Raw genomic sequence first — 54,726 nt, forward strand, 5'->3', positions numbered from 1 at the left:
ATGCGGGCCAGTTGGGGTTTTTTACCCTCGCGCCGAAAACGTTCGGGTTTGCGGGGTTTGTTTTCCGGCACTCTCGTCATCGACGGGCGAAATGCGCTGTGGTTCAGCATCAAACTCTGGCGACGGGGATCGCTGGCTGGTTTCCGGCACTCTCGGCGGCGACGGGCGACATGCGCTGTGGGCCGGCACGAAACTCTGGCGACGGCGGGATCGGGGCTGGGCGGTGGTTGGTACGGTCGTCGCCGCGGCAGCATCGGTACCAGCGCAAGGAGTCGGGAGCCGGCATGGGTCTCTGGGACAAACTCAAGGGTGAGCTGGTCGACATCATCGAGTGGCTGGACGACAGCCGCGACACGATCGTCTGGCGGTTCCCGCGGTACGAGAACGAGATCAAGATGGGCGCCAAGCTCGTCGTGCGCGAGTCACAGGTCGCCGTCTTCGTCAACGAGGGCCGGGTCGCCGACGTCTTCGGACCCGGCACCCACACGCTGACCACGCAGAATCTGCCGATCCTGGCCACGATCAAGGGCTGGAAGTACGGGTTCGAGTCGCCGTGGAAGGCCGAGGTGTACTTCGTCAACACCCGGCAGTTCACCGACCTCAAGTGGGGCACGCAGAACCCGGTGATGATGCGGGACGCCGAGTTCGGCGTGGTCCGGCTCCGGGCGTTCGGCGCGTTCACGATGCGCGTCGCCGACCCGGGCAAGCTGCTCACCGAGCTGGTCGGCACCGACCCGCAGTTCCGCACCGAGGAGGTGCAGGAGTTCCTGCGTCAGCTGGTCGTCAGCCACCTCGGCAGCGCGCTCGCCACCGCCGGGGTGCCGGCCCTGGACCTGGCGGCCAAGCAGCAGAGCATCGGGCAGACGCTGTCCGCGGTGCTCACCGACGAACTGGCCCCGTCCGGGATCGCGATCCCGCGGTTCATCATCGAGAACATCTCGCTGCCGCCCGAGGTCGAGCAGGCGCTGGACAAGCGCACCTCGATGGGCGTGGTCGGCAACCTGGACGCGTACACGAAGTTCCAGACCGCCAACGCCATCGAGGACGCCGCGAACAACCAGGGCGGGGCCGGCGAGGCGTTCGGCATCGGGCTGGGCATGGCCGCCGGGCAGCGGGCCACCCAGGCGATGAACACGCCCGCGGCGACGCCCCCCGCCGCCGGGCCTCCCCCGCTGCCGGCCGCCCAGTGGTTCGCCGCGCTCGGCGGGCAGCAGCAGGGCCCGTTCGACGCGGTCACGCTGGCCGGCCACGCCTCCTCCGGCGCGCTGACCCGGCAGACCCTGGTCTGGCGCAACGGGATGGCCGCGTGGACCCCGGCGGGCCAGGTCGCCGAGCTGAACGACGTCTTCGCCGCGGTGCCGCCGCCGCTGCCGCCGCAGGCCTGAGATGTCCCAGCCGACCCAGACGCAGTACCCGTGCTCCGGTTGTGGGGCGAACCTCGAGTTCGCTCCCGGCACCACGGTGCTGAAATGCCCCTACTGCGGGGCCGAGACCCCGGTCGGCCCGGCCGAGCGGGCGATCCGGGAGCACTCCTGGGCGCAGTTCGCCGGCCTGCCGCGCAAGCCGATCTCGGCTCTGGCGCCGCACGTCTTCACCTGCCAGGGCTGCGGGGCGGTGACGCAGAGCGACAAGATCTCGGATCGCTGCCAGTTCTGCGGGGCCGCCCTGGTCGCCGACATCAGCCCGGCCGAGCAGGTCGTGCCGGAGGCGGTGCTGCCGTTCCTGGTGGACCGGGCCGCGCTGCGGGACGCCCTGCGGGCCTGGGCGTCGTCGCGCTGGTTCGCGCCGAACAGCCTGAAACGGGTCACCGAGGCCGAGTCGTCGCACAGCTCGTACCTGCCGCACTGGACGTACGACGCGAACACCGTCTCGGAGTATGCGGGCGAGCGCGGCGAGCACTACTGGGTCACCGAGACGTACACCGAGGACGGCCAGACCAAGACCCGCCAGGTGCAGAGGACCCGGTGGTACCCGGCGCACGGCATGGTGTCCCGGTCGTTCGACGACGTGCTGGTCACCGGCACCAGCCGGGTCATGCCGAAGCACCTGGAGACGCTCGAGCCGTGGCCGCTGCCGGACGCCGAGCCGTACCGTCCGGCGTTCCTGGCCGGGCACGAGACCCTACGCTACGACGTCGAGCCGGAGAACGGGCTGGAGAGCGCCAAGTCGGTGATGGCCGGCGTGATCCGCGACGACTGTGAACGCGACATCGGCGGGGACGAGCAGCGGGTCCACTCGGTCGACACCGCCTACCACGACGTGACGTTCAAGCTGATGCTGCTGCCGGTGTGGATCGCGTGCTATCTGCACGCCGGCCGCACGTACAACGTGCTGGTCAACGGGCGGACGGCGGAGGTGGCCGGTGAGCGGCCGTACAGCAGGGCGAAGATCGCGGCGGCGGTCGTCGCGGCGCTGCTCCTGATCGCCGCGATCATTGTGCTGGTGCAGCTCAACCGCAATTAGCCGCCGGACTCGTCGGTCTCCGCGCCCTCAGGAACGGTGTCGTCGTCGCGGGAATCGAGCCAGCCGTGCGGCAGCGACACCTTGCCCGGGGCGTTGATCCGGCCGCGGGGCTGGCCCAGCGACTCGACCGGGAACGGGATCGACGGGTCCAGCCGGCCGAGCAGATCGTCGAGCTCGGTCAGCGAGGAGATCATCGCCAGGCTGCGGCGCAGGTCACCGCCGACCGGGAAACCCTTCAAGTACCACGCGACGTGCTTGCGGAAGTCGGCGCAGCCGTGCCGCTCGTCCTCCAGGGCCTCGACCAACAGCTGGGCGTGCCGGGACATGATCTTCGCGACCTCACCCAGGGCGGGCAGCACCGGCTGGTAGTCGCCGCCCTGCGTGAACGCGGCCTCCAGGTCGGCGAACAGCCACGGCCGGCCCAGGCAGCCGCGGCCGACGACCACGCCGTCGACCCCGGTGTGCGCGACCATCCGCAACGCGTCCGAACCCTCCCAGATGTCGCCGTTGCCCAGCACCGGCACGTCCAGGGCCTGTTTCAGCGTGGCGATCGCGTCCCAGTCGGCCTGACCCGAATACCGCTGCTCGGCGGTGCGCGCGTGCAACGCCACGGCGGCGACGCCCGCGTCCTGCGCGGTCAAGCCTGCCTCGACGTACGTCAAATGGTCTTGATCGATGCCTTTGCGCATCTTGATGGTGAGCGGAATGCCGAACTCGGCGGCGGCGTCGACGGCCTGCTTCACGATGCGGCCGAACAGCTTCCGCCGCCACGGCAGCGCCGACCCGCCACCACGACGGGTCACCTTCGGCACCGGGCAGCCGAAGTTCAGATCGACGTGATCGGCGAGATTGTCCTGGCCGACCATGCGGACCGCGCGGGCGGTCACGTCCGGGTCCACGCCGTAGAGCTGCAGGCTGCGGAAACCCTCGTCCTCGGCGAACGTGATCATCTTCAGCGTCTTGGGGATCCGCTCGACCAGCGCCCGGGTCGTGATCATCTCGCAGACGTAGACACCGCCGCCCTGCTCACGGCAGAGCCGCCGGAACGCCACGTTGGTGATCCCGGCCATCGGGGCGAGGACGACAGGCGGGTTGACGGCGTGGTTGCCGAGCTTGAGCGGTGCGGTCACGCGCTCTAGGGTGACACGCCCAGCCCGGCAACCTCGCATCGCCCGCTCGGTTACTGCCGGCTGCCCCGCTCGATCAGCGTGTCCAGCATCCCGGCGATCCGCTCCATCCCCGTCTTGACGAGACCCAGATCCGTCTTGACGAGACCCAGGTCGACTTCCAGCCGAGTCAGCCGGGCGGTGTGGTCGTCGTGCATCGCGGTGTGCTTGGCGAGAGTCGCGGTCTGGTCAGCTTGATTCAGGTGGATGGCCTGCAGAAGGCTGTCCTGCGCCTGCAACTTCAGAAAAATGTTGGACAGCTCCTGATCATGGATGACGCGGAGATGCTCCTGCTCGTCCATGCGCGCCTCCAGTCGGGTAACGCGGGCTTCCAGGGTGGGCACCGATGCCTCCGAAGGGTGAGGGTAGCCGGTCGAACGACCGGCGAGGGGTGGTCGACACTCCGGAGGACTATAGGCGCGGGGCAAGTTGTCCGGCGTCACCTGAACGGGTGCATGATCTGCGGGGATCTGACAGAGTCGACCACGTGACTGAGCAGATGAGTCCGCGCAGGCTGGTCGCCGTTTTCGCGTCCCCCACCGCGGAGATGCTGGCCCGGTTCGGGATCGAGCTGGGCTTCCAGGTGGTGCTCGTCGAGCCGGATCCGACCCAGCTCCAGGGCCCGCCCCGGGCGCACGGTGATCGGACGGTCAGCGACCTCCGGGCCGCCGAGCCGGACGAGCACACCGACGTCCTGCTGACCGACCATCACCGGCCGGAGATCGGGACGCTGCTGCGTGAGGCGCTGGCCGGTCGGTCCCGGTGGATCGGCATCGTCGGCAACCCGCGTCACGAAGGGCCGCACGTGGCGGCCCTTCGTGATCTCGGCGTGCCGGCCGAGCAGATCGCCCGGGTGCACCGCCCGGTCGGCCTGAACATCGGCAGCCGCACTCCCACGGAGATCGCGGTGGCGGTGCTGGCCGGCCTGATCGCCGACCGGAACGGCCGGCCGGGCGGTTTCGCGTTCTAGGGAACGCTGATGTTGAAGGTGATGCGGTTGTCGCCCTCGGTCAGGCCCCACAGCCGCGGCGCCGACCCGTTGTACGACGGCTGGTACGACAGGTTCTCCAGCCCGCCGTAGACCTGCGCCTGCTGGTGCGGCGCCTGGTCGGGCACCGCCTTGTGGATGCACGTCCCGGTGCCGCCCGCGCAGGTCCCGGAGATGTACCAGTTCGTCCCGTCGCTGGCCACGCCCTGCATGTGCCAGATCGGCGACACGAAGGCCTCGTCGGCGTGCACTTTGCCGTCCGCGCTGAGCAGCGGCAGCGCGGTCGCCGAGCTCATCGGCCAGCGGATGGCGCGCCCACCGGCCGCGTCGCTGCCCACGTATTCGGCCGAGACCATCGAGTCGCGGTTGCTGCCGCGGCGGTCGAGGCTGATCGCGTTGAGGCAGGGGCGGACGCCGGTGATCGACGAGCATCCGACGTACCCGCCGGTCGGTGTGTACTCCGGGTAGTACTCGCCGATCTGCGGGAGCACGTACCGATGCCAGCGGCCGCTGGGCGCCTTCGACCCGTCCGCGCCGAAGCCGACCTCCTCCTCGGAGCGGGTCATGGCCCAGAGGTGACGCAGGCTGAACGCGTGCAGCCGGCCGCCGTCGGCGACGAGCAGCGTGTTGCCGTACCAGACGACGCCGTCGGCGTGGTTCCAGTCGAAGGTCCGGAAGTTGTCCACCCCGCCGGTGCTGTCCGGGACGACGAGCAGCACGTCACGGAATTTGAGCTTGGCCGTGCTGGTGTAGTCGACGAACGTCAGGCGGGAGAACGCGTTGCTGTCCTGGGGGCCGTGCCAGCTGGCCACGGTGATCTTCCGGTTCTCCCAGATCAGGTTCGGCTGGGCGTCCCAGGAGCCGGTGATGCCCTGCGGGCGCCAGGTCGAGGCCCAGTCGTCGTCATCGGCGTCCCAGCAGAAGCCGACCGGGTTCAGCGTCGACACGATGCCGCTGCTGTGGCAGAGGCCCCAGGCCGGGGTGAAGTCCTGCGGGCCGTCGAGGGCCGCGCTCAGGGACGCCGCCGGGGTGACTTTCCCACTGGCCTCGATCCGGCTGACGATGTCGCCGTAACGCTGGAAGCTGTCGGCCGGGTCGAGCACGAACGACGACGCGTCGATGTGCGCGAACGCGGCCGCGGCTTCCGCCCGGCCGGGGCTCAGCGCCACCGTGGTCGCGCCGATGAGCACCGACGCCACCGCGGCCAGCAGGCGCCGCCCCCGAGAACTCTGTGTCATGTACGAACCCTTCCGCATCAGGCGAGTGCCTTGGTGATCCCCACGATCGGGGCGTGACCGGAGTCGCCGTCCGGTGTGGACGAGGCCGACATGTCCCGGTAACCGGTCGTCAGGACGTCGCACGCGGCGAACCCGGCGCCGGTGAACAGGTAGTCGATCTTTCCGGAGTCGGCGCCGCCGATCGTCGGCTCACGGACCGGCAGCCCCGGGACCGGCCGCACCGGAACCAAAATTCGATCGATCTCCACAGATCGCCAAGCATAGAGAAGCCGGGCACCCCACAGGGGCCACCCGGCTCCAGCTCCTACACCGCAACCACAACGCATTTCGCCCGTCGTTGCCGAGAGTGCCGAAAAACAACCAGCGAAGCGCAGTTGTTTTTCGGTGCTCTCGGCAACGACTCAAAGGGGCGAAATGCCGCCGGAGCGAAGCGGAGGCAATTCAGTACAGCGGAGGCAATTCAGTACAGCGGAGGCAATCAAGTTCAGTAGAGCCGCTTGATCAGGTAGTCCTCGATCTGGTCGAGCGAGACCCGCTCCTGCTTCATGGTGTCGCGGTCCCGCACGGTGACCGCGTTGTCGGTCAGCGTGTCGAAGTCGACGGTGACGCAGAACGGCGTGCCGATCTCGTCCTGCCGGCGGTAGCGCCGGCCGATCGCCTGCGAGTCGTCGAACTCGACGATCCAGCGCTTGCGCAGGTTCGCGGAGAGTTCACGGGCCTTCGGCGACAGCTCCGGGTTGCGCGACAGCGGCAGGACCGCCACCTTGACCGGGGCCAGGCGCGGGTCGAACCGCATGACGGTGCGCTTGTCGACGCCACCCTTGGTGTTCGGGGCCTCGTCCTCGTCGTACGCCTCGAGCAGGAACGCCAGCACCGCGCGGGTCAGACCGGCGGCCGGCTCGATCACGTACGGCGTCCAGCGCTCCTGCTTCTCCTGGTCGAAGTAGGACAGGTCGACCCCGGAGTGCTTGGAGTGCGTGGACAGGTCGAAGTCGGTCCGGTTCGCGATGCCTTCGAGCTCGGCGAACTCGGTGCCGCCGAACTGGAAGCGGTACTCGATGTCGACGGTCCGCTTCGAGTAGTGCGACAGCTTCTCCTTCGGGTGCTCGTAGAAGCGCAGGTTGCTCTCCGAGAGACCCAGGTCGCGGTACCAGTTCCAGCGCTGCTGCAGCCAGTACTCGTGCCATTCCTCGTCGCTGCCGGGCGCGACGAAGAACTCCATCTCCATCTGCTCGAACTCGCGCGTGCGGAAGATGAAGTTGCCCGGCGTGATCTCGTTGCGGAAGCTCTTGCCGACCTGCGCGATGCCGAACGGCGGCTTCTTGCGGGCCGCGGTCGCCACGTTCTGGTAGTTCACGAAGATGCCCTGGGCGGTCTCCGGCCGCAGGTAGTGCATGCCCTCGGCGCTCTCGGTCGGGCCGAGGAACGTCTTCATCAGGCCGTTGAACATCTTCGGCTCGGTGAAGGTGCCCTTGTTGCCGCAGTTCGGGCAGTTCAGCTCCTGCAGCGACGACGGCAGCGAGCCGTGCTTCGCCTCGTAGGCCTCTTCGAGGTGGTCGGCCCGGTAGCGCTTGTGGCAGGACTGGCACTCGGTCAGCGGGTCGACGAACGCGTCGAGGTGACCGGAGGCGGCCCACACGTCCTTGGACAGGATGACCGCGGAGTCCAGGCCGACGATGTCGTCGCGCTGCTGGACCATGGTCCGCCACCACTGCCGGCGGACGTTCTCCTTCAGTTCGACGCCCAGCGGACCGTAGTCCCAGGCCGAGCGGGTTCCTCCGTAGATCTCGCTGGAGGGAAAGACGAAGCCCCGGCGCTTGGCAAGGCTGACAACGGAATCGATGCGGTCGGCAGGCATGGGTCTCCTACGCCGGCTGGGTGTCGGCGGGGGTATCGGAAGGTGTTGGGACGATTAGCGAGGTTACTCCCCGAGAGAGCACACCTCGAACTCGCCCGTGGTCTGGTTCTGCCCCAGCTGAGCCTCGGTGTGGTCCACGTCGCCGCCGGCGTAGGTGAGGTCGACCGGCACCTCGCCGGTCGCCAGATCAAGATCGCCGATTTCGTACGCCGTGAAGTGTTCCTCCCGCGAGACCCGCTCCTCGAACTCGTCGGCGGTCTCGCGCAACTTGGCGCTGCGGCACAACTGCCCGTACGCCCGGTCGTAGTCCCCGGCCTTGACCGCGTCGAGGTAACCCGCGACCGCGGCGTGCGCCCGCTCGTTGATCGAACCGTTCAGCGACAGCCCGAGCCCGATGATCGCGGCCAGCCCACCACCGCAGACGAGCGCGACGATGCCACCGGCGACGCCGAAGCCCAGCCCGATGCGGCGGCCGCGGCCCTCGACGGGCGGCGCCGGGAACGGCGGGTGCACGCCGGGCCCGGGTGGGGGCGGCGGGACGTAGATCCCCGGAGGGCCGGGCGGGGGCGGCGGCGCGTACTGCACGGGCGGTTGACCGTAGGTCATGCGGCAAGCCTAATCTTCAGCGCCAGGGCTCGGTGGCCCGGTCACTGCCGATGATCTCGACGGGCTCCCCGGGCCCGGCACTGGCCAGCGTCTCGAACGCCGACGGCTCGTCCAGCGAGCGCGCGAGCAGCGGAGTGGCGTGCACCTTGACGTCGAAGGCGCCCAGCGCGCGGCGGTAGGCTCCGACGGACTCCCACTCGGTCACCAGGGTCCAGCCGGAGGTGTCCTCCAGGGCCCGGGTGAGCCGGCCGGAAAGGTAACCGGGGCAGGCGGCGAGGGCAGCGAGCGCGGCGTGGGCCTGCTCGGTGAAGCCGTCCTGCGTGTCCGGCGGGACGACGAAGCGGTTGAGCACCAGCATGTGACGAGGGTACGCACTGCCGACGGGAGCCATCGTGACCACGTCCGACCCTTTCCTGCGCCGCCTGGCCCGGGTGAAGCCGACCATCGCGTTCATCGTGGCGCTGGTCCTGCTGCTGGCCGGGCTGTTCCTGCCCGGGGTGGTGGGCGCGCTGCTGCTGGCCGGGCTCGCCGCCGGGATGGCCGCGCTGACGTTCACCACCTGGCCGGTGCAGTCGCCGATCACCCGGCTGGTCCGGGTGGTGCTGCTCACTCTTCTGGTGGTCGCGGTGGTCAGCAAGGCGCTGTGAACCCATGCGCTTTTGACAATCATTGTCATTATCGACGACAGTAGGTGGCATGATGCGCCGCCTGTTGGTCTCCCTGCTCGTGCCGGCCGTCCTGGCCGGGCTCAGCGGGTGCGCCACGCAGGCGAACGCGGACGGCAAACTCCCCATCGTCGCCGCCTTCTACCCCCTGCAGTTCGTCAGCGAGCGGATCGGCGGCGACCTGGTCACGGTCACCAACCTGACCAAGCCCGGCGCCGAGCCGCACGACGTGGAGCTCAGCCCGCACCAGGTCGCCCGGATCGTGGACGCGAAGGTCGCCGTCCACCTGCGCGGTTTCCAGCCCGCGGTCGACGACGCGATCGAACAGAACGCCAAGACCCGGGGGTACGACGTCAGCAGCGCCGTGACCCTGGAACACGCCGACGAGCCGGCCGAGGAGTCGGGGCACGAGCACGGCGCCACCGACCCGCACGTCTGGCTCGACCCGACCCGCCTGGCCGCGATCGGCGACGCCGTGGCGGAACGTCTGGCCGCCGCCGACCCGGCCCACGCCACCGACTACCGGACCCGCGCCGCCGGCCTGCACCAGCAGCTCACCGAGCTGGACGGCGAATACACCGCGGCTCTCACCACGTGTCAGCGGCGCGAGCTCGTGACCAGTCACACCGCGTTCCACTACCTGGCCGAGCGCTACCACCTGACCCAGGTGGGGATCACCGGCGTCGACCCGGAGGCCGAGCCGTCACCGCGCCGGCTCGCCGGGGTCGCCGCCGACGCCCGGGCCCACGGCACCACCACCATCTTCTTCGAGACCCTGGTCAGCCCGAAGGTCGCCGAGACGATCGCGCGTGAGGTCGGCGCGAAGACCGCGGTGCTCGACCCGCTCGAAGGCCTGACCGACCCGGACGCGGACTACTTCTCGGTGATGCGGGCGAACCTCGCTTCCCTGACCACGGCATTGGGGTGCTCATGAGCGTCATCGAGGTTCGTCATCTGGCCGCCGGTTACGACGGCCGGGAGGTCCTGCGGGACGTCACCCTCACCGTCGCGCCCGGCGACGTCGTCGCGGTGCTCGGCGCCAACGGCTCCGGCAAATCCACGCTGATCCGCACGATCCTGGGCCTGGTCCCGGTCCGCCGCGGAGAGATCGACTTGTTCGGTACGCCGCAACGCAAGTTCCGGCACTGGGAACGCGTCGGCTACGTCCCGCAGCGCCTCGGCGCCGGCAGCGGCGTCCCGGCCACGGTCGGCGAGGTGGTCGCCTCCGGCCGGCTGGCCCGGCGGGGCATGTTCCGGCTGCCCGGGGCGGCCGACCGCGCCGCCGTCCACGAGGCGCTGGACGCGGTCGGGCTGCTGGGCCGGATCGGCGACCCGGTCAGCACCCTCTCCGGCGGCCAGCAGCAGCGCACCCTGATCGCCCGGGCGCTGGCCGGCAAGCCGGATCTGCTGGTGCTGGACGAGCCGACCGCCGGGGTGGACGCGGCCAGCCAGGAGGCGTTCGCCGGCGCACTGACCACGTTCGCGGCCAACGGCGGGACGATCCTGCTGGTCCTGCACGAGCTGGGGCCGCTGCGCCCGCTGATCGCGCGGGCCGTGGTGGTGCACGAGGGCCGGATCGCGCACGAGGGGGTGCCGCCGGAGCCGGCCGGGCACCACGCCGAGCCGGGCCACGACCACGTGCACCCGCACGCCGACGAGGAGAAGGCCACGATCTGCGAGTGGGCGCCGACCGAGGGGATGAAGGCGTACTGACATGGACCTGTTGACCTATCCCTTCATGCTGCGCGCGCTGGCCGGGGCGCTGATCATCGGCCTGGCCGCGCCGGCGCTCGGCGTCTATCTGGTGCAGCGGCGGCTGTCGCTGATCGGCGACGGGATCGGGCACGTGGCGCTGACCGGCGTCGGCGTCGGCCTGCTCACCGACCAGTCCCCGGTGCTCACCGCGGTGCTGGTGTCGGTGGTCGGCGCGGTCGCGGTGGAGCTGGTCCGCGAGCGCGGGCGCACCTCCGGTGACCTGGCCCTGGCCCTGCTCTTCTACGGCGGCATCGCGGGCGGCGTGGTGCTGGTCGGGCTCTCCGACGACGCCAGCAACGCGAGCCTGATGCAGTACCTGTTCGGCTCGCTGATCACCACGTCGCCGTCGGACATCGCGGTGATCGCGGGACTCGGTGCCGCGGTGCTGATCGCGATGCTGGTGTTCCGGCCGGCGCTGTTCGCGCTCTGCAACGACGAGGAGTACGCGCGGGTCAGTGGGCTCCCGGTCCGTACGCTCAATCTGCTTCTCGCCGTGACGACCGCGGTCACCGTGACCATCGCGATGCGCACCGTCGGACTGCTCCTGGTCTCGGCCCTGATGGTGGTCCCGGTCGCCGCCGCGCAGCAGCTCACCCGGGGATTCCGGTCGACGATGGCGGTGGCGATGCTGATCGGCGTCTGCGCGGCCGGGGCCGGGGTGGTGCTCTCCGGCGAGATCGACACCGCCCCGGGCGCCACCACGGTCCTGATCGCGCTCGCCGCGTTCCTGCTCACCACCGCGGCCGGCGCGATCTGGCAGCGCCGCCGCGCCGCACCGGCCGCCCACGTCGAACCCCCGGATGTGGTTCTGCATGCTTGAGAAGACAAGCGGTTACGAAGCCTACGAGGCCGCCGGCGCGCTCCTGCGGGCGTTGTCCGCCCCGATCCGGATCGCCATCGTGGCCGAACTCGGCGAGGGCGAACGCTGCGTGCACGATCTGGTCTCGCAACTCGGAGCCCCGCAACCACTGGTCTCGCAGCACCTGAGGGTGTTACGTGGAGCCGGCGTGGTGCGAGGTGTCCGGCGTGGGCGCGAGATCGCATACTCCCTGGTGGACGAACACATCGCGCACATCGTCGCGGATGCCGTCAGCCACGCGAGGGAGAGTCGGCCGTGAACCCGGAAAGCAGTGCCCAGCGCAACACCAAGCAGCGCAGCGCAGTGCGTGACGTGCTCGCCGGGACCGAGGGCTTCCACAGCGCCCAGGACCTGCACGCGATGCTGCGGGACCGGGGCGAGCGGGTCGGCCTGACCACGGTGTACCGGACGTTGCAGGGTCTCGCCGACACCGGTGAGGTGGACGTGATGCGCCCGCCCGGCGGTGAGCACCTCTACCGCCGGTGCAGCCAGGGTCACCATCACCACCTGGTGTGCCGGCCCTGCGGGCGGACCGTCGAGGTGCTCGGCCCGGCTGTCGAGTCGTGGGCCGAGAAGGTGGCCGGTGAGCACGGTTTCGTCGACGTCGCCCACACCCTGGAGATCTTCGGGACGTGCCAGGAATGCGCGGCGAAGGCGTGCACGGGCGACGACTGAGCCCCGGCTGAGGGACACCCGGATGCGGGCCGCAGCGCCGGGTGGAAGGCTGAACAGTTGTGAAGCTCTATGCGGACCGTATGCCCACTCTTGTACGCCAACTGGTCACTGACGTTCTCGTCGTCGTCTGGGTCTACCTCTGGATCCGCGTCGCGATCTGGGTTCACGACACGGTCGAGCTGCTGGCCGTTCCCGGTCAGAAGCTGGAGAGCGCCGGCGGTGGCATCGCCGACAACCTGGCCGACGCGGGCGGCAAGGTCGGCCGGGTCCCACTCGTCGGGGACCAGCTCGTCAAGCCCTTCAACGGGGCCGCCGACGCGGCCCGCTCGCTGGCCGACGCCGGCCACCAGCAACAGGATCTGGTCGACAAACTGGCGCTGATCCTGCCGCTGATGGCGATCGCGGTGCCGCTCGCCCTGGTGCTGTTCCTCTGGTTGCCGCTGCGGCTGCGCTGGATCCGGCGGGCCTCGACCGCGCTGGCGGTCCGCGAACAGGCCGCAGGCAAGGACCTGCTGGCGCTGCGGGCCCTCGCCTCCCAGCCGTTGAGCGACCTGGCCAAGCTCGGCCCGGATATCGCGCAGAGCTGGCGGGCCGGGGATGCGGCCGCCGTCGACGCCCTGGCCGAGCTGGAGCTCAAGCGGCTCGGCCTGCGCAAGGCCCGGGCCGGCCTCAGGAGTTGACCGGTGCGTCGGCCGGCGCGTCGTCGAGCACGAACCCGTCCTTGTCGCCGTCCTCGGCCCAGTTGCGATGGGTCACCGGCAGGATCGCCCAGAACGTCAGGAACCAGCCGGCGGCGACCACGGTCAGCACCACCGCCCACCGCGCGTGCAGGACGTAATCGGTGATCAGCAGGACGCTGCTGACCATCGACACCAGCATGCAGGCCAGCCCGCCGGTGGCCATCCGATGCGAGTACCGGACCAGTTCCGGTTTGCGGCCCTGGCGGAACAGCGCCCGGTGGAACGCGACCGGCGAGATGATCAGCGCGGTCGCGAAGGCCGCGCTGATCAGCGCCACCATGTAGACGTCCTTCTGGAACGCGGTGGCTTTCGGGAAGCCGCTGGAGAACGGCAGGGTCAGCAGGAAGGCGAAGAGGATCTGCACTCCGGTCTGCGCCACGCGCAGCTCCTGGAGCAGGTCGGCGAAGTTGCGGTCCCAGCGTTGTTTCTCGGTCTCCTGCGGAGAACGTGATTTCTCGGAGGCCATGGTGGCAAGGCGTTCCCCGCCCGGCCCATGGTCAAACGCCGATGCGTGCCAGGATCGCGTCGGCGAGCTCCCGTGGTGCCTGCTCGGGCACCCAGTGACTGACCCCGCGCATCGCGACCAGCTGGTAGTCGGCGCTCACCCAGTCCGCGGTCCGCAGCGCGGCGGTCAGCCCGACCACCCCGTCCCCGTCGGTCCAGACGTACGTCGTCGGCACGGTGATCTGCCCCAGGCCGGCGACGTCCTCGCTGCGGTACGCCCGGTACCAGTTCAGCGCCGTCGTCAGCCGCCCCGGCTCACGCATCGCCTTGACGTAGAGGTCGGCGCGCGACCCGATCGCCCCGAGCATCCGGCGCATCACCAGCGCACCACCGCCGAGCAGCAGTCTCTCCGCGATCGCACTGCGGAACACCGCGAAGTAGGCGAGGCGGGCCTGCTGCGACGGCCGGACCCGCAGCGCCAGCAGCATCGCCCGGGGGTGCGGGACGGAGACCGCGGTCAGCGTGCGCACCCGCTCCGGGTGCCGGCCGGCGAGCAGCCAGCCGACCTGTGCGCCCCAGTCGTGGCCGACCACGTGCGCGGACTCGAGGCCGAGCGCGTCGAGAACGGCCACGGCGTCGGCGACGGGCTCGCCGATCCGGTACGACGCGACGCCGGACGGGCGGGCGCCGGGTGAGTAGCCGCGCTGGTCCAGGGCGTACGTCCGGAGGCCGGCCGCGTGCAGGCGCGGCAGCAGGAGGTCGAACTCCCGGCGGTCCTGCGGGAACCCGTGCAGCAGCAGCACCGGCTGCCCGTCGGAGGGTCCCCCTTCGGCCACTTCGAACGTCAGCCCCCGGGCCTTGACCTCCATGTGCGCTCCTCCTGGTGCCGATGTGACAACTGGGTGTTAGCGTCATCGAAGCACATGCACCGGGGTCTTCCCGTGACGCGTCGACGAAGGCGAGTCGCGAGGGGATCTCGTCCGGCAGGGGAGCGCGCAGCGCTGAGAGTGCGGTTCGACCGCAGACCCTCGTACCTGATCTGGGTAATGCCAGCGCAGGAAGCTCGGGAGGAATCCGTGAGAAGCAGCAGTTGGCGCACGATCGACATCGTGATCGCCGCGGTCATCGCCGTCGCGTTCGGCGTGATCTTCTGGGCCTGGGACGCCGTCTGGGCCGCCACCGAGAACGCGTTCCTCTTCTTCCCGCCCGCGCAGACCGTCCTCTACGGGATGTGGCTGCTGCCGGCCGTGCTGAGCGCGCTGATCATCCGCAAGCCGGGCGCCGCGTTCTTCACCGAGACGGTCGCCGCGATCATCTCGGCGCTGCTCGGTAACAAGTGGGGCGCCACGGTGATCTTCCAGGGTGCGGCGCAGGGGCTGGGGGCCGAGCTCGCGTTCGCGCTGTTCCGCTACCGGCGCTTCACGCTGCCGGTCGGTCTGCTCTCGGGCGCGCTGGCCGGGGTGGTGGCGGCGGTCTTCGACTGGTTCGTCTGGACCTACGCCTACGACCTGTGGAGCTACCGCGTGCCGTACGCGCTGATCACCGTCGCCAGCGCCGCGGTGCTCGCCGGCGGCGGCGCGTGGCTGCTGGTCCGCGCCCTGGCCCCGACCGGCGTCCTCGACCGGTTCCCGGCCGGCCGGGAGCGGGCCCTGATCTAGCCGATGAGCGAGGTCCATCTTCGCGGGTTCGGCCGGCGGCACGCGGGGCGTCGCGCGTGGGCGGTCCGCGGGCTCGACCTGCGGATCCGCCACGGCGAACGGGTGCTGCTGCTAGGCCCGTCCGGCGCGGGCAAGAGCACGCTGCTGGCCGCGCTGGCCGGGCTGCTGCCGGAGGACTCGGGTGAGGCCGAGGGGACCGTCGAGATCGACGGACTCGACCCGCGCAAGGCCCGGGACCGGGTCGGCATCCTGTTCCAGGATCCGCAGACCCAGCTGGTGATGGCCCGTTCCGGCGACGACGTCGCGTTCGGCCTGGAGAACCGCGGGGTGCCCCGGTCCGAGATCTGGCCCCGGGTCGCGGACGCGCTGGCGAGCGTCGGATTCCCGTACCCGCCGGATCGCCCGACCTCGGCGCTCTCCGGCGGCGAGGCGCAACGCCTGGCTCTGGCCGGGGTGATCGCCCTGCGCCCGGGACTGCTGCTGCTCGACGAGCCGACCGCGAACCTCGACCCGGCCGGCGCCGCGCTGATCCGGGACGCGGTCGCGCGCTCGGTCGGCCCGGACACCACGCTGATCGTCGTCGAGCACCGCGTCGCCGACGCGTTGCCGCTGGTCGACCGGGTCGTAGTGATCCAGCCGGGCGGTGGCGTGCGCGCCGACGGCACGCCGCAGGCGATCTTCGCCGCCTACGGCGACGAGCTCGCCGAGGAGGGAGTCTGGGTGCCGGGCCGTCCCGCGACCTCGCGCATCGCTTCCCCTCAAGAATCAACTGCCGAGGTGGTACGGGCGGAGCACGCGGCCGTCCCCGACCGGCTCCCCCCGACGTCGCTGTCCGTCCGGGCCGGCGAGGTCCTCGCGGTGACCGGCCCCAACGGTGCCGGCAAGTCGACGCTCGCGCTGCTGCTCGGCGGCCTGCTCGCCCCCGGTGGCGGCCGGGTGTCCGGTTTCGGCGACCGGCGACCACCACACCGGTGGCGGGCCCGGACCCTGACGCAGCGGATCGGTTCCGTCTTCCAGAACCCCGAGCACCAGTTCGTCACCGGGCGGGTCGCCGACGAACTGGCGCTGGGCCCGCGACGGCTGGGCAAGTCGCCCACCGAGATCCGGCAGGTCGTGGACGAGCTGCTGCAGCGGCTCCGGTTGGAGCGGCTGGCGGGAGCGAACCCGTACACGCTCTCCGGCGGGGAGGCACGGCGGCTGAGCGTGGCGACAGCGCTGGCCACCGCGCCGCGGCTGCTGGTGCTGGACGAGCCGACGTTCGGTCAGGACCGCCGGACCTGGCGGGAGCTGGTCGAGCTGATGGCGGAGCTGCGGGACGGCGGGCACGGGATCGTGGCCGTGACGCATGACGCGGACCTCGTCCGTACCATCGCCAATCGGACCGTGACCATCGGCGGACCGCGACCGTGACGCTGGACCTCGGCCCCGTCGTCTCCCCCGGCGCGCCGCTGGCGCGTCGCAATCCGGTGGCCAAGCTGGGCGCCGCGCTGCTCTTCACGCTGCCGCTGGTGGTGACGCTGGACCCGGTGACCCCGGCGATCGCCGTCGTGGTGGAGCTGGTCGCGCTGCCGTTCTTCGGCGTGCGCCCCGAGCTGCTCGCGAGGCGGCTCTGGCCGCTTCTGATCGCGGCCTTCGGGGTGCTGGTCAGCATGCTGCTGTTCGCCGCCGACCGCGGTGGCGACCTGCTGTTCGCGGCCGGGCCGCTCGAGGTCACCACCGGCGTGCTGGCGAGCGCGGCCGGGCTGATCCTGCGAATCTTCGCGGTCGCGCTGCCGGGCGTCGTGGTGTTCCTGACCACCGACCCGACCGACCTGGCCGACGCGCTGGTACAGAACGCCCGCGCGCCGGAACGGTTCGCGGTCGGCGCGCTGGCCGCGTTCCGGCTGCTGCCGCTGCTCGGTCAGGAGTGGCGGATGCTGACGCTGGCCCGGCGCGCCCGGGGCATCAACACCGGGCGCAGCCCGGCGGTGTTCGTCTCCACCGCGTTCGCGCTGCTCGTGGGCGCGCTGCGGCGCGGGGTGCGGCTCGCCGTGGCGATGGATGCCCGCGGCTTCGACTCGGGCGTCCCCCGCACGCACGCCCGGGTGCAGCGCTTCACCGGGGCGGACCTCGCCCTGCTGGTGACCCCGGGAGTGCTGTCCGCGCTGATCCTGACGTCCACGATCGTCCTGGGGTGGTTCCGGCCGATCATCGGTTGACCGCGTGTTCGTCGCCCGGTCATCGGATCGACAGTGGACGTTGGCCTGATCCCGCGAGGGTGGCGCCCATGGGTCATGGCCACGATCACGATCACTCCCACGACGCGGTAGCCGGGTCGGACGTTCCCGAAGCTCTCGACCTGAGCATCCCGGACGGCGAACTTTCCCCTTCCGACAACTCCCGGCGCAACTTCCTGCGCGGCGCCGGCCTGCTCGGTGCGGGCGCGGCGGCCGCATCGGTCTTCGGACGGCCCGGCGCGGCGGCGGCCGCAGGCCTCCCGCACACCCACGACCAGTACGGCGGCGGCGACGCCAGAGGCGGCTTCAAGTGGCTCGCCGGTGATCACCACATCCACACCCAGTACAGCTCCGACGCGCAGTACCGGGTGCTCGACCAGGCCAAACACGGTCACGCGTACGGCCTCGACTGGCTCGTCATCACCGACCACGGCAGCGCCACGCACGCCAAGATCGGCGTGGACAAGGTCAACCCGGACATCGTGAAGACCCGCGACGAGATCCGGGACCTGCTCACGTTCCAGGGCCTGGAGTGGAACATCCCGGGCGCCGAGCACGCGACCGTCTTCGTCCACCCGGGCCGGAACGAGGTGGACGTCCTCAAGCGGTTCGAGAACGCGTACGACGGCTCGCTGCTGCCGGCCACCAACACCGCCGGCCAGAACGAGGCGCTCGCCGTCCAGGGCATCAAGTTCCTCGGCGAGCAGGTCCGGCAGCGCAAGGTCGAGGGCGCGCTGTTCCTGGCCAACCACCCGGCCCGGCGCGGCATCGACTCCCCGCACGAGATCCGCAACTGGCGGGACGCGGACCCGAGCGTCGCCATCGGCTTCGAGGGCGCGCCCGGTCACCAGGCCGCCGGCATCCCCGCCCCGAACGGTCGCGGCGGCGCCCGCGGCTACTACGACAACAACCCGTCCGCGGCGTCGTTCGCCGGCTACCCGCTGGAGAGCTACCGCACGTGGGGCGGCTTCGACTGGATGACCGCGACCGTCGGCGGCCTCTGGGACAGCCTCCTCGCCGAGGGCAAGACCTGGTGGATCACCGTCAACTCGGACTCGCACGTGGTCTACCAGGACCAGTCCGACCGTGGGCCGGACAGCGACTTCGAGGTCAACGGCAAGTACGACGACCCCGTCTACACCGGCAAGACGCTGACCACGGCCGGTGACTTCTGGCCCGGCTACTACGGGCGGACCAACGTGGGCGCGTCGTCGTTCTCGTACCGCTCGGTCATGGACGGCCTGCGCGCCGGCCGCGTCTGGGTCGACCACGGCCGCCTGATCAAAGGACTGGACGCGCGGGTGCGCCAGACCGGCGACCGGCGCTCGTGGACCGGCACCCCGCTCGGCGGCGTGCTGCAGGTCAAGCGGGGCACCTCGACCGAACTGACCCTCGACATCGACCTGCAGGACACCCCGAACTGGGCGACGTTCATCCCCGAGCTGCAGCGCGTCGACGTGATCGTCGGCACGGTGACCGGCCCGGTCACCGACAAGGACAACTTCCTCGCCCCGGACACCCGGGTGGTGAAGTCGTTCGAGATCACCAGGACCAGCGGGACGGTGTCGCTCAGCTTCAACCTGGGCCGCCTCGACAAGCCGTTCTACGTCCGCGTCCGGGGCACCGACGGCAACCGCAGCCAGCCCGGGCTCAACGGTCCGTCGGTCGACCCGGCCGGGCCGAAGCTCGACGTGGCCGGCGACGCCGACCCGTGGACCGACCTGTGGTTCTACACCAACCCCATCTGGGTTCTTCCCCGATGACCGACGGGCTCGTGCCGGCCGGTTCCCCGGCCGGCACCATCCCCACGGTCGCCGCCGCCCGTTCCGCGCCGGTCGTCGCCGCCGCTTCGGTCGCCGCCACCCGTTCCCGGCCGGTCGTCGCCGCCGCTTCGGTCGCCGCCACCCGTTACGGGCCGATTGCGGCTGCCGCTTCGGTCGTCGTTCACGCTCCGGGCGCGGCGGCCCGGATCGTCGGCGTCAGCCTGGGTCACCGCACCCTGGCCGAGGCCGACCACTGGATCCAGGAGCTGGACCCGGCTCCGGTGCTGGCCTGCACCCACCTGGTCCCGGACCCGTACCCGCACGTCGCGATCAGCCTGCTCACCCCGGAGACGTTCGGCACCGAGCCGTCGTTGCAGCCGGCCGCGGACGCCGCGGCCACCGGGCCGGCCGGCCGCGCGGTCGTCTTCCCGGGCAGCGCCCGCCTCACCGGAACCCTGTCGGTGAGCGAGATCCTGCAGCGCAGCTCCATCGCCCGGGTCGAGATCCTGGGCAGCGGCCCGGCCGGCCCGTCAGCGATCGTCGACACCGGCGACTTCGTCCGCCCGCAGTTCCGCTCGGGCGAGCTGGTCCTGGTCACCACCCCGGCGGCCGGCGGCGTCCTGATCCCGTTCGAACGCCGCGACCCGACGCCCTGCTGCGCCGCCCACTGACCGTTTCCGGCTGGTTCTGACCGTGGTTGTTCGTCCCTCATGACCACCGTCGGAACGAGCCGGAAACCGCAACCCGCGCCGCCGCATCGAGCGGACCCCAGCCGGCGCTCAGAACTGTTCTCCCGGCCCCGAAGCGGCTCCCCGCCCCAGCCGGGACCCGGCGGCCGGCCCTCAGGGCCGTTGTCCCGGCTCTGCCGGGCAGGTCAGAGGACGTAGGTGGCGATCAGCTGGCTGAGCTGCCGGATGTCGACGTTCCGCTTGAACTCCAGCCGGATCTTGCCGAGCCCGCTGTACCAGAGGTCCAGCTCGGTGTCCCGGTCGAAGCTGCCCGCGGTCTCCACCGAGAACGCCTGCACCTTGCTGTAGGGCAGCGACGTGAAGTCGGTCTTCGACCCGGTGATCCCCTGAACGTTCACCGCGATCAGCCGCTTGTTCGTGAAGACCACGAAGTCGCGCACCGACCGGAACCCGAACACGATCTGCTCGCCCTGGATCAGGAACGGCGCGACCTGTGGATACAGCTCGCCGGGGTCGCACGGGTTGAGCTTGAAGACAGAGCCGTTGTTGAAGTCGATCACGACAGTTCCTGACGTCCGAGCAGCGCCGCGACGTCGGCGGCGAGCTGCGTGGTGGCCTCGATCTCGGCCTTGCGGATGGACACGCTCTCGATGTTGAACCCGTACGGCAAGCCCAGGTGCTCGCAGAAGTCCCGCAGATCACGGGCGATGTCGAGGGTGTGCCGGTACGACTCGGCGAGCGGGTCCGACGTGTGCCGCAGCGAGTTCTCCAGCCAGCGCGGCACGTCCACACCGAGCCACCGCAGGAACTCCAGCGTCTTCAGCGACCCGCACAGCGACAACGTGAAGATCATCGTCCGGGGCTGCACACCCCGCGCCCGGCACTCGTAGAAGTAGTCGGAGATCAGGTTCTTCGTCTCGTTGACGTGGTAGATCACCTGCGAGACGAAGAAGCTCGCGCCGCGCTCCTGCTTGGCCAGCATCCGCAGGTGCTCGTCCGGACGCTCACCGATCACCACCGCACCCAGCGGCAGCTCCGGCCGGAACTCGTCCCGCAGTTGCTGCGCCCGGCGCATCCCGGTGCGGACCGGCTTCCCGCCGGAGGACGCGCCGACGAAGACGCTCAGCACCCGCTCCGGGTCGACACCGGTTATCCAGTCGCGCAGCTCGTCCTCGGCATACTTCCCGACACAGCGATAGATGATCACCGGTTGGCGCCAGCCACCCAGGTGCGTCTCGTAGTACCAGGCCGGGTCCAGCGTCGCCAGGAACGGGAACGGCCGCTCCTCCGGATTGCGATCCGACTCGTCGTCGATGTCGTACAGAATCAAACCGTCAAGATCGATGCCACTGATCCGGTCGAGCGTGACCGCGGCGATCTCCTTGATCCGCTCTTCCGCGGTGCTCCGCTTCGGCGGCGTGATGCTGAACAGCAGCACCCCACTGCGAGCTTCGGCCAGCAACTGAGGCAGACGGGCACGAGTCATGCCCCCACCCTAAAAACCGCCCCACCACACCCCACACGACAACCCACCCGTTCCCGCCAGTCGAACACCCCACGGCCTCCGGCCGCAGATCAACTCCGATTGCCCGTACGCCGTGAGCCGCCTCGGCGAACATCATGCGACGCCGCCGCAAGCGGCCCACGGGTAGCGTCAGGCGACAGTGCCCGGATCGGCGATCCAGCGCGTCGGCTGGCCGGTAATCTTGGCGACACTCTCGAAATCGCGGTCGTAGTGCAAGATCGTCATCCCGTGGGATTCGGCCGTGGCCGCGACGAGCAGATCGACCGGGCAAGCCGACCGATGTGCGCCGCGTTTCGTGAGCAGTTCCTGAACCTCGGTCGCACGGTCGAAGATGCCATCGGGCATGATCGCCCATTTGTAGCGCTCCCGGATCGTCGAGGCCGGCTCCCTTCGACGGTCCACGGACTGCGCGGTGTAGTAGATCTCCAGCTCCGTCAACTCGCAGCTGACGAGCAGACCGGAATTGAGGTAATCCCTCCAGGACCGTTGAAGCTCAGCCTCTCTCGCGAGCCTCATATAGGCACTGGTGTCGACCAGGAATTCCACAGTCATGGCCGATAGCTGCGCTTGTCCAAGAACTCCTCGAAGTCTCCGCGAGCGCCCATGACCGCCATCTTTTCCATCGCTTCGACCCGTTTTCGGATCGCGACGATCTCGCGTAACGCGGCGTTGACCGTGTCCGCGGTGTTGTTCGTTCCGAGAATCTTCGCGGCCTCGAACAGGCTCTCGTCGTCAAGCCTGATCTTCTCGATCTCAGGTTGCGCTTCCACGGATACCCACTGCCGCACCTCCCCTCAGGATAGGCAACCCACCCAGGAGGGGGTTGCTTTACGACTAGACCAGTCGCGCGCATTGATCAACTCAACTGAGAATCCGCGGCGGACTGGTCGATTGCCGTCAAATCGTCGTCGTCGAGCCGGAGAGCGGCGGCCGCCACGTTCTGCTCCAGGTGAGTCAGGTCGCCGGTGCCCGGGATGGCCAGGACGTGCGGGCCCCGGTGCAGGGTCCACGCCAGCCGCACCTGGTGCTCGCTCACCCCGTGCCGCCGCGCGACCTCCCGCACACCCGGGTCGGGGGCAGAGGCCGCCGCGCCCGCCTCGCGTCCGGGGCCGGCGATGGCGAAGAACGGCACGAACGCGATGCCCCGCTCACCGCAGATCCGCAGCAGGTCCTCGTCGCGGCGCACGTCGACCGCGTACGCGTTCTGCACGCACGTCACCGGCGCGATCCGGGACGCCGCGTCGAGGTGCGCCGGCGTGATGTTGGACAGGCCCAGGTGCCGGATCAACCCTTCGTCCCGCATCGCGGCGAGTTCCCCGAACCATTCCGCGAGGTCCGCGTCCCGGCGCGTGATCCGCAGGTTGACCAGGTCGAGCGTTTCCACGCCGAGCCGCCGCAGGTTCTCCTCGACCTGCTGGCGCAGTCCGCCGAAGCCCCAGCTTCCGTCGGGCTGCCGCTTCGGGCCGACTTTCGTGGCGACGAGCACGTCATCGCCGTACGGCGAAAGCGCCTTTTTGATCAACTCGGTGGCGTGCCGGACCGGTCCGGGGCCGACGTCGATGATCCCGCCCGGTGAGCAGTAGAACGCCGCCGTGTCGAGGTGGTCGACCCCGAGTTCGACGGCTCTTCGCAGTACCCGGATCGCCACCGTGGTGTCCGGGTTCGCGGTGAGCCGCATCGTCCCGAACCCCATCCGGTTGACGACCCGGTCCCCGACCGTCCATGTCCCCGCTGCTGCCGCATATGTCACCGGGCGACCGTAGGCGGGTCCGGCACCGGTCCGCGTCGGTCGAGCGACCGATACCGATTTGTCACCGCGACTGATAATTTGTAGACATCGCGGAAGCCGTCACGGCGCCTGCGAAAATCAACCCATGCTGGTTGCCTTCTCTGTCACGCCGATCGGTTCCGGGGATTCCGTGGGGGATGCCGTCGCCGAGGCCGTCCGGGTCGTCCGTGCGTCCGGTCTGCCGAACCGCACCGATTCCATGTTCACCACCGTCGAGGGCGAGTGGGACGAGGTGATGGCCGTCGTCAAGCAGGCCGTGGACGCCGTCGCCGCGGTCGCGCCCCGGGTCAGCCTGTCGCTGAAGGCGGACATCCGTCCCGGCGTCACGGACGCCCTCACCGCCAAGGTCGAGTACATCGAGCGGGTCCTGGGCCAGTCGTGAGACGCCTGGTCATGTGGGACATCGACTACACGCTGCTGCGTGGCGGCGGGGTCGCGTCCCGCGCCTGGAAGACCGCGTTCACCGAGGTCACCGGCGTCGCGTGGCGGGACGAACCGATTTTCGGCGGCCGCACCGACCTGGACATCTGCGGTGGCGTCTTCGCCTCGCACGGCGTCACCGACTGCATGCCGGAGACCTTCTTCGCGCGGTACGTCGAGCTGGTCGCCACCACCCGGCACGAGTTCGCCGAGCAGGGTGCGCTGATGCCGGGCGTCCGCGAGGTCCTGGCGCACCTCGGCGACCGGCCGGACGTGGTGCAGACCCTGGTCACCGGCAACGTCCCCGAGGTGGCCGCGATGAAGGTCAGCGCGTTCGGCCTGGCCGGCGCGTTCGACGCCGAGGTCGGCGGTTACGGGACGGACGACAGCGTGCGGGCCGGCCTGGTCCGCCGGAGTCTGCAGCGGGCGCAGGCGAAGTACGGCGAGCCGTTCCTCCCGGTCGTCGTCGGCGACACCGTGAACGACGTGACGGCCGCGCTGGCCAACGATGCGGTCGCGATCGCGGTCGCCACCGGCGCGACCCCGGCGGCCGACCTGACCGCGGCCGGGGCCCACGTCGTACTGCCGGATCTGAGCGACCTGGAAGCGACGCTGGAAGCTCTCACCGGCCCGGTTCCGCGTGGTGACGCGGTCACCGCCGCCGGCCCACACGAGCCGGGATTTACGGCCTGAGCTCGGGCGGGAAGCCGGTCCACTGCAGGACGGGCGGCAGGTGGCTCACGTCGTTGAACATGATCAGCCGAGGTTTCTGACCCGGGAAGTACCGGATCAGGGTCAACCCGGTGTTGCACGAGTTGAGCCCCCGCCACCGTTCCTCGGGCGCTTCCAGCGCATCCCGCACGAACCACGCCACCTGGAACGCGTGCGTGATCAGCAGCTCGTGCGTCTCCACCGCGGCCGGCCCGGCGAACCGCGCGATCATGGCGGCGGAGTTGGCCGGGGTCGGCAGGTTGTCGTCGAGCTCCTCGGCCGCCTCGACCGACACGTCCTTGAGGTGCGCGGCGACCAGCTCGGCGGTGCGCGCGGCGCGGGGCAACGGCCCGTGGAAGACGGCCGAGAACGGCACCTCGGCGAGCCGCTCGCCGAGCAGACCGGCCTGCTGCTCGCCGTCGCCGGTAAGCCCGGTCTCGTCCTCGTTCGCGAACGCGTGCCGGGCGATCCACAGGTGCCGGACCTCGTTCATCACGACGGGCTCACCGGATTCGGCAGGGCGCCGCCGAAGCGCCGGTCACGCTGGGCGTAGAGCTCGCACGCATACCACAAGTGGCGGCGGTCGAAGTCGGGCCAGAGCGTGTCCAGGTAGACCATCTCGGCGTAGGCGGACTGCCAGAGCAGGAAGTTCGACGTGCGCTGCTCGCCGGAGGGCCGCAGGAACAGGTCCACCGCCGGGACCTCGGGATGGTAAAGATACTTCTCGATGGTCTTCTCGTTGACCTTGTCGGCCTTGAGCTTACCGGCCGCAACGTCCCGCGCGATGGCCGCGGCCGCATCCGCGATCTCGGCCTGGCCGCCGTAGTTGACGCAGAACTGGAGGGTGAGCGTCTTGTTGTTCTTGCTCATCTCCTCGGCGGTCTGCAGCTCGGAGATCACGCTCTTCCACAACCGGCCGGAACGCCCGGACCAGACGACCCGCACGCCCAGCTCGACGAGCTGGTTGCGGCGGCGACGGATGACATCGCGGTTGAAGCCCATCAGGAAGCGCACCTCCTCGGGCGAGCGCTTCCAGTTCTCGGTGGAGAACGCATACGCCGAGAGGTAGGGAATGCCCAGCTCGATGGCGCCCTCGATGGCGTCGAAGAGCGAATGCTCCCCCTGCTCGTGGCCCTTGGTGCGGGACAGGCCGCGTTCCTTGGCCCAGCGGCCGTTGCCGTCCATCACGATCGCCACGTGACGGGGCAACGCGGCGGCCGGCAACGCCGGTGGCCGGACGCCGGAGATGTGGGGGGTGGGCGGACGCGGGCTCACGGTTTCAACTCCCGTCGGTCGACAAGCGGCAGCGAGCGTAGCGAGCGCTCCATGTGCCATTGCAGGTGGGCGGCGACCAGGCCGCTGCACTCCCGGCGCACGGACGGGGCGGACGCATCCGCCACCGGCCAGTCGCCGCTGGTCAGGGCCGCCATCAGGCCGAGCGTGTCGGGGCTGGGGTGCGCGGCACCGGGCGGCCGGCAGTCGGGGCAGACCGCGCCGCCGGCCGGGACCGCGAACGCCGCGTGCCGCCCCGGATCACCGCAGACCGCACACTCGGTGAGGGCGGGCGCCCAGCCCGCGAAGGCCATCGCGCGCAACAGGTAGGCGTCGAGCACCAGGCTGCCGGCGTGCTCCCCGGCGGCGAGCGCCTTGAGCGCGCCCAGGGTGAGCTGGAACAGCCGCAGCGCGGGCTCCTGCTCGACCGGGGTGAGGCGCTCGGCGGTCTCGCAGATCGCGCTGGCCGCGGTGTAGCGCGGGTAGTCGGCGAGGAAGCTCTTGCCGAACAGCGACAGCGCCTCGACCTGGCTGACCGAGTGCAACGAGCTGCCCACGCCCTCGGGCGAACCGGCGAGCTGCAGGTCGATGTGGCCGAACGGCTCCAGGCGGGCGCCGAAGCGCGAGGTGGTGCGGCGCACGCCGCGGGCCACCGCGCGAAGCCGGCCGTGGCGGCGGGTCAGCAGGGTGACGATCCGGTCGCTCTCGCCCAGTTTCTGCGCGCGCAGCACGACCGCGTCGTCGCGGTAGAGATGGCGTCGATATCCAGTGGGCACTCCGCCATTCTGCCCGGTACCTACGACAAACCCTGACCCGGATCTCAGGGTCGACTCCGGGACGGGACCGATGGTGCTCGGGATGCCGGCGGAAATACGGTCGTCCCATGAGCCGTAGAGTTGCCCTCCTCGTCCTCGCTGCCGCCTCGGTCGCCGTCCTGGCCGGCTGCGACGGCGCGGTGGGCGCCAAGATGACCTTCGACGACACCGAGAAGACGAAGGTCACCGAGATCGTGCTGAGCGGTCAGGGTGGCGGCGACGTGACGGTCACCACGGGCAACGTCGCGGAGACCCACATCAAGCGGATCGTCCTCGGCGGCACCGGGTCCGGCCCGGTGTACCAGCTCTCCGGGACCACCCTGACCCTGCCGACGGAGTGCGGTTTCTGCCACATCTCGTGGGAGGTCCAGGCACCGGCCGGGGTGAAGGTGAGCGGCAGCGGCCACTCCGGCAACGTGAACCTGACCGACGTCGGTGCCGTCGATCTGACCGTGACCTCGGGCGATGTCGTGATCGACGGCGCATCCCAGCCGGTCAAGGTCAAGGCTACCTCCGGCAACGTGTCGATCTCCCGGGTGCCCGGGGCGACCCTGGAGGCGACCTCCGGGGACATGCAGGCCCACGAGGTCGCGGGCCCGGTGCAGGCCCGGATCACGTCGGGCAACCTCGATCTGGAGCTGTCCGAGGCGGCGTCGGTGACCGCCGAGGTGACCAGCGGTGACCTGCACCTGCTGGTACCCGCGGGCGGCTATCAGATCAAGCAGCGGGCCGCCAACGGGGACGTGGCCGTCTCCGGGGTCACCGACGACCCGAGGTCGCCGAACGTGCTGGACCTACGCGCGCGCAGCGGCAACCTCTCCGTCGACGCCCGGTGAGGCCGGGGCCGGCGACACCGGCACGGGGATCCGGCGGCCCGGCAGCAGCGCCGGCCGCCGCCCGGCGGCCACGTCCTCGACCCAGCCGACCAGTGCCAGCACCACCCCGAGCAGCACGGCCACCGCGACCAGCCGCCAGCCGTAACCGATCACTCCGGCGATCGGCAGACGGTGCGCCTCGCCGAACCGGGTCACCAGGACCAGCACCGGGATGTGCCAGAGGTAGATGCTCAGGGCCCGCGAGTTCAGCGCGGTGAGGATCCGGTGCTGCCCGACGGCCGGCGAGCAGCTGAGCGCCACCAGCACGAACGCGGCCGACCAGAGGGCGTTGCCGAGCGGGATGTCGTTGAGGTCGTAGCCGCGCGGCCCGGGATGGGTCAGCACCCAGGCCACCGCCGGCACGGCGAGCCCGGCCGCGATGACGGCCAGCCGCTTACGCGGGATCCGGCTCAGGTGACCGTCGTGATGGGCGAAGCCGAGCATCCAGGCGCCGCCGTAGAGCGCGAGGTCGTGCACCACGTTCACCGGCTTCACGCCGGTGATTTCGAAGAACAGCAAGACGACGTACGGGATGAGCACCGCGACCAGAGGAAAGCGGCGGAAAACCGGCAGCGCCAGCGGTGAGAGCAGGACGAACCACAGGAAGTCCCGCAGATACCACGTGTGGCTGAGCAGTTCCATCCAGCGGCCGGTGGCCTCCGGGTCCACCAGTGGAAAACCCCAGAGCAGCAGATGTACGTCGAACGGGGTGCCGGCGATCAGCATCGCCGGCACCGCGATCAGCAGGGTCAGCACCCAGAGCGACGGGAGCAACCGGCGCAGGCGTCGCTCCACCGCCCACACCCCGAACCGGTCCAGCGACGCCGCCATCAGCGAGCCGGCCAGCGCGAACATCACCGACATGGCGGGGAAGACGACGGTCAGCGCCGCCCAGCCGGTGAGGTGGTAGATCACCACCCGGACGGTGGCGATCGCGCGGAGCAGGTCCAGGTACCGGTTGCGCATGGCCAACCGTGTTACCCGGTTTGCCGACGAAAGCGCAAATCCGGTGAGTTATACCATATTCAGGGAATGTCCTACTTTTGAGCTAGAAGCCCAGCTTGCGAAGTTGCTTCGGATCCCGCTGCCACTCCTTGGCCACCCGGACGTGCAGGTCCAGATACACCTTCCGGCCCAGCAGCTGCTCGATCTCCACCCGCGAGCGGGAACCGACCTCCTTGAGCCGCGCGCCCCGCGTCCCGATCACGATCGACTTCTGGCTGTCCCGCTCCACGTAGATGTCCGCGAAGATCCGCGTCAGGTTGCCCTCGACCAGCATCTCCTCGACGATCACGGCGATCGAGTGGGGCAGCTCGTCGCGCACGCCCTCCAGCGCCGCCTCCCGGACCAGCTCACCGATCAGCACCTGCTCGGGCTCGTCGGTCAGCACGTCGTCCGGGTACAGCTGCGGCGACTCCGGCATGTGCCGGATCATCGCGTCGATGAGGTTCTCCACCTGGTGCCCGGAGACCGCGCTGACCGGGATGATCTCGGCGAAGTCGTAGAGCTCGGAGACCGCCAGCAGGCGCTGCGCCAGCGTCGCCGGGTCGACCAGGTCGACCTTGGTCACCACCGCGATCACCTTGGCCTTGAGCTCGCTGATCTCGGCCGAGATGAACCGGTCACCGCGCCCCACCGGCTCGTCCGCCGGGAAACACACCCCGATCACGTCGACCTCGCTCCAGACCTCGCGGACCAGGTCGTTCAGTCGCTCGCCGAGAAGCGTCCGGGGCCGGTGCAGCCCAGGGGTGTCGACCAGCACCAGCTGAGCGTCCGGCCGGTGCAGGATGCCGCGGATCACGTGACGGGTGGTCTGCGGCTTGTTCGAGGTGATCGCGATCTTCTGGCCGATGATCGCGTTGGTCAGGGTCGACTTGCCGGCGTTCGGCCGCCCGACGAAACAGGCGAAACCGGCGCGGTAGACGCCGTCGTCCTTGTGCTCCACCGTTGCGGCCTTGTGCTTGCGGACCCGCGGCTTCCGTTCGGGACGGCCCTCCGGTCGCACCGACTCCGGCAGCGCTGCGGCTGTCTCGCCGCGCTCCGGGGCGGCGGCCGGAACAGCGCCGGCGCGGCCACGATCGGCTCCCGGCCGGGGCCGCCTCGGCGCACCGGAGGACTCGCCCGCGCGAGCGATGCGTGAACCGGAACCGGCCGCGCCCCGCTCCCCGGACGGACCGCCACGGGGCTTGTTCCCGCGCGGGTTCGCGCCCTGCTGCTCGGCCCGGCGGGCCGCGCGGCGCTCCTGGCGCTTCAGCTCGTTGCGCTCGCCCGCCGTGAGCCGGCGCTCGGCCGAGGGGGGGGCGGGAGTGCCGGGCCGGTTCTCCGGCGCACGGCGGCCGTCCCCGGATGCCGGGCGACGCTCCCCCGGCGCGGGCCGGCGGTCACCGGACGCGGGACGGCGGTCACCGGACGCGGGACGGCGGTCGGCGGGGCTCCAGTCCCCGGCGCCCGGCCGCCAGTCCTTCGTCGTGGAGCGGCGCTCGCCCGGCTGCGGGCGACGCTCACCCGGGGCGGGCCGGCGATCACCGGACGCGGAACGGCGGTCAGCCTGCTGGGGGCGGCGGTCGCCCTGCTGGGGGCGGCGGTCAGCCTGCTGGGGGCGGCGGTCGCCCTGCTGGGGGCGGCGGTCAGCCTGCTGGGGGCGACGCTCCCCCGAGGCCGGACGACGATCATCGGATGCGGCGCGGCGCTGCTCCCGCTCGGGACGGCGCTCGCCGGAATGGTCGGCGCTCACGCGGTGACCGTGCCGAGCAGCGCCCCGGACGGACCGGCGACATGGATCAGTGCATCGGCGGCCAGGTCACGGACCGCGGCGTGACCGGCGCCGTCCAGCGTCACGGCCTCGGTGACGACGGCGGCGGCCTCGATCTTCGTGGCGCCGGAGGACGCGGCCTGGGCCACGGCCAGCTGCAACGCGGTCACGGTCAGGCTGGGCAGGGCCACCGAGGCGGCCGCGTAGGTGCGACCGTCCTGGTCGCGGACCGCGGCGCCCTCGGTCGCACCGACCCGGGCGCGCGAACTGCGGGCCAGGGTGACCAGCTTGGCGTCCTCGGCGCTCAGCGCGGCGTCACCGGCGCCCGGCACGGTGACAGCGGCAAACGACTGCTCAGGCATCAGCGGGAAGTCTTTCCTCGTTCTCGGCTACGTTCTCATCGTTGTCGTCGGCGGGCGGGGCCGGCTTGACCCGGCGCACCAGCACCGAGTCGATCCGGTTCCGCCGGCCGGTGGTGCCCTCGGCGATCAGGTGCAGGCCGCCGACGTCCGCCTGGGCGCCCGGGATAGGCACCCGGCCCAGCGTCTGCGCGAGCAGGCCGCCGACCGTCTCCACCTCGTCGGTGGGCAGCTCCACGCCGAACACGTCACCCAGGTCCTCGATCGGCAGGCGGGCGGCGACGCGGACCGCGCCGTCATCCAGGTGCTCGATCGGGGGGCGCTCCACGTCGTACTCGTCGGTGATCTCGCCGACGATCTCCTCGAGGATGTCCTCGATGGTGACCAGGCCGGCCGTCCCGCCGTACTCGTCCACCACGATCACCAGGTGGTTGCGGGCGGCCTGCATCTCGGAGAGCAGGTCGTCGACCGGCTTCGACTCCGGCACGAACGTCGCCGGGCGCATCGCGTCGGCCACCGCCTGCGCGGTCGCCGCCGGATCGCCGCTCTGCGTGCGCCGGATCACGTCCTTCAGGTAGAGCACGCCGAGCACGTCGTCGACGCTCTCGCCGATCACCGGGATCCGCGAGAAACCCGACCGCAGGAACAGGTAGAGCGCCTGCTGAAGGCTCTTCGGCGCTTCGATCCACACCATCTCGGTGCGCGGCACCATCACCTCGCGGGCGATCGTGTCGCCCAGCGCGAAGACCGAATGGATCATCTCGCGCTCGCTGTGCTCGACGACACCGCGCTGCTCGGCCAGGTCGACCAGCTCACGCAGCTCGACCTGGCTGCCGAACGGGCCCTCCGGGAAACCCTTGCCCGGGGTGACCGCGTTACCGATCAGGATCAGCAGCGAGGCCAGCGGGTTCAGCACCCGGCCCAGCCAGCGGACCAGCGGGGCGGCGGCCCGGCCCACCGCGTACGCGTGCTGGCGTCCCAGCGTCCGCGGCGCGACCCCGACCACGACGAAGCTGATCAGCGTCATCGCGCCGGCCGTGATCAGGGCGGCGGGCCAGCCCACGCCCCAGGTGTCGACCGCGACGAGCGCCACCAGCGTCGTCGCGGAGAGCTCACAGAGCAGGCGCAGCAGGAGCAGCAGGTTGACGTAGCGCACCACGTCGGAGGCGACCGCGGTGAGCGCACCGGCGCCCCGCTGCCCCTCGCGCTCCAACTCGCCGGCGCGGGCCGCGGAGACCGTGGCCAGCGCCGCGTCGGTCATCGAGGCGAGACCGGCCAGCAGGACCAGCCCGACCGCGAAGAGGATCAGTTGCAGGTCCGGCAGGCCGGCCGAGGCGGGGTCCACGATCAGCCGGCTCTGCGCCCGGCGCGCCAGCTCTGCAGGAGCTTGTTCTGCAGGGCGAACATCTCCCGCTCCTCCTCCGGCTCGGCATGGTCGTAGCCGAGCAGGTGCAGGGCGCCGTGCACGGTGAGCAGGTGCAGCTCGTCGGCGGCGGAGTGCCCGGCGGCGGCCGCCTGCTTCGCGGCCACCTCGGGCGCCAGCACGATGTCACCCAGCAGCGCCGGCTCGCCGGTGCCGGACTCGCCCGGGCCGTGGTCCACGCTGCCCTCGTCCATCGGGAAGGCGAGCACGTCGGTCGGCCCGTCGCTGCCCATCCAGCGATGGTTCAACTCGGCCATGTAGTCGATGTCGACCAGGAGGACGGACAACTCGGCGAGCGGGTTGACCCCCATCTCCTCAAGGGCATGCCGGGCAACCGCGAGGATCGCGTCGGTGTCGACCTCGACTCCCGACTCGTTGGCGATCTCGATGGACATAGTGCTGCGATTACCCCTTGCGAATCAGCGCCGGCGCTGAGCCCGGCCGTTGGTGGCCCGGCCCGGTACGGCATGAACGGAATTTGCTGCCTGCTCCTGCTCGGCGTCGAACCGCGCATACGCGTCCACGATCTCCGCGACCAGCCGGTGCCGCACCACGTCGGAGCTGGACAGCTCGGCGAAGTGCACGTCCTCGACGTCGCGCAGGATCTCGCGGACCACCTTGAGCCCGCTCGTGGTGCCGCCCGGCAGGTCGACCTGAGTCACGTCGCCGGTCACCACGATCTTGGCGCCGAACCCGAGCCGGGTCAGGAACATCTTCATCTGCTCGGGCGTGGTGTTCTGCGCCTCGTCCAGGATGATGAAGGCGTCGTTGAGCGTGCGGCCACGCATGTAGGCCAGCGGGGCGACCTCGATCGTCCCGGCAGCCATCAGGCGCGGGATCGACTCCGGGTCGAGCATGTCGTGCAGCGCGTCGTAGAGCGGCCGCAGATACGGGTCGATCTTCTCGGTGAGTGTGCCGGGCAGGAAGCCCAGCCGCTCGCCGGCCTCGACCGCCGGCCGGGTCAGGATGATCCGGCTGATCTGCTTGGCCTGCAGCGCCTGCACGGCCTTGGCCATCGCCAGATACGTCTTGCCGGTGCCGGCGGGGCCGATCCCGAAGACGATCGTGTTCTCGTCGATGGCGTCGACGTAGCGTTTCTGCCCCAGCGTCTTGGGCCGGATGGTGCGGCCCCGCCGGGACAGGATGTTCAGCGTCAGCACCTCGGCGGGACGCTCGGAGGTGTTCTCCTCCAGCATCCGCAGGGTGCGCCGGACGGCGTCCACGCTGAGCGTCTCGCCCTTCTCGATGAGCTCGACGAGCTCGGAGAAGAGCCGCTCGGCGGTGGCGTTGTCGGCCGGCTCGCCGGTGATGGTGATCTCGTTGCCGCGCACGTGCACGTCACTGCTGAGCGTGCGCTCGATGAGTCGGAGGATCTCGTCCTTGGCGCCGAGCAGGTTCACCATGATCTTCGGGTCGGACACCGAGATCTTGGTCTGCGCCCGCACCGGGCTGGACGAGCCCGTGCTGGAAGGGTTCGGCGTTCCGGTCATAGGGCGGCCCAGCGGGCCTCCGCCACCTGCTCTCGTTCTCGGCGGTGCAGTTTGAAGGCGTCGTCCCGGTCGGGGCGGCGTGCTCAAGGATCGTGCCATCCTATCCGCTCCCCCGCCGGCCTGCCGATGCCATTATCGGCAGGCCGTTCGCCAGATCACCTCCCAGGGCTATCAGCCCGGGCCGTCGGAGGCCCGGCCACCGTCGAACGCCTCCTGCCCACGGGTGAACCGGTAGGTCGCCCAGTGCATGCGGACCACCGCGCCGGACTCGTCCCGGGTCAGGCGCAGCAGCTCACCGACCTCGCGCCCGGAGGTCGTACGCAAAATGTCTTTATTGCCGGGAACCGGGGAGAAAATCGCCGGTGGGCGGTCCGCCGGAGCCTCCGCCGCGCGAGCCTGCAGTTGCCCGTCGTGCCAGGCGAAGACGAACTCGGAGCCCTCACCCCACCAGCGGCCCAGCACCGACCGGTAGAGATCCGGCGCCGGCGCGGCCACCCGCCACGGCCGGATCTCCGCCGGGTCGGTCTCGACCGCGAGCCGGAGCAGCTCGTGGGCCAGGTCGATGGTCTGCCCGGCGGTGCCGGAGGAGCCGAGCACGGCACAGCCCAGCCCGCCCGGGTTGCCCTCGCCGCCGCGCCGGCCGTAGACCCCGGCCAGGAAACCGGGCATGGCGCCGTCGTGACCGACGTGCACGACGCGCTTGCCCTCGGGCTGCAGGATCAGCCCTAGACCGAAACCGATCGCCCACAGCGACTCGTCGGTGGTGGTCAGCGGCCAGCGCATCTCGTCGAGCGTGGCCCGGTCGAGCACCTTGTTGCCCACCCCGGGATCGGCCAGGAAGGCGGCCCACCTGGCCATGTCCGTGGCGGTGCTCCAGAGCTGCGCGGCCGGGCCCACGCCGCCGAGGTCGATCGGCGGCTCCGGCCGGGCGGCGTCGGAGTACGCGTCGACCAGGTAACCCACGACCGCCTCGGCCGGCCGGTCGACCGTGGTGTGCGCCAGCCCCAGCGGCTCGAGGATGCGCTGGGTGAGGATCTCGGCCCACGTCCCGCCGCGCAGTCTCGCGACGAGTTGTCCGAGGACGGCCACTCCCAGGTTCGAGTAGTGGTAGCGCCGTGCCTCGGGCAGTACCCGCTCGGCCCGGTCCAGCTCGGCGAGCATCCGGGTGTCGTCCGGGGCGATCAGCGTGTCCCACACGTCGCCGTACGGTTCCCGCTGGTAACCGGCGGTGTGCGAGAGCAGCCGCCGGATCGTGGCGTCGCCGTGCGCCGGCACGTCGAGGTAACGCGACACCGGCTGGTCCAGGTCGAGCAGCCCGTCGTCGCGGGCCTGCATGACCAGCACGGCGGTGAACGTCTTGGTGACCGACCCGATCCGGAACCGGCTGCCCGGTCCGAGCGGGTGTTCCGGGTCACCGGAGTCACCGACGGTGAGGACCCACGGGTCGCGGTCGGCACGCAGCAGCGCGACGCTGAGCGCGGGGATGCGCCCGTCCGCCTGCGCCCGCCGGACAGCCTGCTCGTAGCGTGGGTGCGACGTGCTCACCGGCCGGCCAGCATGGGACCCAGCGGGGCGCCGCCGAGGACGTGCGCGTGCACGTGGAAGACCTCCTGGCCGCCGTGCTCCCCGGTGTTGAAGATGACCCGGAAGCCGTCCCCGGCCAGGCCCTCGGCCTCGGCGACGGCGGCCACGGTGGCCAGCACGTCGGCCGCGGCGGCCGGATTCGCCTCGGCGAGCACGGCCACGTCGGCGTAGTGCTCGACCGGGATCACCAGCACGTGGGTCGGCGCCTTGGGGTCGATGTCGCGGAACGCCAGGGTGGTCTCGGTGCGGTGCACGACGGTCGCGGGGATCTCGCCGGCAACGATGCGGCAGAACAGGCAGGTGTTGTCCACCCGTCGGATCTTATGCGGGCCGAATGTGGGTTTGAATGGGTCCCGGAAGGTTCCACCCACTGCTGGGAGCGCTCTCGCATGACCGACTTTGATCACTTGCTCGGCCAACTCTCCTTGGACGAGAAAGTGTCCCTGCTGACCGGGCAGGACTTCTGGTCGCTGCCCGCCGTCCCGCGCATCGGCCTGCGCTCACTGGTCATGTCCGACGGGCCGGTCGGGGTCCGGGGCACCGGCTGGGCGCCCGACGACCCGTCGATCGCCCTGCCCAGCCCCACCGCGCTGGCCGCCGCCTGGGACCCGGAACTGGCCGCCGAGGCGGGCCGGCTGCTCGGGCAGGAGGCACGGCGCAAGGGCGTGCACGTGGTCCTCGGCCCGACCGTGAACCTGCACCGTACGCCGCTGAACGGCCGGCATTTCGAGTGCTACTCGGAGGACCCGCTGCTCACCGCGGAGATCGCGGTCGGATTCGTGCGCGGCGTGCAGGAACTCGGGGTCGGCACCACGGTCAAGCACCTGGTCGGGAACGACTTCGAGACCGAGCGGATGACGGTCGACGTGCAGATCCCGGAACGAGCGCTGCGCGAGCTCTACCTGGCGCCGTTCGAGCGGGTCGCGCAGGCCGGTGGGTGGGGCGTGATGAGCGCGTACAACGGGGTCAACGGCGCGTCGATGGCCCAGAACGGCCGGCTCCAGCAGGAGATCCTCAAGGACGAGTGGGGCTTCGACGGGGTGGTCGTCTCCGACTGGCGGGCCGCCCGGGACACGGTGGGGGCCGCGCTCGGCGGGCTCGACATCGCCATGCCGGCGATGGACAACCCCTGGGGGGCGAAACTCGCGGAGGCGGTCCGGTCCGGGTCCGTTCCCGTCGAGGTCATCGACGACAAGGTACGGCGGGTGCTGCGCCTGGCGGCTCGGGTCGGCGCGCTCGGCGACGCGGCCGCTCCGGCCGTTGCGGAGATCAACGGTGACGAGATCGCCCATCGGATCGCGTCCCGCTCGTTCGTCCTGGCGCGCAACGAAGGACTTCTACCACTGGAAACCGACATTTCTCGACATGTTGCTGTGATCGGCGCACTCGCGCAGGACGCCCGCGTCCTCGGCGGCGGCAGCGCCCAGGTCGCCCCACCGCACGTGATCTCCCCGCTGGACGGCATCCGCGCCGCGTTCCCGCAGGTGGAATACGCGATCGGCGCCGACCCCCGCCCGTTCCTCCCCGCCGCCGCCGGGCCGGGCTGGTCGGACTTCCGCATCGACCTGGGCAGCTACCGGTTCGAGGTGCCCACCGCCGCCGTCCGGTGGCTCGGCGACCCACCCGGCGGCCTCGCCGTGAACGACATCACGTTCCTGGAACTGTCCACGACGTACACCCCGGAGATCGCGGGCGAACACGTCTTCGCGGTCTCCGGGTTCGGCGCGTTCGAGCTGACCGTCGGCGACCAGAAGCTCTACCACGGTTCCCTTCACCCGCCCGGCACCGGCCGCGCCGACCTGCTGCTGCACCCGCGCGAGCAGCGGTTCACGATCACGCTGCCGGCCGGTGAGCCGGTCGCCGTCACGCTGCGGCAGAGCTTCGAGCCCGGCACCGCGCACTCGGCCGCCACCACGCTCGGCCACCGCGCGCCCGGCCCGGACGAGGAAGGCCTGATCGCCGAGGCGGTCGCGCTCGCCGCCCGCTCCGACGTGGCCGTGGTCGTCGTCGGCACCACCGAGCAGGTCGAGTCGGAAGGCTTCGACCGCACGTCGCTGGCCCTGCCCGGGCGGCAGGACGAACTGGTCGCCCGGGTCGCGGCGGCCAACCCGAACACGGTCGTGGTCGTCAACGCCGGGTCGCCGGTGCTGCTGCCGTGGGCCGGGGACGTGGCGGCCGTGCTGCTCACCTGGTTCCCCGGGCAGGAGGCGGGCGCGGCGCTCGCGGCGGTGCTGACCGGTGCCGAGGAGCCGGGCGGGCGGCTGCCGACGACGTGGCCCCGGCGGGCCGAGGACTGCCCGGTGCTCGACGTGACGCCACGGGACGGCTCCTTGGCGTACGACGAAGGGATCTTCATCGGTTATCGCGGCTGGAAGCGCGAGCCGCTCTACGCGTTCGGCTCCGGGCTCGGCTACACCACCTGGACCTACGACCGGATGTCGGTGACCGGCGACGAGGCCGTGGTGACGCTGACCAACACCGGGTGGCGCGCCGGGCGGGAGGTCGTGCAGGTCTACCTGTCGGCGGCCGGGCCGGGGCCGGTCGAGCGCCCGGAGCGCTGGCTCGCCGGGTTCGCGTCGGTCGAGGCGGTGCCCGGCGAGACGGTGAGTGTGCGGATCCCGCTGCCCGAGCGGGCCTTCCAGGTCTGGGACGGCGGCTGGCGCACGGTGCCGGGTGAGTACACCGTCATCGCCGCGCACGCCTACGACGACATCCGCCGGACCGTCGACATCGAGCGCTAGAAAACCGGCCACGCAGCGGCCCCGGCCATCCCGGCCGGGGTCGCTACCAGCGGTCGAGGCGGGCCGAGAGGACCGACAGGGCTGCCACTCCGGCGGTCGAGGTGCGCAGGACGGCGCGGCCGAGCCGGACCGGGATCGCCCCGGCCTCCCGGAATGCCGCCACCTCGGCGTCGCCGATGCCGCCTTCCGGGCCGACGACCAGCACGATCTCACCGGCGCCGGGCAGTTCGACGGTGGTCAGGCGCTCGGTGGCCTCCTCGTGCAGCACGAACGCGGCGGACGCCTCGGTGAGCCGGGCGGCGACCTGCTTGGTCGAGCAGTCCGGCTCGCCGGTCACCTGCGGCAGCCACGGCCGACGGGCCTGTTTCGCGGCCTCCCGGGCGGTCGCCGCCCACTTGTCGCGGGCCTTGAACCCCCGATCGCCCCGCCACTGGGTCACCGACCGCGACGCGGCCCACGGCACGATCTCTTCCACGCCGGTCTCGGTCATCGCCTGCACGGCCAGCTCTCCCCGGTCGCCCTTGGGGATGCCCTGGACCACGACCAGCCGCGGGTCCGCCGCCGGCTCGTGGCCGCGCTCGGCGAGCGCGATCTCCACACTGCCCTTGCCGACCGCCACGACCTCGCCGTGCGCGGTGCCGCCCCGCCCGTCCGCGAGGATCAGCACCTCCCCGGCCCGCAGCCGCTGGACGGTGGCGGCGTGATGCCCCTCCGGCCCGTCCAGCGTGAACGTCGACCCGGCAGGCAGGCTCTCGACCAGAAACAGCGGCGCTGACACCCCTGAACGCTACCGCGAGCCCCCGGACCCGGATTCCGGTCCGGGGCGGGAGAAGGCCGTGACGTCGTCCGCGAAGAGTTCGGGCTGCTCGGCGGGGAGGAAGTTGCCGCCGGCCGGCAGCTCCGTCCAGTGGGTGACCGGCGCCTCCCGCTCGGCGAACCGCCGCACGGTGATGTCCGTGACACCCAGCGCCACCCCGGGCGGAACCGTCGACTTCTCCGTCGGCGCCCAGGCCGCCGGGTCGTGGGCGGACTCCCGGTAGGTGTTGACGGAGGACCCGGCCGTGCCGGTGAACCAGTACAGACTGGCGTTGGTGAGCAGCAGGTCGAGCCCGGCCGCATCCTCGGGCCGGGCTGCCGCCGGGTCGGTCCACTCCTGGAATTTCTCGACGATCCAGGCGAGCGGCCCGGCCGCACGAGGCGCCCGGGCCGCGGCGAGCAGGCCGTCCGCAACAACGAAGCCATCCTGACGGCGGCTCGCGGGCGCTGGCCGAAGACCTGATCACGGGTTTCCGGAACCGCCCACGGAGATCGCCCCGGAGGGCTTCGCGTTCAGGGCCGGCCACGGCCCTGCGAAGCCCGCAGGGGTCCCCGCGGGAGCGACGATCCGGACCACAGCGGAGACAGGACCTCAAGAATTTGATCGCGAATGTCGGTCAGCGGAAGCAAGAGGGCGGCGAGAAACCCGCCGCCCTCTGACCGAAGAAGATCAGTGCCCGTTGAACGCGTCCCGCATCCGGGAGAAGAAGCCGCCCTGCTTGCTCAGCTCAGCCACGTCCTCCCCGCGCGTCTTGGCGAAGTCGCGCAGCATCCGCTCCTGGTCCGCGGTGAGCTTGGTCGGCGTCTTCACGTCCAGGTGGACGAAGAGGTCACCGCGGCCCTGACCGCGCAGGTGGGGCACGCCCTTGCCCCGGATGCGGAGCGTCGAGGCCGGTTGTGTACCCGGCTTGACCTCGATGTTCTCCTCGCCGTCGAGCGTCTTGATGGTCATCCGGGTGCCGAGCGCGGCGGCTGTCATCGGCAGCGTGACCCGGCAGTGGAGATCGTCGCCCTTGCGGGAGTAGACGTCGTGCGGCCGCTCGTGGATCTCCACGTAGAGGTCGCCGGCGGTGCCGCCGCCCGGGCCGACCTCGCCCTGCTGGGCCAGGCGGATGCGCATGCCGTCCTCGACACCGGCCGGGATCTTGACCGTCAGTGATCGGCGGGTGCGGATCCGGCCGTCGCCGGCGCAGGTCGGGCACGGGCTCGGGATGGTCGTGCCGTGGCCCTGGCAGTTCTGGCACGGGCGCGACGAGACGACCTGGCCGAGGAACGTGCGCTGCACCGACTGCACCTCGCCGCGGCCACCGCAGACCTCGCAGGTGGCCAGGTGGGTGCCGGGCGCGGTGCCGGCGCCGGAACACTGGGTGCAGAGCACCGCGGTGTCGACGGTGATCGGCGCCTCGACGCCGAACGCGGTCTCCACCAGGTCGAGCTCGAGCCGCAGGATGGCGTCGGCGCCGGGACGGGTGCGCGGGCGCGGGCCACGGCTGCCGCCGCCGGCCGCCGTGCCGAAGAACGCGTCCATGATGTCCTGGAAGCCGACGAACGGGCCGGCGCCGCCGGGACCGCCACCGGGCGCGCCGCCGCCGGGCGCGAGCGGGTCACCGCCCAGGTCGACGATCTGCCGCTTCTGGTCGTCGGACAGGACCTCGTACGCCGCGTTGATGTCCTTGAACTTCTCGTGCGCCTCCGGATCGGGGTTGACGTCCGGATGGTACTGCCGAGCCAGTTTGCGGTAGGCGCGCTTGATCTCGTCATCGGTGGCTTCCCGGCTCACGCCGAGAATTCCGTAGTAGTCCTTGGCCACGGGGTTTGGAGTCCTCAATGTCTGCGCGGATCCGTCAATTCTGTGCCAACAGGTCGCCAACGTAGCGTGCCACTGCACGAACCGTAGCGATGGTGCCGGGGTAGTCCATCCGGGTCGGCCCCAGCACGCCGAGCCCACCAACGATCGTGGCCCCCGGTCCGTAACCGGTGCTGACCACGGACGCCGAGCGGAGGTTGTCGATCTCGTTCTCGTCGCCGATCCGGACCCGGGTGGTGCTGGGCTCGAGATCACCGATCAGCTTGAGCAGGATGACCTCCTCCTCCAGCGCTTCGAGAACGGGACGTAGCGTGCCCTGAAAGTCCAGCACACCGCCGCGGGTCAGGTTGGCGGTCCCGGCGAGTGCGAGGCGCTCCTCACTCCGCTCGACCAGAGTCTCCAGCAGCACGGTGGCGAGGCAGACCATGTCGCCGCGGCGCTCGGGGGCGCACTCCTCGACGAGTTTCTCCACCAGGGGTGGGGCATCCACAAGCTTCTGACCGGCCAACTTCTCGTTGACGCGGCGCCGCAGATCCCACACGTCGCCTTCCGGGACCGGGGCCGGCATCTCGACCAGGCGCTGCTCGACGCGACCGGTGTCGGTGATCATGACGAGCATCAGCCGGGTGGTGGAGATCGGCACCAGTTCCAGGTGGCGGACCGCGGACCGCGACAGGCTCGGATACTGCACCACCGCGACCTGGCGGGTCAGGGTGGCGAGCAGGCGGACCGTGCGATGCACCACATCGTCGAGGTCGACGACGCCGACCATGAAGCGCTCGATCGCCCGGCGCTCGGCCGGGCTGAGCGGCTTGATCCTGGTCAGACGGTCGACGAACAGCCGATAACCGGCGTCGGTGGGCACCCGGCCGGCACTGGTGTGCGGCTGCCGGATGTAGCCCTCCTCCTCCAGCACGGCCATGTCGTTGCGAACCGTGGCCGGCGACACACCCAGCTGATGGCGCTCGACCAGCGCCTTCGAGCCCACGGGCTCGTGCGTCTTCACGTAGTCCTCGACGATGGCCCGCAGAACCTCGAGCTTGCGGTCATCCAGACTCATCTGACCCCTCCCCCGGATCGCAGCCCCTGGCACTCCTGCGGACAGAGTGCCAGTCTACGTCGCCACTGGCTGCAGCGCGATGATCGAAAGGACGGATGGTCGAACCGAAAAAAGTTCAGGCCAGCACATCGCGGATGACCGCGTCGGCCAGCAATCGCCCCCGCAAGGTCAGAACGAGCCGGCCGTCGTCGTAGGCACCCTGTTCCAGCAGGCCGTCGGCCAGCGCCTGGGCCGCCGCCGGCCCGTCGACCCGGTCCAGGCCGATGCCCTCGCGCAGCCGGACGCGCAACATCACGTCCTCGACGTGCCGATCCTCCGCGGTCAGCAGTTCCCGGCCATGACCGGGAGAGACAAAATCATTCAGGCGATTCGCGTACGCCGTCGGATGCTTCACATTCCACCACCGCACCCCGCCCACGTGGCTGTGCGCGCCCGGCCCGAGGCCCCACCAGTCAGCGCCGGTCCAGTAGAGCAGGTTGTGCCGGCACTCACCGCCCGGCTTCGCCCAGTTCGACACCTCGTACCACCGGAAGCCGGCTCCGGTCAGTTTCTCCTCGGCGGCCAGATAGCGGTCGGCGGCCACGTCGTCGGAGGGGTAGGGCAGTTCGCCGCGGCGCATCCGCACGGCCATCCGGGTGCCGTCCTCGACGATCAGCGCGTACGCACTGACGTGGTCCACCCCGGCGTCGACCACGGTCTGCAGGGAACGGTCGAAGTCCTCCGCCGTCTCGCCCGGCGTGCCGTAGATCAGATCGAGGTTGACGTGCTCGAACCCGGCTTCACGGGCCTCCAGCGCGGCCTGGGGTGCGCGGCCGGCGGTGTGCTTGCGGTCGAGGACGCGCAGGACGTGCTCGGAGGACGACTGCATGCCGAGCGAGATGCGCGTCAGACCGGCCGCCCTGAGCGCCTTCAGAGCCGGCAGATCCACCGACTCCGGATTGGCCTCCGTCGTGACCTCGGCATCCGCCGCCAGCCCCCAGGTCCGGTCGATCCCTTCGATGATCTTGCCGAGGTCACCGGGGCTGAGCAGGGTCGGTGTCCCGCCGCCGATGAACACCGTGTCCACCCGCCGTGGCTGGATCACCTTGGCGGCCAGGTCCAACTCGCGCAGCAACGTGTCCGCATACTCGTCGCGGCTCGCGCCACCGCCCAGCTCGGCGGCGGTGTACGTGTTGAAGTCGCAATATCCGCAGCGGCTCGCGCAGAACGGCACGTGGACGTAGACGGCGAAGCCGTTCGCCCCCACGTCACGGATCGCGTCGTCGGGTAGGGACCCGTCCGCGGGTACGGGTTCGCCATCGGGGAGTGCGCCGGCCATCTCTCAAGTCTGCCTTAGGGTTCCGGCATGAATCTGGTCCGTACCGTCACCGACGCCGGGGTGACCACCCTCACGCTGGACAGCCCGTCGAACCGCAACGCCCTGTCCCGCGCCCTGATCACCGAACTGCTGGCCGCGCTGGCCGCCGCGGCCGACGCCCCGGAGACCCGGGTGGTGGTGCTCTCCCACACCGGCCCGGTCTTCTGCTCCGGCGCCGACCTGAAGGAGACCGCCGCCACCAGGCCGGGCGAGCGGCTGCCGGTCGAGCTGATGGCCGATCTGCTCGCCGCGATCTGGGACTTCCCGAAGCCGGTGATCGTCCGGGTCGGCGGGCCGGCCCGCGCCGGTGGCCTGGGGCTGATCGGCGCGGCCGACCTCGCGGTCTGCACCCGGTCGGCCACGTTCGCGTTCACCGAGGTCCGGCTCGGGGTGATCCCCGCCGTGATCAGCGCCACCGTGCTCCCCCGGCTGGCGCCGCGTCCCGCGGCCGAGCTCTACCTGACCGGCGACGTCTTCGACGGGCGCCGGGCCGCCGAGATCGGCCTGGTCACCGCCGCGGTGCCGGACGAGGAACTGGACGCGGCGGTGGCCGGCTACTGCGCGTCGCTGATCCGCGGTGGCCCGCTCGCGCTGGCCGGCACGAAGCGACTGCTGCGGCGTACGCGCTCCGCCTCGATCCGGGCCGAGCTGGCGGAACTGAGTGACCTTTCCGCGGGATATTTCACCTCGCCGGAGGGCCGCGAGGGTGTTTCCGCACGTCAGGAGAAGCGCGACCCCGACTGGGTGCCGGAACAGTCATGACGATCTAGATGCGTGGGGTGTCTAGGCTTGGCTTTCGGTCTCGAAGGGAGTGCGGCGCTTGAAGACAGCGGTCGGTGTGCTCGTCTCGCTCGTCCTCATCGCCGTGGTCAGCGTGATCGTCGTCCTGCACCGTGACCCCGGCTCGATCACCCTGCCGGTGCTCGGGCCGGAGTGCACGGTCGGTCCCGAGGGCGAGGTCACCCTCGACCTGGCCCAGATGGCCAACGCGGCGACGATCGCCGCGGTCGGCGTGCGCAAGGAGATGCCCGAGCAGGCCGTGGTCGTCGCGCTCGCCACCGCCCTGCAGGAGTCCAAGCTGGAGAACCTGGACGGTGGCGACCGCGACTCGGTCGGCCTGTTCCAGCAGCGTCCGAGCAAGGGCTGGGGCACGGTCGAGCAGATCAAGGACCCGCGGTACGCGGCCGGCAAGTTCTACACCGCCCTCAAGAAGGTCAAGGGCTGGGACAAGATGCGGGTCACCGACGCGGCGCAGAAGGTGCAGCGCTCGGCCTACCCGAACGCTTACGAGAAGTGGGCCGACGAGGCGAAGGTGCTGGCCGAGGCACTGGTCGGCAACGCCACCGGCGCGGTCGCCTGCCGGGTCACCGGTGATCCGGCGCTGCGGGGCACGGCCGCGGCGGCCGCCCTGATGGCCGGGCTCAAGCTGGACTGGGGCAAGAAGCTGGACTTCGCGAGTGAGCAGGCGGCCGGGCTGACGCTGGCGGTCAGCAACACCAGCTCCGGCTGGCGGTACGCGCACTGGCTCGTCTCGCACGCTTCGGCCACCGGCCTCGAACGGGTACGTTTCGGCGACCTGGAGTGGCACGCCCCGGACGGGAAGTGGCAGCAAGTAACCACGCCGGGCGCTCCGGACAACCGCCGGGTCGTCGCCGAAGTCTTCAACTGACCCCTACGTTCCGCAACTATCGGTGACTTTCGGTAATTCACCCCACCGGGAGCCGACATTGCGCTGCGTATACATCGACATGGACAGTCAGCAACCACCCTGGTACTAAGTAGGGCGTGTTCTGGGGAGCGCTCGAATGGATCCTGCTGGGAGCGGGGGGCGTCGGCGCGATCATCTTCGGTGTGCGCCGTCATCGACCGGCGCGTAAGGCGCCGTGGTGGCTGCTCGCCGCGTCCCTGGCTGCCCTCTGCGCAGGCGACGTCTGTTACTCGTACCGGGTGATGGGTCTGGCCGACATCTTCTACCTGCTGATGTTCGGCCTCACCGCGCTGTGCCTGCTGCAGTTCACCCGCGGCGGCGCGTTGCTGGGCGACCGGGCGCGGCTGATCGACCTGCTGGCCGCCGGGTGCACGACGCTGCTCGTGGTCTGGGTCTTCGTGATCGGGTCGGACCGGCTGCACACCGTCTCGGCCACCGACGTGATCGGCGACCTGCTGCTGGTCGCGGTGGCCGGCCGGCTGGTCGCGGCCGACCGGCGCAACGTCGCGGCCTGGCTGCTGCTGACCGGTGCGGCCGGGATGCTGATCGGCGACACGGTCTATCCGGTGATCACCAACGGGCTGACCGAGTCCGCGTTCGTGGTGCTCTACGTCTGCTGGGGCCTGTCCGCGCTGCACCCGTCGATGGTCCGGCTGACCGAACCGGCGCCGGGCCGGCCCAGCCCCTGGAAGTTCCGGTGGTCGCTGCTGCTCGCGCTGGCCGCCTGCACCCCGCCCACGGTGTTGCTGATCGAGGCGCTGCGCGGCGACGTCCAGGACGGCGTGGTGATCGCCATCACCGGCGCGGTCACGCTGCTGCTCACCATCACCCGGCTCGGCGACGCGATTCGTCAGCACAGCCAGGCCCTGAGCCGCGAGCAGGGCCTGCGGGCCGCCACCGCGGCGCTGGTCGCGACCGCCGACCGGCCGGCCGTCGACGCCGCGGTGCGGGCGGCCGTCACCCGGCTGCTGCCGCCGGCCTCGGTGCGCCGGGTCTCGCTCGCCGACGAGCTGTCCCCGGCCGAGTCTCCGCCGGCCCCGGCCGGTCCGACGGCCCGCAGCTGGTGGCTGAGCGCCGCCGATCCGGACGACCGGACGCTGGTCTGCCCGCTGCGCCTGGAGCCGCTCGACGTGGCCCGCCCCAGCGGCGGTGCGCTGATCATCACCGGTCGCCGGGAAGATCTCGTTGCCGGGCACGACGCGCTGGAGGTGCTGGCCGGTCAGGCCGCGCTCGCGCTGGACCGGATCACGCTGGTCGAGGCGGTCGGCCGCCGGGACAGCGACCTGTACCTACGAGCTGTGATTCATAACACAGCCGAGCTGATGGCGGTGATCGACGCCGATCAGCGGATCCGCTACTCCAGCCCGGCGCTGCGCGACGCGCTCGGCCAGACCGAACTGCCGCCGCTCGCCACCCTCGACGAACTGGTCCACCCGGACGACCGGGCCCGGGTCCGCAACGCGCTGCGCTCCCATGGCGACGGCACCGTGCACTGCGCTCTGCAGCGCGCCGACCAGAGCCAGGTGCTGGTCGAACTCACCTACCGGGACCTGCGCGAAGACCGTCTGGTGCAAGGGCTCGTCGTGACCATGCGCGACATCACCCGCAACCACGATCCGGCCGAGCTGCACCCGTACACCGAGCACCCGGCCGAGATGCCGGCCTGGGTGAACCGCCGCAGCGCCCAGCAACGCTTCCGCTATTAGTGCGGTTCGCCACCACGCCACCTCGCCACGCGCACCCGGTGGCATCTCCGGGAACGGCGAAGACCATTTCCCTCGTACGCGGGAAATGGTCTTCGTGACATGAAGAAGCGCCCGGCCTCGGGGGAGGCCAGGCGCTTCCGCGTGTTTCTCGGTGCCTTATCGGGTCAGGCCACGACGGCCGGCGACACCGACGGTCAGGGCGACACCGATGGCGGCCAGAACGACCTGGAAGAAGAACTCGATCCAGTCGAAGCCGTTGGTGTCAGCGACACCGAACGCCCGGGCCAGAACGGTGCCCAGCAGCGCGGCGACGACACCGATGACCATGGTCAGCCAGATCGGGATGTTCTGCTTGCCGGGTACGACCAGGCGACCCAGCGCACCGATGATCAGACCGACGATAAGGGCGGTGATGATGCCGGTGACAGTCATGGAAGGTCCTCCTCGGGGGCGGTACTTGTTCGGTTGCGTCCGTCGAGCAACAGAGTTCCCGACCCCTCGAGAAATCAAACCGCCCTATTTTTTGGCGGCTTTCGGATCGGCCGCCTCGTTGGTGGAGAGCGCGGCGATGAAGGCCTCCTGAGGCACCTCCACGCGGCCCACCATCTTCATCCGCTTCTTGCCCTCTTTCTGCTTCTCGAGCAGCTTGCGCTTGCGGCTGATGTCACCGCCGTAGCACTTCGCGAGCACGTCCTTGCGGATCGCGCGGATCGTCTCGCGGGCGATGATCCGGGAGCCGATGGCCGCCTGGATCGGCACCTCGAACTGCTGCCGCGGGATGAGTTTCTGCAGCTTGGCGGCGATGTTCGTGCCGTACGAGTAGGCGTTGTCCTTGTGCACGATCGCGCTGAACGCGTCCACCGGCTCGCCGTGCAGCAGGATGTCGACCTTGACCAGGTCAGCCACCTGCTCACCGGAGGGCTCGTAGTCCAGCGAGGCGTATCCCTTGGTCTTGCTCTTCAACTGGTCGAAGAAGTCGAAGATGATCTCGGCGAGGGGCAGCGTGTACCGCAACTCCACCCGCTCGGAGGACAGGTACTCCATGCCGAGCAGGCTGCCGCGGCGGCTCTGGCAGAGCTCCATGACGGCACCGACGTAGTCGTTCGGCACCAGAACTGTGGCGCGCACCACAGGCTCATGGATCTCGGCGATCTTGCCGGCCGGGAACTCGCTCGGGTTGGTGACCGTCTGCTCCTTCCCGTCCTCGGTGACCACCTGGTAGACCACGTTCGGCGCGGTGGAGATCAGATCCAGGCCGAACTCGCGCTCCAGGCGCTCCCCGATGATCTCCAGGTGCAGCAGGCCCAGGTAGCCGACGCGGAAACCGAAGCCCAGCGCGGCCGACGTCTCCGGCTCGTAGGTCAGAGCGGCGTCGTTGAGCTTCAGCTTGTCCAGCGCGTCCCGCAGCGCCGGGTAGTCCGAGCCGTCGATCGGGTACAGACCCGAGTAGACCATCGGCTTCGGGTCCTTGTAGCCGCCCAGCGCGTTCTTGGCCGGTCGATTGTTGCCGGTGACGGTGTCGCCGACCTTCGACTGGCGCACGTCCTTCACGCCGGTGATCAGGTAGCCCACCTCGCCGACGCCGAGCGCGCCGGCCTTCTCCATCTCCGGCGAGGCGACGCCCAGCTCCAGCAGCTCGTGCACGGCGCCGGTGGACATCATCTTGATCTTGTCGCGGGCCTGGATCCGACCGTCGATCACCCGGACGTACGTGACCACGCCGCGATACACGTCGTAGACCGAGTCGAAGATCATCGCGCGGGCCGGGCCGTCCGGGTCGCCGACCGGCGGCTTGAACTGCCGCACGATCTCGTCCAGCAGGTGATCCACACCCACCCCGGTCTTGCCGGAGACCCGCAGCACGTCGGTCGGCTCGACACCGATCAGCTTGGCCAGCTCCTCGGCATACTTCTCGGGCTGGGCGGCCGGCAGGTCGATCTTGTTGAGCACCGGGATGATGTGCAGGTCGTTCTCCATCGCCAGATACAGGTTGGCGAGGGTCTGCGCCTCGATCCCCTGCGCGGCGTCGACCAGCAGAACCGCGCCCTCACAGGCGGCCAGGCTGCGGGAGACCTCATAGGTGAAGTCGACGTGGCCCGGGGTGTCGATCATGTTGAGGACGGCGGTGTCGCCCTGGTTGTCGCCCTCGCGGACGGTCCAGGGCATGCGCACGGCCTGCGACTTGATGGTGATGCCGCGCTCACGCTCGATGTCCATCCGGTCCAGGTACTGCGCGCGCATCTGACGCGGGTCGACCACCCCGGTGATCTGCAGCATCCGGTCGGCCAGCGTCGACTTGCCGTGGTCGATGTGGGCGATGATGCAGAAGTTGCGGATGCGGCTGGGATCGGTCGATCCGATCACGTTCACGCCGGGGTCGAGCGGTCCAGGCACGGTCGTCCGTTCTTCTCGGGCTGTCTCATCAGGCACCCGGAGCACCGGTCCCGGGCTGGTCCTCCGCTCCGGATCGCCGGCCTCAGGCCGGTCCTCCGGTTCCGGATCGCCGGCCTCGGGCTGGCCCTCCGTTCCGGAGCACCGGCCTCAGGCCGGCCCTCCGGTTCCGGATCGCCGGCTGAGGGGCCGGTGCTCCGGATCGAGGTGGCCGGCTGACACGCCGGCGCTTCCTATCGTCCCACGCCCGGCCGGGCAGGTCTGATCACACCCGTTCGAGCGGCCCGGGCAGACCCGGCGGCAGCTCCACCGAGACCGGATCCCCGGGACGAATCGCGCCACCCCGCAGCACGACGCCCATCACCCCGGCCCGGCGGACCACGTTGCCGGCCTCGTCCTGGCCGAGGACCTCCTTCAGCAGGCCCGGCCGGAACTTGTTGATCTGCGCGCACGGATTCCGCAGCCCGGCGATCACCACCGCCGCCCGGGGATCGGCGCCGCGGCCGGCGTCGCGCTCCACTGCCTCAGCCACGGCGGCGGCCGCCCGAGCCGTGGGCTCGTCCAGCGTCGTCGCAGCCGCCGCGGCGAGCACAGCCCGCACCGGATGCTGCTCGGGCTCGGTCACGGTCTCGGTCACCGCCTCGGATCCGGTCACCGCCACGGGCTCGGTCACCGCCACGGGCTCGGTTCCGGACGGCGTGCTGCCGGGCGTTGGTGCCGGGCCGAAGCGCAGGACCGTGCCACGCGGCAGGGCGAGCAGGTCGAGGCCGCGGGTCGTCACGTTCTCGCCGAGGCCACCGGCGGCCACCTCGAACCCCTTCCCGGCCACCTCGTCGAAGAGCTCGGCCTGGATCAGGTGTACCTGCCGCAGGTTCGGCTGACTCGGGTCGGCCCGCACCCGGGCCCGGTGCCGCACCCTCACCCCGGCGTGGATGTCGCCCTCCACGCCCAGGCCCGCGACCAGGACGATCTCGGCCCGGCTCGGCTTGGTGAACGTGTAGGCGTCATTCCGGCTGACCGCAGCCACAGTTCCCGCATCACCACTCATGCCCCGAGTCTCGCCAACCACCGCCTCCCGTCTCGACCCGGTTTCCCACCTCCCGAACGTTGCGACGCCGCCGAGCTCAGCTCACCGAACGCCCGGGCCCTCGCCAACTCGACCCCCGCCCAGCTCAGCCCTCGCCCGGGCCGGTCGGTCAATCCGGCGGCTCGAGGAACAGCGCGGACAGTTTCGGCAGACGGCGACGCATCTCGTCCTCGTTGTCGAAGTCCCACAACTCGTCGACCGCGGGCCGGGTGCGGGCGGTCTCACCGGCGGGCAGCGGCTGACCGGTGGCCTGCTCATAGGCCCGGGCCGCGATGCCGAGCACCTCCTCGGCCTCGAAGACGGCGCCGGTGTCCGCCGCTGCCTTGATCACCAGCACGTTGGCCAGCACGTCGGGCGACTGGACCGCGGCGGCCACCGCTTTCCGGCCGTGTGCGATGAGCCAGCCCCGGAACGCGTCGAAGCCGGCCTCGTCGGCCCCGCTGTTGATCAGATAGGCCGCGGCCCAGAGATCTTCCGTCCCGGAGGCGGCCATCACCCTGTCCAGGTGACGGCCCCAGGCGACGATCTCCTCCGGATCGCACGTGACCAGCTCGGCGACGGCACGCTCGGCCACCTCGGCCGGGGACGCCGGCTTCGACGCGGTCGCACGGTCGATGACCGCCCAGAAATCGTCGGTTCGCATGCCGCGATCCTGCCAGTGACCTACGACAGTTCTGCGGAGGCGGTCACGGCAGGATGGGGACATGCGGCCGATCACCCTTCCCGAGGTCCCGTACGACTCCACCGCCGTACGCCCGGATTGGTCTGATCTGCCGGAAAGCGTGCGCAAAGTGATCACCGCGCGTCTCGGCTCCGCGGTCTCCGCCGCGCGCAGCGCCGGCGGCGGTTTCACCCGGGCCTTCGCCGCCGTCCTCGAAACCGAGGCGGGGACCAGCGCGTTCGTCAAGGCGGCGCCGCTGAGCGACCCGGCCTCCCAGTGGTACGCGCGGGAGGCGGCCGTCACCGCGACCCTGCCGCCGGAGGTGACCGCGGCCCGGCCGCTCTGGACGCTGACCGATTCTGGCTGGTTCGTGCTGGCGCTGAAGACGATCGACGGACGGGTCCCGGCACTCCCCTGGACCCAGGCCGATCTCGACGCCACGCTGCGCACCTGGTCGGCGGCGGCCACCGCGCTCGCCTACCCGTCGCCGCGCGCGCTGGAGATCGGCCTGCCCGCGCTGCCCGACATCCTCCGCGGCGAGATGTCATGGTGGTCACAGATCGCCAAGCGCCGCGCGCCGATGCCCGAACCCGCCCGTGACACGCTCGCCCCGAGCCGCCTCACCGAGCTGGCCGCGCTCGAACGCGCCCTGCCCGCCCTCGCCGCCGGCGACGCGATGATGCACGGTGACCTGCGGCTCGACAACGTGCTGCTCGACCAGGACGGCCGCGCCTGGCTCTGCGACTGGACCTGGCCGTGCCTGGGAGCGCCGTGGTTCGACACGGTCACGTTGCTGGTCAGCGCGTATGCCAGCGGGCTGGACACCGACGCGGTGCTGCGCGCGTGGGGCGCTCCGGACGACGGGGTGGACGGCGCGCTGGCTGCCCTGTCCGGGTATTGGCTGGTCCGTGCCGATGGCGGGCCGAGCAGCGCGTCGCCGCACAGCCGGCAGCACCAGCGGTTCAGCGGGCTCCAAGCGCTGGCCTGGCTCACCGAACGCCGCGGCTGGCCCGAAATGCCGGCAAAGCGCGGCTGGCTCCGCCGCTGACCGCCGTCCTGCCGCCCGCACCTCGGACTTCGCGATCCGCACCGCGCGCCCGGAACCACCCTCGGCACCAGCCATCAGCCGAGCCGCCTGCCGACCCGGGAAGCCCCTCAGGGCCGGCCCACCGGCCGCGGCCGGCCGCCAGCGGTGCTTCCCGCGCCCGAGACACCCCTCAGGGCCAGCCGGGCGGCCGCGGCCGCCTGCCAGCGGTGCTTCCCGCGCCCGAGACACCCCTCAGGGCCAGCCGGGCGGCCGCGGCCGGCTGCCAGCGGTGCTTCCCGCGGCGGGATGCACCCCTCGGCGCCAGCCGGGCACCAGGGCGCGGGGGCTGCCGGAGAGGCGCGGGGACGGAGCCGTTTTGGCGGCTCGGGGACGTGCTGGTAATCTGAATCCTCGCGTGTGATGACACGCTGTTGTTTCATGCACCGGCCTCGCCGGGTTGGGGACGGCTGCGCGGTAATCACTCGTTCAGACCATTTTTCCGAACTAGTCAGGACAAGGCTGTCGCGTGGCGAACATCAAGTCCCAGATCAAGCGCAACCGGCAGAACGAGAAGGCCCGTCTGCGCAACAAGTCGGTCAAGTCGTCGCTGAAGACGGTGATCCGCAAGCTTCACGAGGCGAGCGACGCCGGCAACACCGAGACGGCGACCACTCTTCTGCGTGACGCCTCGCGTCAGCTGGACAAGGCTGTCAGCAAGGGCGTCATCCACAAGAACCAGGCGGCCAACCGTAAGTCGGCCATCGCCAAGAAGATCGCCTCGCTGTCCGCCTGATCCTCGTCGGATCAGATCGGCGGCCGCACGGAAGCGGCCGCCGGTTCCGCCCGCCGGCGGGCGGGCAGAACGAACGAAACCGGGCATCGCTGGACTGTCAAGGTCCGCGCGGTGCCCGGTTCGTTTCATTTCCCGGTACGTCGTGAGCCCGCGCCCACTCAACGCTGAGCGCCCTCACCGACGTGCTCCGGCCACGCGCCTTGCGGCCAGTGAAACCGCGTGCTTCGCGGTCCGCTGAGACCACGCCCCAGCCCGCTGAACACGCGCCACCGGGCCGGTCGGAACCGTGCGCCTCCAGCCCCGCCGGAGCCGCGGCCTCAGCCCACCGAGACTGCGCCCTCGGCCCACCGGAACCGCGCCCTCAGCCCACCGAGACTGCGCCCTCGGCCCACCGGAACCGCGCCCTCAGCCCACCGAGAACTGCGCCCTCGGCCCACCGGAACCGCGCCCTCAGCCCACCGAGAACTGCGCCCTCGGCCCACCGGAACCGCGCCCCCAGCCCACCGAGAACTGCGCCCTCGGCCCGCTGAAACCGCCCCACGGCAGGCTCGTCACAAAAGCACCCCGGAAAACTGACATGTAGCGCCATGCCGGAATGCGTCAGCCGGGTATCAAGTCGACGGACATGACATCGACCACTCCGGCCGAGCGCCCCACCAAAGCACACGACAACCCGAGCGCGCCCATAGTCGACCCTCGGCCACGGAGTCGAGGCTGCCATGACCGTACGGCGAAATCGGGTGTGAAAACGCTATTCGTAGCGCCGCATCGCGGACTGTCGCGCCATCTGCTGGCGAACGTCGAGATCCTGCGACCACGGACGCCGCACCGGGGCGGTGTTGACGACCATCCCCTGGTCGGACGGCATTTCCGGCGAGGCGGAGCGGCGACCGTAACCGTTTTCCGGCGGGAACCAGACCACCCCGGTGGACCGCGCCCCGGTGTCGACCGGCGGCGGGACGACCGGCGTCCGCACGCGTGCCGGCGCTGCCCACTCCGCCGAACCGTGCGGCCACTCGGCGGCATGCGGGCGGTGGGTGTGCCGTTTCCGCGAGACGGCGGCGCGGGCCGCGACCGGCTCGGCGATCGGGGCCGGGGGTGCGAGCCAGCCGGCCACCAGGTCGTTGAATTTCACCATCACCGCGACGGCGGCCGGCAGGACGAGCACGCCCCACCAGCTGACCAGCTCGGCGAGCGCGAGCAGGACGCCGAGGGCGAACGCGCCTTCGAGGAAGACGAAGCAGAGCAGCCCGCCGAGGCTGAGGTGGCGCAGGCGCAGCGCGCGGGCGTAGAGCGGCTGGTGGGCGGCACCGGCCCGGCGCGAACGAACTGTCCTGGTCATCGTGTGCCACCGCCTCGCCGTGCCGTGGCCACCGCGAAGACGGCCTGCTCGAGCGCATAGCCCCGGTCCTCGGCGCCGCCCTTGACGGCGGCGTTGCAGTCGGCGGCGGCGCGCATCGCGTCGACCAGGCCATCGGGCGTCCAGCCGCGGCTGCGCTCCTGGGCCCGCTGGATCTTCCAGGCCGGCATGCCGAGCGTGCCGGCCAGCTGATAGGGGTTGCCCTTGCCGGCCGAGGCGACCCGCGCGACGGTCCGCACGCCGTCGGCGATGGCGTCGGCGATCGGCACCGGGTCGACACCGACGTGCAGCGCCCAGCGCAGCGCTTCCAGCGCGCCCGGCAGGTCGCCGATCATCGCCGCGTCGGCCACGGTGAAGCCGCTGACCTCGGCGCGGCCCTTGTAGTAGCGCGCGACGACCGCCTCGGTCACCTTGCCGTCGGTGTCGGCGATCAGCTGCGAGCAGGCCGCCGCGATCTCCCGCAGGTCGTTGCCGACCGAGGCGAGCAGCGCGGACGCGGCCGCCTCGTCGCACCGGCCGCCGGCCCGGCGGAACTCGTCGCGGACGAAGGCGATCCGCTCCCGGTCGCCTTTGAGTTTCATCGCCGGGACGACGGTGGCCCCGGCTTTCTGCAGGCCGTCGGCGAACGGCTTGCCCTTGGCGCCGCCCGGGTGGGTGACGATCAGCGTGACGTCGGGGTCGGGATTCTTCGCGTAGGCCAGCAGGGCGGCGACGAGCTCCTTGCGCGCGTCCTGCCCGTTGCGAAGGACGAGCGCGCGCCGGCCGCCGAACAGGGACGGGCTCAGCATCTCGGCGACCTCGCCGGCGCTGAGCTGACCGGCCTCATATTCCCGGACGTCGGCGCCGGGGTCGGCGGCACGCGCCGCGTCCACCGCCGCGGTGACGGCACGGGCGGCGAGGAGTTCCTCGTCGCCTTGGACGAGCAGCAACGAGGGCGGTGGCGCGGCGTTCACGCGTGCCATGTTCGCACGTCCCACTGACACTCCGGCGAGGCTCACTCTTCAGCACAGCCCGACGGATCACTGAACGCGAAACCCGACATATCGGCACGCAAGCATGCTTTGGTGTACGTGGCCTGCACTCTCACCTATCGACGCGGCGACCCCTGTCCCGTGCTCGTCGGCTCCGACGGGGTCGAAAACTCGCGAGCCACTCCCGGCATGTCGGATATTCCCGGTAGTGTCGAACGATCGGCGAGTCGTCGTCCGAGCGCCTGGAACGGCAACTCGATCCACCGGTGACAGAGCCGGCTCAGCACCAGCGTGATGCCGAGAAAGGCGGCCGTCCAGCCCAGCCGGGCCGGAATCCCCGCCCCGGTCAGGTGGTCACTCAGCAGGCGCAGCACCAGCACATGCGTCAGATAGACGGAGTAGCTGACCGTCCCCAGCCACGACAGCCACCGCGGCACCTGCCG

61 protein-coding genes, 1 pseudogene and 1 riboswitch (1 of these 63 only partly in view) are annotated in these 54,726 nt (G+C 70.8%); of the genes and pseudogenes, 25 read left to right on the forward strand and 37 right to left on the reverse strand.

The window, feature by feature from the left end; genetic code table 11:
- Nucleotides 1-284 precede the first annotated feature (284 nt).
- A complete protein-coding gene (locus tag ACH442_RS03315) occupies nucleotides 285-1,385 on the forward strand; it encodes an SPFH domain-containing protein (protein ID WP_396120915.1) in 1,101 nt (366 codons plus the stop codon).
- 1 nt (nucleotide 1,386) lies between these two features.
- Nucleotides 1,387-2,463 (forward strand): hypothetical protein, encoded by a 1,077-nt coding sequence (locus ACH442_RS03320; protein ID WP_396120916.1) that lies wholly within the window; start codon nucleotides 1,387-1,389, stop codon nucleotides 2,461-2,463.
- On the opposite strand, the gene dusB is transcribed toward ACH442_RS03320, so the two are convergent.
- Both dusB and ACH442_RS03330 read right to left on the reverse strand, forming a co-directional pair.
- Nucleotides 2,460-3,632, reverse strand: a complete 1,173-nt coding sequence (gene dusB / locus ACH442_RS03325) for a tRNA dihydrouridine synthase DusB (RefSeq protein ID WP_396120917.1) — start codon at nucleotides 3,630-3,632, stop codon at nucleotides 2,460-2,462. The two genes, ACH442_RS03320 and dusB, sit on opposite strands and share 4 nt — an antisense overlap.
- An 11-nt stretch (nucleotides 3,633-3,643) precedes the next feature.
- Nucleotides 3,644-3,973: a hypothetical protein gene (locus tag ACH442_RS03330; RefSeq protein WP_396120918.1), complete on the reverse strand. Its 330-nt coding sequence runs from the start codon at nucleotides 3,971-3,973 to the stop codon at nucleotides 3,644-3,646.
- Between the two features lie 143 nt (nucleotides 3,974-4,116).
- Here ACH442_RS03330 and ACH442_RS03335 point away from each other — a divergent pair, with 143 nt between their 5' ends.
- Nucleotides 4,117-4,599, forward strand: coding sequence for an XdhC family protein (locus ACH442_RS03335; protein ID WP_396120919.1), 483 nt, complete (start codon nucleotides 4,117-4,119; stop codon nucleotides 4,597-4,599).
- Here the strand turns inward: ACH442_RS03335 and ACH442_RS03340 are convergent.
- The 5 genes from ACH442_RS03340 to ACH442_RS03360 all read right to left on the reverse strand — a co-directional run bounded on the left by ACH442_RS03340 (nucleotide 4,596) and on the right by ACH442_RS03360 (nucleotide 8,677).
- The gene (locus tag ACH442_RS03340) at nucleotides 4,596-5,855 is read right to left on the reverse strand and encodes a hypothetical protein (RefSeq protein ID WP_396120920.1); all 1,260 of its coding nucleotides are present in this window, start codon (nucleotides 5,853-5,855) and stop codon (nucleotides 4,596-4,598) included. The genes ACH442_RS03335 and ACH442_RS03340 overlap by 4 nt on opposite strands.
- 17 nt (nucleotides 5,856-5,872) lie before the next feature.
- Nucleotides 5,873-6,103: a hypothetical protein gene (locus tag ACH442_RS03345; RefSeq protein ID WP_396120921.1), complete on the reverse strand. Its 231-nt coding sequence runs from the start codon at nucleotides 6,101-6,103 to the stop codon at nucleotides 5,873-5,875.
- A 236-nt stretch (nucleotides 6,104-6,339) separates the two neighbouring features.
- The gene (locus tag ACH442_RS03350) at nucleotides 6,340-7,713 is read right to left on the reverse strand and encodes a glycine--tRNA ligase (protein ID WP_396120922.1); all 1,374 of its coding nucleotides are present in this window, start codon (nucleotides 7,711-7,713) and stop codon (nucleotides 6,340-6,342) included.
- A gap of 63 nt (nucleotides 7,714-7,776) precedes the next feature.
- Nucleotides 7,777-8,319: a hypothetical protein gene (locus tag ACH442_RS03355; RefSeq protein ID WP_396120923.1), complete on the reverse strand. Its 543-nt coding sequence runs from the start codon at nucleotides 8,317-8,319 to the stop codon at nucleotides 7,777-7,779.
- Between the two features lie 16 nt (nucleotides 8,320-8,335).
- Nucleotides 8,336-8,677: an antibiotic biosynthesis monooxygenase gene (locus tag ACH442_RS03360; RefSeq protein WP_396120924.1), complete on the reverse strand. Its 342-nt coding sequence runs from the start codon at nucleotides 8,675-8,677 to the stop codon at nucleotides 8,336-8,338.
- A gap of 34 nt (nucleotides 8,678-8,711) precedes the next feature.
- On the opposite strand from ACH442_RS03360, the gene ACH442_RS03365 reads away from it, so the two are divergent.
- The 7 genes from ACH442_RS03365 to ACH442_RS03395 all read left to right on the forward strand — a co-directional run bounded on the left by ACH442_RS03365 (nucleotide 8,712) and on the right by ACH442_RS03395 (nucleotide 12,953).
- Nucleotides 8,712-8,966, forward strand: coding sequence for a DUF6703 family protein (locus ACH442_RS03365; protein WP_396120925.1), 255 nt, complete (start codon nucleotides 8,712-8,714; stop codon nucleotides 8,964-8,966).
- 49 nt (nucleotides 8,967-9,015) lie between these two features.
- Nucleotides 9,016-9,918: a metal ABC transporter substrate-binding protein gene (locus ACH442_RS03370; RefSeq protein WP_396120926.1), complete on the forward strand. Its 903-nt coding sequence runs from the start codon at nucleotides 9,016-9,018 to the stop codon at nucleotides 9,916-9,918.
- Nucleotides 9,915-10,697, forward strand: a complete 783-nt coding sequence (locus ACH442_RS03375; protein ID WP_396120927.1) for a metal ABC transporter ATP-binding protein — start codon at nucleotides 9,915-9,917, stop codon at nucleotides 10,695-10,697. The genes ACH442_RS03370 and ACH442_RS03375 overlap by 4 nt, the downstream gene beginning before the upstream one ends.
- Nucleotide 10,698: 1 nt before the next feature.
- Entirely contained in the window at nucleotides 10,699-11,559 is an 861-nt protein-coding gene (locus ACH442_RS03380; protein ID WP_396120928.1) for a metal ABC transporter permease, read from the forward strand.
- A complete protein-coding gene (locus ACH442_RS03385) occupies nucleotides 11,552-11,857 on the forward strand; it encodes an ArsR/SmtB family transcription factor (protein WP_396120929.1) in 306 nt (101 codons plus the stop codon). Before ACH442_RS03380 ends, ACH442_RS03385 begins: the two co-directional genes overlap by 8 nt.
- Nucleotides 11,854-12,273: a Fur family transcriptional regulator gene (locus tag ACH442_RS03390; RefSeq protein ID WP_396120930.1), complete on the forward strand. Its 420-nt coding sequence runs from the start codon at nucleotides 11,854-11,856 to the stop codon at nucleotides 12,271-12,273. The genes ACH442_RS03385 and ACH442_RS03390 overlap by 4 nt, the downstream gene beginning before the upstream one ends.
- An 80-nt stretch (nucleotides 12,274-12,353) precedes the next feature.
- The gene (locus ACH442_RS03395) at nucleotides 12,354-12,953 is read left to right on the forward strand and encodes a hypothetical protein (RefSeq protein ID WP_396120931.1); all 600 of its coding nucleotides are present in this window, start codon (nucleotides 12,354-12,356) and stop codon (nucleotides 12,951-12,953) included.
- Here ACH442_RS03395 and ACH442_RS03400 read toward each other — a convergent pair.
- The gene (locus ACH442_RS03400; RefSeq protein WP_396120932.1) at nucleotides 12,943-13,479 is read right to left on the reverse strand and encodes a DUF6328 family protein; all 537 of its coding nucleotides are present in this window, start codon (nucleotides 13,477-13,479) and stop codon (nucleotides 12,943-12,945) included. The genes ACH442_RS03395 and ACH442_RS03400 overlap by 11 nt on opposite strands.
- A gap of 31 nt (nucleotides 13,480-13,510) precedes the next feature.
- Entirely contained in the window at nucleotides 13,511-14,326 is an 816-nt protein-coding gene (locus tag ACH442_RS03405) for an alpha/beta hydrolase (RefSeq protein WP_396120933.1), read from the reverse strand.
- 106 nt (nucleotides 14,327-14,432) lie between these two features.
- Nucleotides 14,433-14,535: riboswitch (TPP riboswitch) on the forward strand.
- On the opposite strand from ACH442_RS03405, the gene ACH442_RS03410 reads away from it, so the two are divergent.
- The 5 genes from ACH442_RS03410 to ACH442_RS03430 all read left to right on the forward strand — a co-directional run bounded on the left by ACH442_RS03410 (nucleotide 14,534) and on the right by ACH442_RS03430 (nucleotide 19,765).
- Nucleotides 14,534-15,115, forward strand: a complete 582-nt coding sequence (locus ACH442_RS03410) for an ECF transporter S component (RefSeq protein WP_396120934.1) — start codon at nucleotides 14,534-14,536, stop codon at nucleotides 15,113-15,115. (Overlaps the previous riboswitch by 2 nt.)
- Before the next feature lie 3 nt (nucleotides 15,116-15,118).
- Nucleotides 15,119-16,525, forward strand: a complete 1,407-nt coding sequence (locus tag ACH442_RS03415) for an ABC transporter ATP-binding protein (RefSeq protein WP_396120935.1) — start codon at nucleotides 15,119-15,121, stop codon at nucleotides 16,523-16,525.
- Nucleotides 16,522-17,313 (forward strand): energy-coupling factor transporter transmembrane component T family protein, encoded by a 792-nt coding sequence (locus tag ACH442_RS03420; RefSeq protein ID WP_396120936.1) that lies wholly within the window; start codon nucleotides 16,522-16,524, stop codon nucleotides 17,311-17,313. The genes ACH442_RS03415 and ACH442_RS03420 overlap by 4 nt, the downstream gene beginning before the upstream one ends.
- Before the next feature lie 68 nt (nucleotides 17,314-17,381).
- Nucleotides 17,382-19,094: a histidinol-phosphatase gene (locus ACH442_RS03425; protein WP_396120937.1), complete on the forward strand. Its 1,713-nt coding sequence runs from the start codon at nucleotides 17,382-17,384 to the stop codon at nucleotides 19,092-19,094.
- Entirely contained in the window at nucleotides 19,091-19,765 is a 675-nt protein-coding gene (locus ACH442_RS03430; protein ID WP_396120938.1) for a hypothetical protein, read from the forward strand. The genes ACH442_RS03425 and ACH442_RS03430 overlap by 4 nt, the downstream gene beginning before the upstream one ends.
- Nucleotides 19,766-19,968: 203 nt before the next feature.
- On the opposite strand, the gene ACH442_RS03435 is transcribed toward ACH442_RS03430, so the two are convergent.
- The 5 genes from ACH442_RS03435 to ACH442_RS03455 form a co-directional block, all read right to left on the reverse strand.
- The gene (locus ACH442_RS03435) at nucleotides 19,969-20,343 is read right to left on the reverse strand and encodes a PH domain-containing protein (RefSeq protein ID WP_396120939.1); all 375 of its coding nucleotides are present in this window, start codon (nucleotides 20,341-20,343) and stop codon (nucleotides 19,969-19,971) included.
- Entirely contained in the window at nucleotides 20,340-21,269 is a 930-nt protein-coding gene (locus tag ACH442_RS03440; RefSeq protein ID WP_396120940.1) for a 5,10-methylenetetrahydrofolate reductase, read from the reverse strand. Before ACH442_RS03440 ends, ACH442_RS03435 begins: the two co-directional genes overlap by 4 nt.
- Nucleotides 21,270-21,437: 168 nt before the next feature.
- Entirely contained in the window at nucleotides 21,438-21,860 is a 423-nt protein-coding gene (locus ACH442_RS03445) for a PIN domain nuclease (RefSeq protein WP_396120941.1), read from the reverse strand.
- The gene (locus ACH442_RS03450) at nucleotides 21,857-22,096 is read right to left on the reverse strand and encodes a DUF2191 domain-containing protein (protein ID WP_396120942.1); all 240 of its coding nucleotides are present in this window, start codon (nucleotides 22,094-22,096) and stop codon (nucleotides 21,857-21,859) included. Before ACH442_RS03450 ends, ACH442_RS03445 begins: the two co-directional genes overlap by 4 nt.
- A 68-nt stretch (nucleotides 22,097-22,164) precedes the next feature.
- The gene (locus ACH442_RS03455; RefSeq protein ID WP_396120943.1) at nucleotides 22,165-23,058 is read right to left on the reverse strand and encodes an aldo/keto reductase; all 894 of its coding nucleotides are present in this window, start codon (nucleotides 23,056-23,058) and stop codon (nucleotides 22,165-22,167) included.
- A 124-nt stretch (nucleotides 23,059-23,182) separates the two neighbouring features.
- Between ACH442_RS03455 and ACH442_RS03460 the strand changes: the two genes are divergently transcribed.
- Both ACH442_RS03460 and ACH442_RS03465 read left to right on the forward strand, forming a co-directional pair.
- Complete coding sequence (locus ACH442_RS03460) at nucleotides 23,183-23,479, forward strand: MTH1187 family thiamine-binding protein (protein ID WP_396120944.1); 297 nt, start codon at nucleotides 23,183-23,185, stop codon at nucleotides 23,477-23,479.
- Entirely contained in the window at nucleotides 23,476-24,210 is a 735-nt protein-coding gene (locus tag ACH442_RS03465) for an HAD family hydrolase (RefSeq protein ID WP_396120945.1), read from the forward strand. Before ACH442_RS03460 ends, ACH442_RS03465 begins: the two co-directional genes overlap by 4 nt.
- On the opposite strand, the gene ACH442_RS03470 is transcribed toward ACH442_RS03465, so the two are convergent.
- From ACH442_RS03470 to recO, 3 genes are read right to left on the reverse strand one after another with little or no spacing between them, the layout of a single operon-like run.
- Nucleotides 24,200-24,721, reverse strand: coding sequence for a histidine phosphatase family protein (locus ACH442_RS03470; protein WP_396121032.1), 522 nt, complete (start codon nucleotides 24,719-24,721; stop codon nucleotides 24,200-24,202). The genes ACH442_RS03465 and ACH442_RS03470 overlap by 11 nt on opposite strands.
- A complete protein-coding gene (locus ACH442_RS03475) occupies nucleotides 24,721-25,503 on the reverse strand; it encodes an isoprenyl transferase (protein ID WP_396120946.1) in 783 nt (260 codons plus the stop codon). The genes ACH442_RS03470 and ACH442_RS03475 overlap by 1 nt, the downstream gene beginning before the upstream one ends.
- Complete coding sequence (gene recO, locus ACH442_RS03480) at nucleotides 25,500-26,276, reverse strand: DNA repair protein RecO (protein ID WP_396120947.1); 777 nt, start codon at nucleotides 26,274-26,276, stop codon at nucleotides 25,500-25,502. The genes ACH442_RS03475 and recO overlap by 4 nt, the downstream gene beginning before the upstream one ends.
- Before the next feature lie 107 nt (nucleotides 26,277-26,383).
- Here recO and ACH442_RS03485 point away from each other — a divergent pair, with 107 nt between their 5' ends.
- Complete coding sequence (locus tag ACH442_RS03485; protein ID WP_396120948.1) at nucleotides 26,384-27,151, forward strand: DUF4097 family beta strand repeat-containing protein; 768 nt, start codon at nucleotides 26,384-26,386, stop codon at nucleotides 27,149-27,151.
- Here the strand turns inward: ACH442_RS03485 and ACH442_RS03490 are convergent.
- From ACH442_RS03490 to ACH442_RS03525, 8 genes are all read right to left on the reverse strand, one after another.
- Nucleotides 27,110-28,156, reverse strand: a complete 1,047-nt coding sequence (locus ACH442_RS03490) for an acyltransferase (RefSeq protein WP_396120949.1) — start codon at nucleotides 28,154-28,156, stop codon at nucleotides 27,110-27,112. The genes ACH442_RS03485 and ACH442_RS03490 overlap by 42 nt on opposite strands.
- 82 nt (nucleotides 28,157-28,238) lie before the next feature.
- Nucleotides 28,239-29,135, reverse strand: coding sequence for a GTPase Era (gene era, locus ACH442_RS03495; protein ID WP_396121033.1), 897 nt, complete (start codon nucleotides 29,133-29,135; stop codon nucleotides 28,239-28,241).
- Nucleotides 29,136-29,920: 785 nt separating this feature from the next.
- Nucleotides 29,921-30,304, reverse strand: a complete 384-nt coding sequence (locus ACH442_RS03500) for a cytidine deaminase (RefSeq protein WP_396120950.1) — start codon at nucleotides 30,302-30,304, stop codon at nucleotides 29,921-29,923.
- Nucleotides 30,297-31,652 carry a hemolysin family protein gene (locus tag ACH442_RS03505; protein WP_396121034.1) on the reverse strand — a complete coding sequence of 452 codons (1,356 nt, stop codon included), beginning with the start codon at nucleotides 31,650-31,652 and terminating at the stop codon, nucleotides 30,297-30,299. Before ACH442_RS03505 ends, ACH442_RS03500 begins: the two co-directional genes overlap by 8 nt.
- Nucleotides 31,649-32,119, reverse strand: a complete 471-nt coding sequence (ybeY, locus tag ACH442_RS03510) for an rRNA maturation RNase YbeY (protein ID WP_396120951.1) — start codon at nucleotides 32,117-32,119, stop codon at nucleotides 31,649-31,651. Before ybeY ends, ACH442_RS03505 begins: the two co-directional genes overlap by 4 nt.
- Nucleotides 32,120-32,143: 24 nt before the next feature.
- Entirely contained in the window at nucleotides 32,144-33,214 is a 1,071-nt protein-coding gene (locus tag ACH442_RS03515) for a PhoH family protein (protein WP_396120952.1), read from the reverse strand.
- A 171-nt stretch (nucleotides 33,215-33,385) separates the two neighbouring features.
- Nucleotides 33,386-34,759 carry a serine hydrolase domain-containing protein gene (locus tag ACH442_RS03520; RefSeq protein ID WP_396120953.1) on the reverse strand — a complete coding sequence of 458 codons (1,374 nt, stop codon included), beginning with the start codon at nucleotides 34,757-34,759 and terminating at the stop codon, nucleotides 33,386-33,388.
- Complete coding sequence (locus tag ACH442_RS03525; protein ID WP_396120954.1) at nucleotides 34,756-35,109, reverse strand: HIT domain-containing protein; 354 nt, start codon at nucleotides 35,107-35,109, stop codon at nucleotides 34,756-34,758. Before ACH442_RS03525 ends, ACH442_RS03520 begins: the two co-directional genes overlap by 4 nt.
- Nucleotides 35,110-35,187: 78 nt before the next feature.
- Here ACH442_RS03525 and ACH442_RS03530 point away from each other — a divergent pair, with 78 nt between their 5' ends.
- Nucleotides 35,188-37,539 carry a beta-glucosidase gene (locus ACH442_RS03530; protein WP_396120955.1) on the forward strand — a complete coding sequence of 784 codons (2,352 nt, stop codon included), beginning with the start codon at nucleotides 35,188-35,190 and terminating at the stop codon, nucleotides 37,537-37,539.
- A 43-nt stretch (nucleotides 37,540-37,582) separates the two neighbouring features.
- Here the strand turns inward: ACH442_RS03530 and ACH442_RS03535 are convergent, their stop codons facing one another.
- The 5 genes from ACH442_RS03535 to hemW form a co-directional block, all read right to left on the reverse strand.
- Complete coding sequence (locus ACH442_RS03535; protein ID WP_396120956.1) at nucleotides 37,583-38,317, reverse strand: 16S rRNA (uracil(1498)-N(3))-methyltransferase; 735 nt, start codon at nucleotides 38,315-38,317, stop codon at nucleotides 37,583-37,585.
- 9 nt (nucleotides 38,318-38,326) lie between these two features.
- A complete protein-coding gene (locus ACH442_RS03540; protein ID WP_396120957.1) occupies nucleotides 38,327-38,512 on the reverse strand; it encodes a hypothetical protein in 186 nt (61 codons plus the stop codon).
- Between the two features lie 513 nt (nucleotides 38,513-39,025).
- On the reverse strand, nucleotides 39,026-40,165 hold the full coding sequence (gene dnaJ, locus ACH442_RS03545; RefSeq protein WP_396120958.1) for a molecular chaperone DnaJ: 1,140 nt from the start codon (nucleotides 40,163-40,165) through the stop codon (nucleotides 39,026-39,028).
- Between the two features lie 34 nt (nucleotides 40,166-40,199).
- Nucleotides 40,200-41,222: a heat-inducible transcriptional repressor HrcA gene (hrcA, locus tag ACH442_RS03550; protein WP_396120959.1), complete on the reverse strand. Its 1,023-nt coding sequence runs from the start codon at nucleotides 41,220-41,222 to the stop codon at nucleotides 40,200-40,202.
- 115 nt (nucleotides 41,223-41,337) lie between these two features.
- Nucleotides 41,338-42,540, reverse strand: a complete 1,203-nt coding sequence (hemW, locus tag ACH442_RS03555) for a radical SAM family heme chaperone HemW (protein ID WP_396120960.1) — start codon at nucleotides 42,538-42,540, stop codon at nucleotides 41,338-41,340.
- Nucleotides 42,541-42,567: 27 nt separating this feature from the next.
- On the opposite strand from hemW, the gene ACH442_RS03560 reads away from it, so the two are divergent.
- From ACH442_RS03560 to ACH442_RS03570, 3 genes are all read left to right on the forward strand, one after another.
- Nucleotides 42,568-43,341 carry an enoyl-CoA hydratase-related protein gene (locus tag ACH442_RS03560; RefSeq protein ID WP_396120961.1) on the forward strand — a complete coding sequence of 258 codons (774 nt, stop codon included), beginning with the start codon at nucleotides 42,568-42,570 and terminating at the stop codon, nucleotides 43,339-43,341.
- Nucleotides 43,342-43,390: 49 nt separating this feature from the next.
- Nucleotides 43,391-44,248: a hypothetical protein gene (locus ACH442_RS03565; protein ID WP_396120962.1), complete on the forward strand. Its 858-nt coding sequence runs from the start codon at nucleotides 43,391-43,393 to the stop codon at nucleotides 44,246-44,248.
- Nucleotides 44,249-44,364: 116 nt separating this feature from the next.
- Nucleotides 44,365-45,993, forward strand: coding sequence for a PAS domain S-box protein (locus ACH442_RS03570; RefSeq protein ID WP_396120963.1), 1,629 nt, complete (start codon nucleotides 44,365-44,367; stop codon nucleotides 45,991-45,993).
- A 156-nt stretch (nucleotides 45,994-46,149) separates the two neighbouring features.
- On the opposite strand, the gene ACH442_RS03575 is transcribed toward ACH442_RS03570, so the two are convergent.
- From ACH442_RS03575 to ACH442_RS03590, 4 genes are all read right to left on the reverse strand, one after another.
- Nucleotides 46,150-46,425: a GlsB/YeaQ/YmgE family stress response membrane protein gene (locus ACH442_RS03575; RefSeq protein WP_396120964.1), complete on the reverse strand. Its 276-nt coding sequence runs from the start codon at nucleotides 46,423-46,425 to the stop codon at nucleotides 46,150-46,152.
- 84 nt (nucleotides 46,426-46,509) lie between these two features.
- Nucleotides 46,510-48,387, reverse strand: coding sequence for a translation elongation factor 4 (lepA, locus tag ACH442_RS03580; RefSeq protein WP_396120965.1), 1,878 nt, complete (start codon nucleotides 48,385-48,387; stop codon nucleotides 46,510-46,512).
- A gap of 262 nt (nucleotides 48,388-48,649) precedes the next feature.
- Nucleotides 48,650-49,432: an MOSC domain-containing protein gene (locus tag ACH442_RS03585; protein WP_396120966.1), complete on the reverse strand. Its 783-nt coding sequence runs from the start codon at nucleotides 49,430-49,432 to the stop codon at nucleotides 48,650-48,652.
- 148 nt (nucleotides 49,433-49,580) lie between these two features.
- Entirely contained in the window at nucleotides 49,581-50,114 is a 534-nt protein-coding gene (locus tag ACH442_RS03590; RefSeq protein ID WP_396120967.1) for a DUF4240 domain-containing protein, read from the reverse strand.
- Between the two features lie 61 nt (nucleotides 50,115-50,175).
- Between ACH442_RS03590 and ACH442_RS03595 the strand changes: the two genes are divergently transcribed.
- The 3 genes from ACH442_RS03595 (at nucleotide 50,176) to ACH442_RS03605 (ending at nucleotide 52,528) form a co-directional block, all read left to right on the forward strand.
- On the forward strand, nucleotides 50,176-51,180 hold the full coding sequence (locus ACH442_RS03595; protein WP_396120968.1) for a phosphotransferase family protein: 1,005 nt from the start codon (nucleotides 50,176-50,178) through the stop codon (nucleotides 51,178-51,180).
- A 505-nt stretch (nucleotides 51,181-51,685) separates the two neighbouring features.
- Nucleotides 51,686-51,952, forward strand: a complete 267-nt coding sequence (gene rpsT, locus ACH442_RS03600) for a 30S ribosomal protein S20 (protein WP_203753767.1) — start codon at nucleotides 51,686-51,688, stop codon at nucleotides 51,950-51,952.
- A 219-nt stretch (nucleotides 51,953-52,171) separates the two neighbouring features.
- A complete protein-coding gene (locus ACH442_RS03605; RefSeq protein ID WP_396120969.1) occupies nucleotides 52,172-52,528 on the forward strand; it encodes a DUF1720 domain-containing protein in 357 nt (118 codons plus the stop codon).
- A gap of 379 nt (nucleotides 52,529-52,907) precedes the next feature.
- On the opposite strand, the pseudogene ACH442_RS03610 reads toward ACH442_RS03605, so the two are convergent.
- From ACH442_RS03610 to ACH442_RS03620, 3 genes and pseudogenes are all read right to left on the reverse strand, one after another.
- Nucleotides 52,908-53,294 (reverse strand): annotated as a pseudogene (locus ACH442_RS03610) (hypothetical protein); the annotation flags it as partial.
- Nucleotides 53,291-54,274, reverse strand: coding sequence for a DNA polymerase III subunit delta (holA, locus tag ACH442_RS03615; RefSeq protein WP_396120970.1), 984 nt, complete (start codon nucleotides 54,272-54,274; stop codon nucleotides 53,291-53,293). The gene holA and the pseudogene ACH442_RS03610, both read right to left, overlap by 4 nt.
- Nucleotides 54,275-54,399: 125 nt before the next feature.
- On the reverse strand, nucleotides 54,400-54,726 hold the 3' end of the coding sequence (locus ACH442_RS03620; protein WP_396120971.1) for an acyltransferase family protein. Its footprint extends 987 nt past the window's final position; the window shows 327 of its 1,314 coding nt (coding positions 988-1,314); its start codon lies beyond the right edge, outside the window; its stop codon occupies nucleotides 54,400-54,402.

The organism is Actinoplanes sp. NPDC020271 (assembly GCF_044388125.1).
Lineage (GTDB): Bacteria > Actinomycetota > Actinomycetes > Mycobacteriales > Micromonosporaceae > Actinoplanes.

Bases quoted from the DNA above. Each gene is read 5' to 3' on its own strand.
- ACH442_RS03375 (WP_396120927.1), top strand. From the start codon at position 9,915: ATGAGCGTCATCGAGGTTCGTCATCTGGCCGCCGGTTACGACGGCCGG.
- hrcA (WP_396120959.1), bottom strand. From the start codon at position 41,222: ATGAGTCTGGATGACCGCAAGCTCGAGGTTCTGCGGGCCATCGTCGAG.
- ACH442_RS03395 (WP_396120931.1), top strand. From the start codon at position 12,354: ATGCCCACTCTTGTACGCCAACTGGTCACTGACGTTCTCGTCGTCGTC.
- ACH442_RS03355 (WP_396120923.1), bottom strand. From the start codon at position 8,319: ATGACCTACGGTCAACCGCCCGTGCAGTACGCGCCGCCGCCCCCGCCC.
- ACH442_RS03460 (WP_396120944.1), top strand. From the start codon at position 23,183: ATGCTGGTTGCCTTCTCTGTCACGCCGATCGGTTCCGGGGATTCCGTG.
- ACH442_RS03385 (WP_396120929.1), top strand. From the start codon at position 11,552: ATGCTTGAGAAGACAAGCGGTTACGAAGCCTACGAGGCCGCCGGCGCG.
- ACH442_RS03560 (WP_396120961.1), top strand. From the start codon at position 42,568: ATGAATCTGGTCCGTACCGTCACCGACGCCGGGGTGACCACCCTCACG.
- ACH442_RS03340 (WP_396120920.1), bottom strand. From the start codon at position 5,855: ATGACACAGAGTTCTCGGGGGCGGCGCCTGCTGGCCGCGGTGGCGTCG.
- ACH442_RS03315 (WP_396120915.1), top strand. From the start codon at position 285: ATGGGTCTCTGGGACAAACTCAAGGGTGAGCTGGTCGACATCATCGAG.
- ACH442_RS03430 (WP_396120938.1), top strand. From the start codon at position 19,091: ATGACCGACGGGCTCGTGCCGGCCGGTTCCCCGGCCGGCACCATCCCC.
- ACH442_RS03445 (WP_396120941.1), bottom strand. From the start codon at position 21,860: ATGACTGTGGAATTCCTGGTCGACACCAGTGCCTATATGAGGCTCGCG.
- ACH442_RS03590 (WP_396120967.1), bottom strand. From the start codon at position 50,114: ATGCGAACCGACGATTTCTGGGCGGTCATCGACCGTGCGACCGCGTCG.
- ACH442_RS03425 (WP_396120937.1), top strand. From the start codon at position 17,382: ATGGGTCATGGCCACGATCACGATCACTCCCACGACGCGGTAGCCGGG.
- ACH442_RS03400 (WP_396120932.1), bottom strand. From the start codon at position 13,479: ATGGCCTCCGAGAAATCACGTTCTCCGCAGGAGACCGAGAAACAACGC.
- ACH442_RS03360 (WP_396120924.1), bottom strand. From the start codon at position 8,677: ATGCTGGTGCTCAACCGCTTCGTCGTCCCGCCGGACACGCAGGACGGC.
- ACH442_RS03500 (WP_396120950.1), bottom strand. From the start codon at position 30,304: ATGCCTGAGCAGTCGTTTGCCGCTGTCACCGTGCCGGGCGCCGGTGAC.
- ACH442_RS03415 (WP_396120935.1), top strand. From the start codon at position 15,119: ATGAGCGAGGTCCATCTTCGCGGGTTCGGCCGGCGGCACGCGGGGCGT.
- ACH442_RS03530 (WP_396120955.1), top strand. From the start codon at position 35,188: ATGACCGACTTTGATCACTTGCTCGGCCAACTCTCCTTGGACGAGAAA.
- ACH442_RS03515 (WP_396120952.1), bottom strand. From the start codon at position 33,214: ATGACCGGAACGCCGAACCCTTCCAGCACGGGCTCGTCCAGCCCGGTG.
- ACH442_RS03490 (WP_396120949.1), bottom strand. From the start codon at position 28,156: ATGCGCAACCGGTACCTGGACCTGCTCCGCGCGATCGCCACCGTCCGG.
- ACH442_RS03370 (WP_396120926.1), top strand. From the start codon at position 9,016: ATGATGCGCCGCCTGTTGGTCTCCCTGCTCGTGCCGGCCGTCCTGGCC.
- holA (WP_396120970.1), bottom strand. From the start codon at position 54,274: ATGGCACGCGTGAACGCCGCGCCACCGCCCTCGTTGCTGCTCGTCCAA.
- ACH442_RS03320 (WP_396120916.1), top strand. From the start codon at position 1,387: ATGTCCCAGCCGACCCAGACGCAGTACCCGTGCTCCGGTTGTGGGGCG.
- ACH442_RS03575 (WP_396120964.1), bottom strand. From the start codon at position 46,425: ATGACTGTCACCGGCATCATCACCGCCCTTATCGTCGGTCTGATCATC.
- ACH442_RS03595 (WP_396120968.1), top strand. From the start codon at position 50,176: ATGCGGCCGATCACCCTTCCCGAGGTCCCGTACGACTCCACCGCCGTA.
- hemW (WP_396120960.1), bottom strand. From the start codon at position 42,540: ATGGCCGGCGCACTCCCCGATGGCGAACCCGTACCCGCGGACGGGTCC.
- ACH442_RS03470 (WP_396121032.1), bottom strand. From the start codon at position 24,721: ATGAACGAGGTCCGGCACCTGTGGATCGCCCGGCACGCGTTCGCGAAC.
- ACH442_RS03350 (WP_396120922.1), bottom strand. From the start codon at position 7,713: ATGCCTGCCGACCGCATCGATTCCGTTGTCAGCCTTGCCAAGCGCCGG.
- ACH442_RS03585 (WP_396120966.1), bottom strand. From the start codon at position 49,432: ATGAGTGGTGATGCGGGAACTGTGGCTGCGGTCAGCCGGAATGACGCC.
- ACH442_RS03380 (WP_396120928.1), top strand. From the start codon at position 10,699: ATGGACCTGTTGACCTATCCCTTCATGCTGCGCGCGCTGGCCGGGGCG.
- ACH442_RS03485 (WP_396120948.1), top strand. From the start codon at position 26,384: ATGAGCCGTAGAGTTGCCCTCCTCGTCCTCGCTGCCGCCTCGGTCGCC.
- ACH442_RS03405 (WP_396120933.1), bottom strand. From the start codon at position 14,326: ATGGAGGTCAAGGCCCGGGGGCTGACGTTCGAAGTGGCCGAAGGGGGA.
- ybeY (WP_396120951.1), bottom strand. From the start codon at position 32,119: ATGTCCATCGAGATCGCCAACGAGTCGGGAGTCGAGGTCGACACCGAC.
- dusB (WP_396120917.1), bottom strand. From the start codon at position 3,632: ATGCGAGGTTGCCGGGCTGGGCGTGTCACCCTAGAGCGCGTGACCGCA.
- ACH442_RS03440 (WP_396120940.1), bottom strand. From the start codon at position 21,269: ATGACTCGTGCCCGTCTGCCTCAGTTGCTGGCCGAAGCTCGCAGTGGG.